Below are 50,259 nucleotides of genomic sequence, written 5' to 3'. Positions count from 1 at the left end.
GTTATTCCCAACCACAACCACCCCCGGGCGTTTTATTTTTTTCGGGCCTACCCCAACCACAACCCCCCGGCGGCCACAAATTCCCTTGTTTCCCTGGGGGGGGGGGGGGGGGGGGCCGGCCCCCCCCCCCCCCCCGCAAGGGTACGACGGATCGTCGCTACCGCCTACTCGCTGATCACATCACTGGTCGCGGAAGCGGACGATCTTGACGAACTCCTCGGAGTCCAGCGCCGCGCCGCCGACCAGGGCGCCGTCGACATCGGGCTGCGCCATGATCGCGGCCACGTTCCCGGCCTTGACGGAGCCGCCGTACTGGATGCGGACCTTGTCGGCCAGCTCCTGCGAGTAGAGCTCCGCGAGACGGCCGCGGATCGCTCCGCAGACCTCCTGCGCGTCCTCGGGGGTGGCGACCTCGCCGGTGCCGATGGCCCACACCGGCTCGTAGGCGATCACGATGGACTCGGCCTGCTCGGCCGGGAGGTCCTTCAGGCCGCCGTCGAGCTGCTTCAGGGTGTACTCGACCTGCTGGCCGGCCTTGCGGACGTCCAGGCCCTCGCCGACGCAGAGGATCGGGGTGATCCCGTGCTTGTAGGCGGCCTTGACCTTGGCGTTGCAGATCTCGTCCGTCTCGGCGTGGTACTGCCGGCGCTCGGAGTGGCCCACGGCGACGTAGGCGCACTTCAGCTTGGACAGCATGACGCCCGAGATCTCGCCGGTGTACGCGCCGGAGTCGTGCGCCGAGATGTCCTGGGCGCCGTACTTGATCTTGAGCTTGTCGCCGTCGATCAGGGTCTGGACGGACCGCAGGTCCGTGAAGGGCGGCAGGACCGCGACCTCGACGGCGTCGTAGTCCTTGTCGGTCAGCGCGAAGGCGAGCTTCTGGACATGGGCGATGGCCTCGAGGTGGTTGAGGTTCATCTTCCAGTTGCCCGCCATCAGCGGGGTGCGGGTGCTGCTCACAGGTGTTCAGTCCTCCAGTGCGGCGAGGCCGGGGAGCGTCTTGCCCTCGAGGTACTCGAGGGAGGCGCCGCCGCCGGTCGAAATGTGGCCGAAGGCATTCTCGTCGAAGCCCAGGATGCGGACCGCGGCGGCACTGTCGCCGCCGCCGACGACGGTGAAGCCGGGGCTGTCGAGCAGGGCCTGCGCGATGGCCTTGGTTCCGTTGGCGTAGTCGGGGTGCTCGAAGACGCCCAGCGGGCCGTTCCAGAACACCGTCTCGGCGTCGGCGAGCTTCGACGCGTACAGCTCACGCGTCTTCGGGCCGATGTCCAGGCCCTCCTTCGTCGACGGGATCTTGTCGGCGTCGACGGTCTCGAAGTCGGCCGGGGCCTTGGTCTTCAGGTCCGGGAACTCCGAGGAGACGAGGACGTCGACCGGGAGGACCAGCTCGACGCCGTTCTCCTCGGCACGCTTCATGTACTCCTTGACGACCTCCACCTGGTCCTTCTGGAGCAGGGAGATGCCGACCTCGTAGCCCTTGGCGTAGAGGAAGGTGTACGCCATGCCGCCGCCGATCAGGAGGCGGTCGGCCTTGCCGAGCAGCTCGTCGATGACGGCGAGCTTGTCGGAGACCTTGGCGCCGCCCAGGACGACCACGTACGGGCGCTTGACCTCGGCGGTCAGCTTCTTCAGGACGCCGACCTCGGTGGCGATGAGGTAGCCGGCGGCGTGCGGCAGCCGGGCCGGGAGGTCGAAGACCGAGGCGTGCTTGCGGTGCACGGCGCCGAAGCCGTCACCGACGTAGACGTCGGCGAGGGCGGCGAGCCGGTCCGCGAACGCGCCGCGCTCGGCGTCGTCCTTGGAGGTCTCGCCGGCGTTGAAGCGCAGGTTCTCGATGACGGCGACCTGGCCGTCGGCGAGGCCCGCGACGGTCGCCCGGGCGGACTCGCCGACCGTGTCGGTCGCGAACGCCACGTCGGCGCCGAGCAGTTCACCGAGGCGCGCGGCGGCAGGGGCGAGGGAGAACGCCGGGTCCGGGGCGCCCTTCGGGCGGCCCAGGTGCGAGGCGACGACGACACGGGCGCCGGCGTCGGCGAGCGCCTTGACCGTGGGCGCGACGGCGCGGATGCGGCCGTCGTCGGTGATGGTGGTGCCGTCCAGCGGCACGTTGAGGTCGGCGCGGACGAATACGCGCTTGCCGGCGACGCCTTCGGCGAGAAGCTCGTCGATGGTCTTCATCTTCTACTGACTCCTTGGTACGCGGTGAAGCACACGAGACAGGGCTCGTACAGCGCATCATCGCGCTGTCCGAGCCCTGTGCTCACATCGAGGTGCCGGTTCCGGAGGCTTTAGAGCTGGTGGCCGACGAAGACGGTGAGGTCGACGAGACGGTTGGAGTAGCCCCACTCGTTGTCGTACCAGCCGAGGATCTTGACCGACTTGCCCTCCTGGACCATGGTCAGCGAGGAGTCGAAGGTGCACGACGCCGGGTCGCCGACGATGTCCGAGGAGACGATCGCGTCCTCGGTGTAGTAGAGGATGCCCTTCAGGTCGCCGTCGTCGGCGGCCTTCTTGAAGGCGGCGTTGACCTCGTCCTTGGTGACCTCGCGCTGCAGCTCCACGACCAGGTCGGTGGCCGAACCGGTCGGGACCGGGACGCGCATGGCGATGCCGTCCAGCTTGCCCTTGAGCTGCGGAAGGACCAGGGCGGTGGCCTTGGCGGCACCCGTCGTGGTCGGAATGATGTTCTCCGCGGCGGCGCGGGCGCGGCGCAGGTCGGAGTGCGGGAAGTCCAGGATGCGCTGGTCGTTGGTGTACGCGTGGACCGTCGTCATCAGGCCCTTGACGATGCCGAAGTTCTCGTCGAGAACCTTGGCCATCGGCGCCACACAGTTGGTGGTGCAGGAGGCGTTCGAGATGACGTGGTGATTCGCCGGCTCGTACTTGTCCTGGTTGACGCCCATGACGATGGTGATGTCCTCGTCCTTGGCCGGAGCCGAGATGAGGACCTTCTTCGCGCCACCGGCGATGTGCTTCTCGGCGTCGGCCTTCTTGGTGAAGATGCCGGTCGACTCGATGACGATGTCGACGCCCAGGTCGCCCCAGGGGATGTCGGCCGGGTTGCGCTCGGAGAGCACCTTGATGGTGTGGCCGTCGACGGTGATGGTGTCGGCGGTGTGGGTGACCTCGGCCTTGAGGCGTCCCAGGATCGTGTCGTACTTCAGCAGGTGAGCAGTGGTCGCGGTGTCACCCAGGTCGTTGACAGCCACGATCTCGATGTCGGCACCCTGCTCAAGGAGCGCGCGGAAGTAGTTGCGACCGATGCGGCCAAAGCCGTTGATGCCTACGCGGATCGTCACGAACCGATCTCCTCGTTAGGTACGCCGGGTTTCGACGCCGGCGAGATTCTTTTAGGGATGTCCCCGACCGCTTACGACCCTACCTCTCCCATCGGCTCAGAGTGACATCGCGTGCAGTCGGAATACCGCGAGAAAGCACTGTGGCCCGTTATTACCGGCGGGTTCGAGCCACAGTGCCCAATTCGTCCCGATCACTGACTGTGATCAAAAGGGCGGGTGCCCGCTCAGCCGTGCACCGCTCCGAGCGCCCTTCGAATGAGTGACGTTCGCTGCGCCGCGCTCGTGACGTGCTCCAGGCCGAAGCCGAGGAGGACGGTGTCACGAGTGGTGACCGCGGCCTGGGAGTGGAAGAGCCCCGGCGAGCGGGTCCACTCGGTGCCGTTCCCGGGGCTGCCGGCCGGCGGGCCGGGTACGGACCAGGCTCCCAGCGAGGTCTCGAACCCCTCGCTCTGGCCCGGAGTGCCACCGACGACGAGCGCGGTGTCGTCGACGAAGGCACCCATCTCGCCGGTCCCGGGGTCGGAGATGTACGAGATCGACAGCTCGACCTGCTTGCCCGCGTAGGCGCTGAGGTCGATCGACGCCTGCTGCCAGCCGTTGGAGGGGCCGGTGAAGGCGTTCCAGGAGCCGGTGGTGCCGCTGGTGGCGCAGCCGTCCTCGCCGACGGTCAGGTAGCGGGCGAGGAAGGGGTGGCCCTGGACGTAGTAGCCCTCGCCGCAGTCGGCAGGGGCGGCGGTGGATGTGCCGCCGTTGGCGTCGGGCAGCGTGGTCCAGTCGTCCTGGCCGACGGTGTGGGCCTCGACGACGAGGTTGTCGTAGCCGGGCTCGGTGTCGTAACTGACCTGGAAGCGCAGGCTCGGCCTGTCCGCGGCGGCGATGGCGGTGAGGTCGACGGTGCGGCCGAGGCGCGTCCAGGTGTTGTCGGAGTGCCGGACGGCCGCGAAGGACGTGCCCTCGTAGGGCTCGAAGGGGGTGCGGACGCCCGGGTAGTCGCCGGCGGACCTGCTGCTGCCGAACTGCGGGAAGCCACGCGGCTCGAGCGTGTCCGAGGTGACGGTGTACGCGCCGGCGTTGTCCAGCGGGTTGTCGGCCGTGCCGCCGAGGCCGGTCGTGAGTCCCCCGAATCCGCGGGACCCGGCGAAGGCGGGCGGGTTCTTCAGTCCGGCCCGGTGATAGGCACCGAGGAAGTACTGGGCGAAGTCGTTGGACGTCGCCCGGCCGATGTCGACGAGGCCGCCGGACTTCTCCCCGGCGTTGATGAGCTTGCCGCCCTCGTTGAGGTAGTCACGCACGGCCAGCATGACCGGCCCGGAGGGCTGCTCTGCGCCGGTGTACCAGACGACCGTACGGAAGTGGCTCAGCACGCCGAGCGCGTCCGGGGTCCCCCGGGTGGCGACGTCCCAGACGGCGGCCTTACGGCCGCTGTCGGCGAGCGCCTTCACATAGGCGGCGGTGTGGCGCGCGGCGTCGGTGCCACCCTCCTCGGCGAGGACGAGCACGTCGCCGCGGGCCCGGTCGGCCACCGTGTACGTGAACGGCGTGGACGAGGTCGCCTTGCCCTCGCGGGTGCGGCCGGTGAACCAGACCTGGACGGTGTCGCCCGGCTGCGCGTCCTCGACCTCGGCCCGGTACTGGTCGAAGGAGAGGTTGTCCTCGCCTCCGTAGGTCTCGCCGCCCTTCCACGCCTCCAGGCGTTCGCTGTGCGTCCGGCCGCCGTTGACGCGGTACTTGAGCTCCTTGGAGCGCAGCGACTTGCGGGCGGTCACGGCGACCTCCTGGTCGCCACCGCGGGCGTAGGAGGTGGTGAAGGCGTCCGGAGTGAAGTCGGGCGCGTCGAGACCGGTGACGGAGACGGGACGGTCCGGGTGGGCCGAGGTCTCGGCGACGGCGAGCGCGAACGGGATGTTCTTGGCGAACTCCGCCTGGATCAGCTTCTCGTCGTCCGGGAAGGTGAAGACGGAGGCGCAGTCGGCGGGCTCCCAGGCGTCGTTCGGGTCGACGCGGGAGGCGGTGGCGCAGGTCGACATCTCCGGGGTGAACATCTGCATCCCGTTGACGTTGGCCGCGTGCCCGTCCGCCTCGCCGTTGGTGGTGTAGAGCTCGGAGGAGACCTGCGGCCGGTAACCGGGGACGGCGGACTTCTCCGGGGTGCCGGCGAGCGACTTGAGGGCCACGTCGTCGGGGGTGTCGGTGGCGACCTGCCAGCCGACTCCGTAGAGCAGCAGCTGGGCGGCGGAGTGGTAGTTGATGCCGTACTGGAAGCCGATGCGCTTCTGGAATGCGTCGACGGCCTTGGTCTCGGGCTCGGACATCGGGCCGGTCCCGCGGAAGGTCTCGTCGGCCGGGTCGGGCGACGAACCCTCGTTGTCGTATCCCCACTTGTAGGCGAAGTTGCGGTTGAGGTCGACGCCGTCGCCGGACTCGATCCGCCCGTCGCCGTCGTTGTCGCGGAGGTTCTTGCGCCACTGGCGGTTCTCGGGGTCGGCGTGGGTGAAGTCGTAGCCGTCCGGGTTGGCGGAGAGCACGAACCACAGCTCGGTGGAGTCGACGATCTTCGTGACCCGCTGGTCCTTGCCATAGCTGTCGAGGTAGTGGTGCATCAGCCGCCGCGTCATCTCGGGGGTGATCCACTCCCGGGCGTGCTGGTTGGACATGTACAGCGTGGCGGGCCGGGTGCCGTCCTTGGCCTTCTTGGCGCCCTTGGTGACCTTGAGGGCGAGGATGTCCTGGCCCTTCACGGTCCTGCCGATGGAGACGACCTTGGTGAGGTCCGGGTGGGCCTGGGAGGTGGCCAGGATCTCCTGCTTGAGCCCGTTCGCCCCGCCGTACGGACGGAAGACGCCGTCCCCGGCTCCGGCGACCCGCTTCTCGGCCTGGGTGGAGAGGGTGTGCTCGGCGAGTTCGACGCCCTTGCCGCGCAGCTGTCCGGCCTGCTTGTCGGTGAGGTAGAGCTCGAGGGTGGCGGAGCCCTTCTCCGGTACCTGCTCGGTCAGTTCGTGACCGTCGGCGCCGGCCTCGAGGAGCAGGGGCACCTGCTCCTTGCTGACTTGCGCACGCCATACGGAGAGGGCGTCGCCGCCGTCGCCGTTCGGTTCCGCTCCGGCGACGGGTGCCGTCGCCAGTCCCGCGATCAGCAGTGAAGCCGCTGCGAGGATCGATCTCGCTCTGCGTCTCATAAGCCCCCCTTGCTGTTGTCTGCCACGAAAGAGAACAGACGCCAGGCTGATCACCGTTCATGATCATGTCAAGGGTGCGTGCGGTCGCGTCGAAGATCACCCCCGATCGGACCAGAACGCCGCTGCCGGTGCCTCAGAAAGGCACCGGCAACGGCGAGTTGAGCGGAGTACGGGCGTCCGGGGTCGGCGGACTCCCGGCGGCAGGTCAGCCGACCAGGCTGTCGTCCAGCTCCTCCGTCAGGTTGGACTCGGTCCCCGGGATGCCCAGGTCCTGCGCCCGCTTGTCCGCCATGGCCAGCAGACGGCGGATGCGGCCCGCGACCGCGTCCTTGGTCAGCGGCGGGTCGGCGAGCGCGCCGAGCTCCTCCAGGGAGGCCTGCTTGTGCTCCATGCGCAGCCGGCCCGCGGCGGCGAGGTGCTCGGGCACCTCCTCGCCGAGGATCTCCAGCGCACGCTGCACCCGTGCGCCGGCGGCCACGGCCGCCCGCGCCGAGCGGCGCAGGTTGGCGTCGTCGAAGTTCGCCAGCCGGTTCGCGGTCGCGCGGACCTCGCGGCGCATCCGCCGCTCCTCCCAGGCCAGCACCGACTCGTGCGCGCCCAGCCGGGTCAGCAGGGCGCCGATGGCGTCCCCGTCCCGGACGACGACCCGGTCCACGCCCCGTACCTCACGGGCCTTCGCGGCGATGCTCAGCCGGCGCGCCGCACCCACCAGGGCGAGAGCCGCCTCCGGACCGGGGCAGGTCACCTCCAGGGAGGAGGAGCGCCCTGGCTCGGTCAGCGAGCCGTGCGCCAGGAACGCGCCGCGCCAGGCCGCCTCGGCGTCGCAGGTGGCACCCGAGACGACCTGCGGGGGCAGCCCCCGGATCGGGCGGCCCCGGCCGTCGACCAGACCGGTCTGCCGGGCCAGCTGGTCGCCGCCCGCCACCACCCGGACGACGAAGCGGGAGCCGCGCCGCAGCCCACCGGGGGCCATCACGATCAGCTCGGAGCTGTGCCCGAAGATCTCCAGGATGTCCCGCTTGAGCCGACGCGCCGCCATCGCGGTGTCCAGCTCCGCCTCGATCACGATCCGCCCGCTCACCAGGTGCAGACCGCCGGCGAACCGCAGGATCGACGAGACCTCTGCCTTCCTGCAGCAGGTCCGGGTGACGGGAAGCCGGGAGATCTCGTCCTTCACCGCTGCCGTCATCGCCATGGGCCGATCCTTCCATGCATCCGAAAAATACGGTCGTACGCGGCGGCCAACAGCTCCGGATCATGCTTCGGTTGCCCGCCCCCACGCCCTTCGGCCTGGGAGGGGCCCCCAGCACGGGCCACCGGCGCCAGCTCGACCGCGGCACCGAGCCGCTTGGCGGCGTCGGCGAGGGACTCGCGATCGGGCACGGCGGCCTCGTCGGCCAGCACCACGTCCAGGGCGAGTTTAGGGGCGTGTCGTCCCAAAACCTCCAAATGACGCTGCGGAGAGAACCCCTCGGTTTCTCCCGGCTGCGGCGCGAGGTTCAGGGAGAGGACCTTGCGGGCCTTGGTCTCGGTGAGCGCGTCGAGCAGCTCGGGCACGAGCAGGTGCGGAATCACGGAGGAGAACCAGGAGCCCGGGCCCAGCACCACCCAGTCCGCGTCGCGGACCGCGGCGACGGCCTCGGGGACGGCGGGCGGGTCGTTCGGGACGAGATGCACGGACTGCACCTCACCGGGCGTGAGCGCCACCGTGGCCTGGCCACGGACCGTGTCGACGTCGTCCGGGCGCGCCGGATCGTGCCCCTTGACCAGGGCCTGGAGCTCCAGCGGCACGGCGGACATCGGCAGCACCCGGCCGTGCGCGCCCAGCAGCTTGCCGACCAGGTCCAGCGCGAGGACATGGTCGCCGAGCTGCTCCCAGAGGGCGACGATCAGCAGATTGCCGACCGCGTGCTCGTGCAGATCGCCCTTGGACTGGAAGCGGTGCTGGATGACCCGGGCCCAGGTCTGGCCCCAGTCGTCGTCCCCGCACAGCGCGGCGAGCGCCTTGCGCAGGTCGCCGGGCGGCAGCACGCCCAGCTCCTCCCGGAGCCGGCCGCTGGAGCCGCCGTCGTCGGCGACGGTGACGACCGCGGTGAGATCACCGGTGATCCGGCGCAGGGCGGCGAGGGAGGCCGACAGACCCATGCCCCCGCCGAGCGCGACGACCTTGGGCTGGGCGCCGCGCCTGCGGAGCGTACGTACCGAGAGCGTGGACGTACGCCGGCGGTACGGCTTCACTCGCGCCCCATGTCCCGGTGGACGACGACGGTCTCGACCCCTTCCGCTGCAAGGCGGGCGGCGAGCTTCTCGGACGTGGCGACCGAGCGGTGCTTGCCGCCGGTGCAGCCGACGGCGATGGTCACGTACCGCTTGCCCTCGCGGCGGTAGCCCGCGGCGATCAGCTGGAGCAGCTCGGTGTAGCGGTCGAGGAACTCCTTGGCCCCGGGCTGGTTGAAGACATACGCCGAGACCTCCTCGTTCAGCCCGGTGAAGGGCCGCAGCTCGGGGACCCAGTGCGGGTTCGGCAGGAAGCGCATGTCGACGACGAGGTCGGCGTCGACGGGGAGCCCGTACTTGAATCCGAACGACATGACGGTGGCCCGCAGCTCCGGCTCCTCGTCGCCGGCGAACTGGGCGTCCATCTTGGCGCGCAGCTCGTGGACGTTGAGGCTGGAGGTGTCGATCACCAGGTCGGCGTCGCCGCGCAGCTCGCGCAGCAGGTCCCGCTCGGCGGCGATGCCGTCGGTGATGCGGCCGTCGCCCTGGAGCGGGTGCGGCCTGCGGACCGACTCGAACCGCCTGACCAGGGCCTCGTCGGAGGACTCCAGGAAGACGATCCGGCGGGTGACCTGCTGGGCGTCGAGTGCGGCGAGGGACTCCCGCAGGGCGTCGAAGAACTGCCGGCCGCGGACGTCGACGACGACGGCGATCCGGGCCACGTTGCCCTGGGAGCGGGCGCCGAGCTCCACCATGGTGGGGATCAGCGCGGGCGGCAGATTGTCGACGACGAACCAGCCGAGGTCCTCCAGGCACTTCGCCGCGGTGGACCGGCCGGCGCCGGACATGCCGGAGATGATCACCAGCTCGGGGATGGCCGCCGAGTCGGCGGTCTCACCGGCCTCCTTCGTGCCCGTACTCACGTGTCCTGCTCCGTCTTCTCGCTGCTTCTCTTGCTCATCGTGCTGGTCGTGCCCGTCGTGCGCGGTCATGCTGTGCTGCCCCCGTCGTCTTCAATGATCTCTCCTGTTGCCGTATTCACGGCGGGTGCGGCCGGGGCCGCCTGCGCGAGGGCCACCGCCACGGCCTCGGCCGTCTTGCGGCCCATGCCGGGAACCTCGCAGATCTGCTCGATTGTCGCCTGTCGCAACCGCTTCACCGAGCCGAAATGCTTGATCAACGCCTGTTTGCGGGTATCGCCGAGGCCGGGGACGGCGTCCAGGGGGCTGGTCCTGACGCGCTTGTTCCGCTTCGAGCGCTGGTAGCGGATGGCGAAGTCGTGAGCCGTGTCACGTACCCGCTGGAGGAGGTACAGGCCCTCGCTGGAGCGGGGCAGCACGACGGGGTCGTCGTCGCCGGGCAGCCAGACCTCCTCCAGGCGCTTGGCGAGGCCGCAGACGGCGATGTCGTCGATCCCCAGCTCGTCGAGCGCCCGCCGGGCGGCGGCGACCTGGGGCTGCCCGCCGTCGACGACGACGAGCTGGGGCGGGTACGCGAAGCGCTTGGGTCGCCCGTCGTCGACGGGCACCTCGCCGGAGGCGGGTCCTGAGCCGTTGGCACGGCGGGGTCCTCCGGCGCCGGGACCGGGTCCCGCCTGCACGCCGTCCGCCGTCCCCAGGCCGTCCGCCACGCCGTCCCCCACGCCGACGTCACCCCCGGCGTCCACCGCGTCGCCCTCGGCATCCACGGCCACGCCCTCCTGGTCCCACTCCCCCGTCTTCTCCTTCTCGGCGAGGTAGCGCTTGAAGCGGCGGCTGATCACCTCGTGCATCGAGCGGACGTCGTCCTGGCCCTCGAAGCCCTTGATCTGGAAGCGGCGGTACTCGCTCTTGCGCGGCAGCCCGTCCTCGAAGACGACCATGGACGCCACGACGTCGTCGCCCTGGAGGTGCGAGATGTCGAAGCACTCGATCCGCAGCGGCGCGGAGTCCAGGTCCAGGGCCTCCGCGATCTCCTCCAGGGCCCGGGAGCGGGTCGTCAGGTCGCTGGCGCGCTTGGTCTTGTGCAGCACGAGCGCCTGCTGCGCGTTGCGCGCGACCGTCTCCATCAGGTCCTTCTTGTCGCCGCGCTGCGGCACCCGGAGGGAGACCTGGGAACCCCGGCGGCCGCTCAGCCACAGGGTGACGGCCTCGGCGTCCTCGGGCACGGCCGGGACGAGGACCTCCTTGGGGACGGCGTCGCCGCTCTCCTCCCCGTACAGCTGCTGGAGCGCGTGCTCGACGAGGTCGGCCGTGGAGACGGCCTCGACCTTGTCGGTGACCCAGCCACGCTGGCCGCGCACCCGTCCCCCGCGGACATGGAAGATCTGGACCGCGGCCTCCAGCTCGTCCTCGGCGAGCGCGATCAGATCGGCGTCGGTGGCGTCGGCGAGGACGACGGCGTTCTTTTCCATCGCACGCCGCAGCGCCTCTATGTCGTCGCGGAGCCGGGCCGCCTTCTCGTACTCCATCTCCTCGGCCGCCGCCATCATCTGCTTCTCCAGACGGCGGATGTACGTACCGGTGCGGCCGGCCATGAAGTCGCTGAACTCCTCGGCCAGTTCGCGGTGCTCGTCGGGGGTAACCCGGCCCACGCAGGGGGCGGAGCACTTGCCGATGTAGCCGAGGAGGCAGGGGCGGCCGGCGGAGGCGGCGTTGCGGAAGACACCGGCGGAGCACGTACGGACGGGGAAGACCCGGAGCATCAGGTCGACCGTCTCGCGGATGGCCCACGCGTGGGCGTACGGACCGAAGTAGCGCACGCCCTTCTTCTTGTGGCCGCGCAGGACCTGGACGCGGGGGAACTCCTCGTTCATGGTCACCGCGAGGTAGGGATAGCTCTTGTCGTCCCGGTACTTGACGTTGAACCGGGGGTCGAACTCCTTGATCCAGGAGTACTCCAGCTGAAGCGCCTCGACCTCGGTCGAGACGACGGTCCACTCCACGGAGGCGGCCGTGGTGACCATCGTGGCCGTGCGCGGGTGCAGGCTCACGAGCGGCTGGAAGTAGTTGGCCAGCCGCTGGCGCAGGGACTTCGCCTTCCCGACGTAGATCACCCGGCGGTGCTCGTCGCGGAACTTGTAGACCCCGGGTGTGTCGGGAATCTGTCCCGGCTCGGGGCGGTAGCTGGAGGGGTCGGCCATGCCACCCACCCTACTGGCGGCGACCGACACTCAGACCGCGTGCGCTCGTTGGCCGGTCATGGCGAACGAGGCGACAGGACGGCTTGCGGGCCGGGTGTGCGTGATCACCGGGGCGGCGAGCGGGATCGGGCGGGCGACGGCGGTGCGCTTCGCCCGGGAGGGGGCGCGGGTGGTGGCCGCCGACGTGGACGAGGAGCGGCTGGCGACCCTCGACGAGGGCATGGTGGCGGTGGTCGGCGACGTCTCGCGGGACGAGGACGCCCGGCGGATGATCACGACGGCGGTGGAGCGGTTCGGCCGGCTGGACGTCCTGGTGGCGAACGCGGGGGTGATCCCGCTCTCCGACGTCACGGAGGCGACCGGGGAGGACTGGGACCGGGTCATGGCCGTGGACGGCAGGGGCATGTTCCTGACCTGCAAGTACGCGATCGAGGCGATGGCCGGACAGGACGGCGGCGGGGCGATCGTGTGCACCTCGTCGATCTCCGGGGTGGCGGGCCAGGCCCGCCAGGCGGTCTACGGCCCGGCCAAGTTCGTGGCCTCGGGCCTGACGAAGCACCTGGCGGTGGAGTGGGCGGACCGCGGAATCCGGGTCAACGCGGTGGCCCCGGGCACGATCGAGACGGAACGTGTCGCCGCGGCCCGTACGGAACCGGGCGGCCCGGAATACCTGTCGCACATCGTCCGCGCCCACCCCATGGCCCGCTTCGGCACCCCGGAGGAGGTCGCGGCGGCGATCCTCTTCCTGGCCTCGGCGGAGGCATCCTTCATCACGGGGGTGGTCCTGCCGGTGGACGGGGGGTACCTGGCGCAGTGAGAGGGCGGGGGCGGGGCGAGAGGTCGAACCCCACCCCCGCCCCTCCCGGTGGGGGGTTGCGCCCGGTGGTGGGCACGACCCCACCACCGGGCCGCACGGTCCGCGCGGCGGGAGAGCGTCAGGCCGAGTGCCGGCGGCGACGGGCCCGTGCCCCGATCAGGCCCAGGGCCAGCACCGCGCCCCCGCCCGCCGTGGCGGCGACGGCCGTGACGAGAGGCTCCTCGTGAGCGGGAGACTCCGTCGCGTAACCACCGGCCGCGCCCTTCCGGGCGTAGGCGGACGCCGGCAGCTTGTCCCCGTACGCCTTCACGACCCGGTCCCGGTACGCCGCCAGACTCGTCCCGTTCTTCCCGACCGCCCGTACCGCGTCCTCGTCCAGCGGAAGCACCTTCGCGCCCTTCTGGACGTACCAGGCGTCGATCTGCGGCTCGCGGAACACGACCCCGCCCGGCAGCGCCCGCGCACCCTGCGCCGCGTAGCGGATCTCGTCGTCGCCGGTGGCGATGTTCACCACCTGCCAGCCACCGGCCTGCCGCACCGTCCACAGCGAGGCCGTCTGTCCGTCCGAGGCGACCGCCTTGCTGGCGTGGAACTCGACGCGGGCGACGGGAGCTCCCGCCTTCCCCGCCACGAAGTCCGGGGACAGCACCCGCACCGGTACGGAAGCGCCCTCGATCCGGGGCTGCGCCGCCGAGCGGGCGACGGCGCCGTCGCGGGCGAAGAACCGGGAGAGCGTGTCCAGCGTCGCGGGCGCGGAGGCCGCCTTCTCCGGGGTCGCCTCGGAAGGCGGCGCATCGGCCGCGGCGGCCGGTACGGCACCGAGGCCGACGAGGGCGACGGCGGACAGAATCCCGGCGCGGATCGCGCGTGCACGTACGTTCATCGTCGTCACGCCCCTATCCGGTAGAGCGAGTGGGTCCAGGAGAACGAGCCGTTGTCGACGTACCAGGCGTGCGAGGCCCAGTTGTAGCGGTCGCTGGAGGGCCACGGATCGCCCCAGTACACCCAGCTGTTCGCGTCGTCGTACCCGTAGATCACATGCATGTGTCCACCGCCGCTCGACCACTGGATCCGTGTCTCGATCGGGCGGTCGGCGTCGATCTCGCTCTGCACGGTCGACCAGCGCAGCCAGCCCGTCACGTACGAGCCGGGGTTGATGCCCGCCCAGCGCAGGCCGGTCTGCACATTGCCGAGGGTGGCCTGGTTGTTGGGGCAGTCGTAGCCCTGCTGACGGTTGAAGGCGGCGTTGCAGAACTGGTTCTGGCTGTAGTTCCTGCCGAACCAGGTCGCGATGGTGTTGCCGGCGGCGGCCCAGCACCAGTTGGTCTTCTGCTGCGCCTGCATGGTGATGTTCAGTCGCTTGTACGCGAGGGTCGCCCGGGTCCCTTGGGCGGCTTGGGTGGAGACGTCCTCGCTCGTCGGCGCGGCGGTCGCCGACGACATGGGGAGCAGGAAGAGGGCGGCAGCGGCGAGTGCCGCCATGGACAGCTTTCTACTGCGCATCGCGTTCCTCCCGAGGTGGGGGGTGGGGATGTGGGGAGTCGGAGGACCGCGTCCGGACGCTTGTCAGGAGCATCGAGCGTTGTCCGGAACGGGTCAACACGCTTCAATGCGGGGTGACGGCGGGCTGTGAACGGTGTGACCCCGGATGTGAACACGCGCCTCCCCGTCACCTGCGGCCCTGCCCCCGCCGGCGCGGTGGCCCGCCCCCTTCGTCGTGAACGTTCACTGAGGAGTCCCCGTGGGGCACACCGAGGCCGATCTGGCGCAATTGCTGCACACCGGACCGTTCCATCTGGCGCTCCGCACGGCGTTCGCGGTGCGGGGTCTGCCGCTCCAGCGGGTGCAGCACCATCTCGCCCATCGGGGGATCAAGGTCGGGGTGACCAGCCTCAGTTACTGGCAGCAGGGCGCCCGCCGCCCGCAGCGGCCCGAGTCGATGAAGGCCGTGCGCGCGCTGGAGGAGGTCCTGCAGCTGCCGGGCAACTCACTGGTCCGGCTGCTGGCCGAGGACGCCGGGGCGCGCGGTGACGTGGAACGGCCGACGGGCCGCTCGTACCGCTCGCTGGTGGAGGCGTCGGGTGCCGTGGAGGCGCTGCTCACCGAGCTGGAGTCGCCGGTGGACGGCGGGCTGCACACGGTCGGCCACCACGAGCGGGTACGGATCGGGGCGGGGAGGGAGCTGGTGGGGCGCGACTCCCAGCATGTGGTGCGGGCCCACCGGGACGGGATCGACCGCTATCTCGCCATCCACCACGGCGATCCGGGTTGCGATCCTTCGCGGGTGGTGGTGCGGGCGACCGACAACTGTCGCACGGGGCGGGTTCGGTGGCACCGGGAGACGGGGGTGCTGGTCGCGGAGCTGCTCTTCGACGCGCGGCTGCGGGCCGGGGACACGTACCTCTTCGGGTACGGCTTCGAGGACGGGACGGGCGGTCCGAGCGGGGAGTACGTCCGGGGGTTCAGCTTCGCCGGCGGGCAGTACGTGCTTCAGGTGCGGTTCGACGAGGCGGCGCTGCCGGTACGCTGCCGGCGCTTCGCGCAGGCCTCGGCCGGTGCGCCGCGCGGTGGTCGCTCGGAGCTGACGCTGACCGGGCGGCACCGCACGGTGCATCTGGTGGAGCAGGGGGTACGGCCGGGGATCCTGGGGATCGACTGGGACTGGGCGTAGGCGCCGGGGCCTCAGGCCTCGGGGCCCGCCACCAGCTTGCCGCCCTCGACGCGGACCGGGACCTCGGGGAGCGGGACCGTCGCCGGGCCCTGGAGGGCCTTGCCGGTGGTCACGTCGAAGCGGCTGCCGTGGCAGGGGCAGTTGCCCTCGTTGTTCTCGATCTTGTCGAGGACGCAGCCGGCGTGGGTGCACTGGGCGCTGAACGCCTTGTACTGGCCCTTGGCCGGGCAGCTCACCAGGACCCGCTGCTCGCGGTAGAGCTTGGCGCCGCCGACGGGCACCTCGTCGGGCGCTCCGAGGGTGACCGGTGCGGTCGGGGTCGGGACCTGGGCGTGCCCGAGCTTGGAATCCGTGGAGCAGGCGGCGACACCCAGCCCGGCGGCCCCGGCGAGCGCGGCGCCCTTCAGTACGGTGCGGCGGCTGGACTGGCCGGACATGGGCGCTCCACGGTGCGATCGGGGCAAGAGGTGACCGAACCGACGATACCGGCGGGTCTCTGCGCCCCTTCGCGGGGGTTGTCGTGGCCTGTGGGGCATGGGTTACGTTCACGGCGTGATCGTCGTCGCCGGTGAGTCCCTGATCGATCTGGTCCCCGAGGGGACCGCCGTCGCTGCGCTGTCCCCGCTGACGCCCAGGCCGGGCGGGGGCCCGTACAACACGGCCGTGGCGCTCGGCCGGCTGGGCGCGGAGGTGACGTTCTGCTCGCGCGTCTCCACGGACGCCTTCGGGGAGGCCCTGGTGGACGGGTTGCGCGCGGCGGGGGTCTCGGACCGGCTGGTGCAGCGCGGCCCGGAGCCGACGACGCTCGCGGTCGCCTCGGTGGGCTCGGACGGCTCGGCGGAGTACGGCTTCTATGTCGAGGGAACGGCCGACCGGCTCTTCGCCGTGCCGGAGCGGCTTCCCGAGGGGGTGCGAGCGGTGGCGTTCGGCACCTGTTCACTGGCCCTGGAACCGGGCGCGAGCGCGTACGAGGCGCTGCTGCGGCGGGAGGCGGAGCGTGGCGCCCTGACGCTCCTCGACCCCAACATCCGTCCGGGCCTGATCCCGGACGCCACCGCCTACCGTGAGCGCTTCGCGGGCTGGCTGCCGTACGTCTCGCTTCTGAAGCTCTCGGAGGAGGACGCCGCCTGGCTGGGCGGCTCCCCGGCCGAGTGGCTGGAGCGGGGCCCGTCGGCGGTGGTCCTGACCCGTGGCGGGGCGGGGCTGACGGTCTTCACCCCGTCGTCCGAGGTGTCGGTTCCGGCGGTCCGTGTGCAGGTCGCGGACACGATCGGCGCGGGTGACACGGTGAACGCGGCCCTGCTCCACGGCCTGGGAGACCGCCCGGTGCGCTCCCTGGACGTGGACGCCTGGTCCGCCCTCCTGTCGTACGCGGCGAGGGCGGCGGCCGTGACCTGCACCCGCCCGGGCGCGGAGCCGCCGTACGCGAGCGAGCTGACGGACTGACGACAGAGCGGCGCCGGAGCCGGTCGCCCCGGCGTGGACCGGACGACCGGCCTTTGGCGGGTGTCGTATCCGTACGGGGCCGGTGGGCCGGGGCAGCCTCAGCGACCCCGGCCCCGGCCTCATGCCTTGCGTGCCCGCGCCACCGTCTTCTTGGCGGGGGCCTTCTTGGCCGTGGCCGCGGACGTCTTCGCGGTGGCCTTCTTGGCAGGTGCCTTCTTTGCGGAGCCGGACGCCTTCCGCGCCGCGGGCACCGTCGCGTCGCTGATGCGGTCCGCGCCGAGGATCTCGCGGAGGAACTTGCCGGTGTGGCTCGTCGAGACCGACGCGACCTCCTCCGGGGTGCCCTCGGCGATCACCAGACCACCGCCGCTGCCGCCCTCCGGGCCCATGTCGATGACCCAGTCCGCGGTCTTGATGACATCGAGGTTGTGCTCGATGACGATCACCGAGTTGCCCTTGTCGACCAGGCCCGACAGGACCGTGATCAGCTTCGAGATGTCCTCGAAGTGCAGACCGGTGGTCGGCTCGTCCAGGACGTACACCGTGCGGCCCGTCGACCGCTTCTGGAGCTCGGAGGCGAGCTTCACGCGCTGCGCCTCGCCGCCCGAGAGCGTCGGCGCGGACTGGCCGAGCCGGACGTACCCCAGACCGACCTCGTTGAGCGTGCGCAGATGGCGCGCGATCGTCGGGACGGCCTCGAAGAAGTCCAGGGCCTCCTCGATCGGCATGTCCAGGACCTCGGCGATGGACTTGCCCTTGTAGTGGACCTCCAGGGTCTCCCGGTTGTACCGGGCGCCGTGGCAGACCTCGCACGGGACGTAGACGTCCGGGAGGAAGTTCATCTCGATCTTGATCGTGCCGTCGCCGGAGCAGTTCTCGCAGCGGCCGCCCTTGACGTTGAAGGAGAACCGGCCCGGCAGATAGCCGCGGACCTTCGCCTCCATCGTCTCGGCGAAGAGCTTGCGGACGTGGTCGAAGACTCCGGTGTACGTCGCCGGGTTCGACCGCGGGGTGCGGCCGATCGGTGACTGGTCGACGTGCACGACCTTGTCGACGAGGTCGTCGCCGTCCACGCGCGTGTGCCGCCCGGGCACCGACTTGGCGCCGTTCAGCTCCCGTGCCAGGTGGGTGTACAGGATGTCGTTGACCAGCGTCGACTTGCCCGAGCCGGAGACGCCGGTGACGGCGGTGAGCACGCCCAGCGGGAAGGAGACGTCGATGTCCCGAAGGTTGTTCTCGCGGGCGCCGTGCACCGTGAGCCGGCGCGTGGGGTCCACGGGGCGGCGGATCTCGGGCATCCCGATGGCCTTGCGGCCCGAGAGGTACTGCCCGGTCATCGACTCCTTGTTGGTGAGCAGCTCGGCGAGGGGACCGGAGTGGACGACCTTGCCGCCGTGCTCGCCGGCGCCGGGGCCGATGTCGACGACCCAGTCGGCGACCTTGATGGTGTCCTCGTCGTGCTCGACGACGATGAGTGTGTTGCCCATGTCCCGCAGCCGGACCAGCGTCTCGATGAGACGGTGGTTGTCGCGCTGGTGCAGGCCGATGGACGGCTCGTCCAGGACGTACAGCACGCCGACCAGACCGGAGCCGATCTGCGTGGCGAGCCGGATGCGCTGGGCCTCACCGCCCGAGAGCGTGCCGGCGGCGCGGTTGAGCGAGAGGTAGTCGAGGCCGACGTCGACGAGGAACCGCAGCCGCTCGTTGACCTCCTTGAGGACCCGCTCGGCGATCTTCTTGTCGCGTGCGTTGAGCTTCAGACGGCCCAGGAACTCGGCGCACTCGCTGATCGACATCGCCGAGACCTCGGCGATGGACCGCTCCATGACCGTGACCGCGAGGACGATCGGCTTCAGACGGGTGCCCTCACAGGTGGGGCAGGGCACCTCGCGCATGTAGCCCTCGAAGCGCTCGCGGCTGGAGTCGCTCTCGGCCTCGCTGTGCCGCCGCTTGACGAAGGAGACGGCACCCTCGAAGGCCGGGGTGGTGTACGCCCGCTCGCGTCCGTACCGGTTGCGGTAGCGGACCTCGACCTGGGTCTTGTGGCCGTGCATCAGGGCCTTCTTGGCCCGTGCCGGGAGGCCGGCGTACGGCATGTCCGTACGGAAGCCGAGCGCCTCGGAGAGTCCGCCGATGAGCCGGCCGAAGTACTCCTTGGTGTGGCCGTGCGACCAGGGGTGGATCGCGCCCTCGTCGAGGGACTTGTCCTCGTCGGGGACGATCAGCTCGGGGTCGACCTCCATGCGGGTGCCGATGCCGGTGCAGTCCGGGCAGGCGCCGAAGGGCGAGTTGAAGGAGAAGGAGCGGGGCTCCAGCTCCTCGAAGGACAGGTCGTCGTACGGGCAGTAGAGGTGCTCCGAGTACATCCGCTCGCGCTCGGGGTCGTCCTCGGCGAGGTCGACGAAGTCGAGCACGACCATGCCGCCGGAGAGCCCGAGGGCCGTCTCGACGGAGTCGGTGAGCCGGCGCTTGGCGCTGTCCTTCACGGTGAGGCGGTCGACGACCACCTCGATCGTGTGCTTCTCCTGCTTCTTCAGGGTCGGCGGTTCGCTGAGCTGGATGGTCTGCCCGTCCACCCGCGCCCGGCTGTAGCCCTTGGTCTGGAGGTCGGCGAAGAGGTCGACGAACTCGCCCTTGCGCTCGCGCACCAGCGGCGAGAGGACCTGGAAGCGGCTCCCCTCGGGAAGCTCCAGGACCTTGTCGACGATGGCCTGCGGCGACTGGCGGGAGATCGGGCGGCGGCACTCGGGACAGTGCGGCTTGCCGATGCGGGCGAAGAGCAGGCGGAGGTAGTCGTAGACCTCGGTGATCGTGCCGACCGTCGAGCGCGGGTTGCGCGAGGTCGACTTCTGGTCGATGGAGACGGCGGGCGAGAGACCCTCGATGAAGTCGACGTCCGGCTTGTCCATCTGGCCGAGGAACTGCCGGGCGTACGACGAGAGCGATTCGACGTACCGGCGCTGCCCCTCGGCGAAGATCGTGTCGAACGCGAGGGAGGACTTGCCCGACCCGGACAGCCCGGTGAAGACGATGAGGGAGTCACGCGGGAGGTCGAGCGAGACGTTCTTGAGGTTGTGCTCGCGAGCGCCACGAACGATGAGACGGTCGGCCACGCCGGTCCGCACCTTTCTTGAGAGAGCGGAGGCACAGGGAGTGCGGGTCGCAGATATGCCTGGATGTGCCTGAGTACCCAACAACCAAGGATGCCGGATGCTTCCGTCGAGCCTATAGCACGCACATTCGATTTCCGGCCTCGCTCTCACCGCTTCACCCGAACGAGTGGCGGCGCTAGGGTCGGCGCCATGATCGACCATGTGCGTGACCTGGCCTCTGTACGCGAAGCGACCGAGCGACTCCTCGACGCAGCCGCCTCCCTGGACAACGCGGCGCTGGCCGAGCCGTCACGGCTTCCCGGCTGGACCCGTGGCCATGTTCTGGCCCACATCGCCCGCAACGCCGACGCTCTGGTGAACGTTCTCCAGGGCCGGCCCATGTACGCGGACGCCGCGACCCGTGACGCCGACATCGAGCGCGACGCCGCGCGCCCGCTCGACGTCCAGCTCGCCGACGTGCGCGAGAGCGGTGAACGCTTCCAGGCCGTGGGCGCCGAGCCCGCCGACTGGGAGCGCACCGTGGAGCTGCGCAACGGCGTCACGGACCGGGCGGCGCGCATCCCCTTCCGCCGCTGGGTCGAGGTGGCCCTGCACCATGTCGACCTGGGAGTCGGCTACGAGCTGACGCACCTGCCGGACGAGTTCGTCCTGCGGGAGATCGACTTCCTCGCCGACCGCTGGTCGGGACGGACCGAGGTCCCGCCGGTGACGCTCCGCCTCGGGTACGACGACGCCAGTCCGAGCTGGCGGACCGGCGGCGACAAGGGCGACCCCGTCGTCCTCGGGGGCACGGGTGCCGAACTCCTCGGCTGGCTGTCCGGCCGCGGCGACAAGGGCGCCCACCTCGCCGTCCTCACGGGCGACCACCTCCCGGAGCTTCCGCCGTTGTAGTCCCGGCTGTTGGGCCTCCACCTGTCGGTGCCCGGAGATAGGCTGAGCCCATGACGTACAGCGGAGCGGTGAAGGTCGGCGGGCCCGCCGATGTGCACGAGCTGACGGACCTGATGATCTCCAAGGTCGCGGTCGGTCCGATGGACAACAACGCGTATCTGCTGCGCTGCCGGGCGACCGGCGAGCAGCTGCTGATCGACGCGGCCAACGACGCCGACACGCTCCTCACGCTGATCGGTGACGACGGCATCGCGTCCGTCGTCACCACCCATCAGCATGGCGACCACTGGCAGGCGCTCGCCGAGGTGGTGGCTGCGACCGGGGCGCGGACGTACGCCGGGGCGTACGACGCCGAGGGCATTCCCGTGCCGACCGACGTGCCGGTGCAGGACGGCGACACGATCAAGGTCGGCCGGGTGGAGATGACCGCCCGCCGGCTGGTCGGACACACACCGGGCTCGATCGCGTTGATCTACGACGACCCGCACGGCCATCCGCACGTCTTCACCGGCGACTGCCTCTTCCCCGGCGGAGTGGGCAACACCTGGAAGGACCCGAAGGCCTTCGCGAGTCTGATCCATGACGTGGAGACCAAACTCTTCGCGGTCCTTCCGGACGAGAGCTGGATCTATCCCGGGCACGGCAAGGACACCACGCTCGGTGACGAGCGCCCGCAGCTCCCGACCTGGCACGCGCGCGGCTGGTGACGCGCCCCGGACGGCCCTGACCGGCGGAGGCGCGCGGTCCACGACCGTGTGCTTCCGCACGCCCCCGTAACTCGGGCGAACGCCGGGTAGTTGGCGCGACATGCGCCCCAGTCACTCTCCGCGTCCGCCGTCGGGCCCGGACGCCACGGCCCGCACGGATTCCCCGGATTCCCCGGATTCCGCAGCTCGTCCGAGCCCCTCAGGTCCCCCGGACTCTTCGGCCTCTTCGGCATCCCCGGATCCCCAGGACTCCTCGGCACCGCCTGGCTCCCCGGATTCCCGGGACTCTCCGGGTCCGCCGGCCCCACGGGGTTCCCTGGATGCGCCGACTCCTCCTGTTTCCCCGGCTCCCCCCTCCGCCCCCTCGATGGGGCGGCTCGCCGCCGCGTCGCTCGTCGGGACGGCCATCGAGTTCTTCGACTTCTTCGTCTACGGGACCGCCGCCGCACTCGTCCTCGGGCCGCTCTTCTTCCCCACGTTCTCCCCTGCCGCGGGGACCCTGGCCGCGTTCGGCACCTTCGCCGTCGGGTTCATCTCGCGCCCGCTCGGCTCGGCGCTCTTCGGTCACATCGGCGACCGCTACGGACGGCGCCCGGTCATGTTCGCCTCGCTGGTGCTCACCGGCTGCGCGACGGTGGCGGTCGGCCTTGTCCCGACGTACGCGAGCATCGGCATCACCGCTCCCGTACTCCTCCTCGTGCTGCGCTTTCTGCAGGGGCTCGGGCTGGGCGGCGAGTGGGGCGGGGCCGTCCTGCTCACCGCCGAGCACGCGCCGGAGCGGCGCCGGGCGCTGTGGGCGAGCTTCCCGCAGATCGGCCCGTCGGTCGGCTTCCTGCTCGCGAACGGCGTGATGCTGGCGCTCTCCGCCGCCCTGACCGACGCGCAGTTCCGCGAGTGGGGGTGGCGCGTGCCGTTCTGGGCGGCCGGGCTGCTGGCCGTCGGCGGACTTCTGCTGCGTTCGTCCCTCGCGGAGACGCCCCAGTTCCAGGAGCTGAGCTCGACCGGGCAGCGGGCGAACGCCCCGCTCGCCGAGGTGATGCGCGACCACTGGCGGCTGGTCCTGCTCACCGCGGGCGCGCTCGCCGTCGGCTACGCGGTGTTCTACACGGTCTCCACCTGGGCCCTGGCCTACGGCACCGAGCGCCTCGGGGTCGCCCGTACGACCATGCTGGTCTGCATCATGGCGGCGGTGGCGATCAAGGGGGCCACGACACCGCTGGCGGCGATGCTGGGCGACCGGTACGGCCGCCGTCCGCTCTGCCTGGCCGGCTGCGCGGCCTCCGCGCTGTGGATGTTCCCGATGGTCGCGCTGCTGCACACGGCGCGGCCCATGTTGATGTTCCTCGGCTTCCTGGGCGCTCTGCTCGCCTTCATCGCGATGTTCGCGGTGGTCGCCGCGTACCTCCCCGAGCTCTACGAGCCGAGGGTGCGGTGCACGGGAGCGGCGGTCGGCTACAACCTGGCGGGCGTCCTGGGCGGGGCGCTGACCCCGATCCTGGCGACGACCCTGGCCGGGGGTTCGGGGCCGCCCTGGGGTGTGGCGGCGTATCTGACGGTGGTGGCGCTGGTGAGCCTGGGGTGCTTCGCGCTGCTCCCGGAGACGTTGCCGACCCGGGCGGAGGCGCCGGAGAAGGCTCCGGCGTAGAAACGCACCGCGGCCGGTGCGAGCGGTGGTGTGCCGCCCGCACCGGCACGGTGCGTTCTGGTGCCGAGGCCCGGTCAGGCGTCGACGCTGTCCTTCTCGGCCTCGCCGGACTTCACGGCCGGGGCCTCGGACGCCGCCTCGGCGAACTCCTCGACGGCCTCGCGCTCGGCCTGCTTCTTCGAGGCGATGAGGCTGGTGATCGTGGTGACGACCAGGACGCCACCGATGACCGCGAGCGAGACCGGGATGGAGATCTCGGGGACGTGCACCCCGGACTCGTGCAGTGCGTGCAGCACCAGCTTCACACCGATGAAGCCGAGGATCACCGACAGGCCGTAGCTGAGATGGACCAGCTTCTTGAGCAGGCCACCGATCAGGAAGTACAGCTGGCGCAGACCCATCAGGGCGAAGGCGTTGGCGGTGAAGACGATGTACGGGTCCTGGGTCAGGCCGAAGATCGCCGGGATCGAGTCGAGGGCGAAGAGCACGTCGGTCGTGCCGATGGCGAGCATGACGACCATCAGCGGCGTCAGCACGCGCTTGCCGTTGACCTTGATGAAGAGCTTCGTGCCGTGGTACTTGTCCGCGACGCCGAACTTCTTCTCGACCGACTTGAGGAGACGGTTCTCCTCCCAGTCGTCCTCTCCCTCGTCCGCGCGCGCCTCCTTGATGAGCTTCCAGGCGGTGTAGATCAGGAACGCGCCGAAGATGTAGAAGACCCAGGAGAAGCTGGCGATGATCGTGGCACCGGCGGCGATGAAGATCGCGCGCAGGACCAGGGCGATCAGCACACCCACGAGCAGCACGCGCTGCTGGAGGTGGGAGGGCACCGAGAACTTCGCCATGATCAGGACGAAGACGAAGAGATTGTCGACACTGAGTGACTTCTCGGTGATGAAGCCGGCGAAGAACTCACCCGACGCCTGACCGTTGCCGAAGATCGCCAGCCCCAGGCCGAAGAGCGCGGCCAGGACGATCCAGACGATTGTCCAGATTCCGGCTTCCTTGACCGACACGTCATGGGGCTTGCGCCCGATGAAGAAGTCGATCGCGATAAGGGCGGACAGACCGAGAATGGTCAGCACCCAGAGAGTCGTCGAAACGTCCACTGCGCCTCCGGCGTCGTACGGCTACTTGATCAGCGTCGTCGCTGCCGGAGGTCTCTTCCACCCGGGCCGTCTGCGACGGGCCGGGCCGACGCCCCGGGATCGGACCACTCGAGGTCCGTCCGTATTGACGGGAACGCCGCGCTTGGGGAGTACTCCCCTCCGCGCCGAGAAGACTACCCGAAGAACCAAGAGAAGGTAAAGGGCAGGGTAAAGAGATCCCAAGAAGCCAGGTCAACGGCCCCATTGGCGACGGCCGTCGGCCACCTGGGCGAGGACTTGACGGAGCACCGCGCTGCCGGGCGGGAAGCGGGGCGGCTCGTACGTCCAGGCATGGCCGACCCACGGGTCGGCGAGGTGGTCGTCGGCCACGGGCGTGATCCGCAGCAGGGAACGCCACAGCGGGTCGAGCACCGGCCCGTACGCGGAGGCGTCCTCGCGGTCCGCCACCAGCATGAGATGGACGCCGACGGCCGGGCCCTCGTCCGCGAGGTAGCGGAGCTGGGTGACCGCCCGGTCGTCGAAGCCGTGCGGGAAGTCGTGGACGATCAGGAGCTGCTCGGCGGTGTCCATGCCGGGCGGCAGCGCGTCGGGCGCTCCCGCCCGCAGCGCCATCTGGACCAGGTCGACGCGCTCGGTCAGCCGCGCGAGGACCGCGGAGACCCCGGCCGCCCCGGCGGCGGGCGGCCCGGCCAGGACACCCGCCTCGACGAGCGGGGCGAGCGCGGCGGCTCCGGAGCCCGCCGGGTCGACGACATGGACGGCGAACTCACCGGACGGATACACGGCGAGGAGCCGGGCGGCGTGCGCGACCGCCGTGTCCAGGGCGAGCCGGCGCAGCTCGGCCTCGTCGAGGAGTCCGGCCGCCTCGGAGTGACCGCGCCCCGCGTCCACCCACAGACCGCGCTCCAGCGGGAGCCGGACGAGCATCGGGATGCGCAGGTCGGTCCGCTCGGGCAGATGGAGGTCGCCCAGGCGCAACGCCATCGGCGCCTCCATGGGGACGCGGTACGCCTGCCAGACGGGGTTGTCCCAGCGGGCGTAGGCGGCGGGCAGCGCCGGTTCGACGACCTCGGACTCGGCGACGAGCTGGGCGAGGTCCCGGTCGAGGGCCTCCTGGGCGCGGGCGGTGAGCTCGTCGTGCTTCGCGCGGGCTGCCTCGCGGGCGGCGTCCCCCGCTCCGCCGATGCGGCTGCGCGGGTCCGAGAGCGCGCGGTCGAGCTCCTGGTCGAGGCGGGACTCCGCGAAGTCGCAGGCGCTGCGGTACGCGGCGGTGCTGCGTGCCAGGTCCTCGAACATGCCCCACACCTGGTTGTAGAGCCGCTCGTCCATGGACCAGCCGCTGGCGTCCCCCGCGACGGGGACGGGCGGGGTCTGCTGCGGCTCCGGGTCCGGCGTCGCACGGCGGGGGTGGGCGTAGCTGATCGGGCCGCCGGCGCCCGTGGTGGGGGCGGGCGGCGGGGTCACCGGCACGGTCGGCGCGGGGTCGGTCGCGCGCGTCGGGTCGGGTCCGCGCGTCGGGTCGGACCCGGACATCGTGTCCGACCCGGTCGTGGGCGCGGCGTGACGCACGCGCTCCGCCTCGGGGACGCGCGGGGGCGGGGCCGAGACCGAGCGGGCCAGGCCCCGGGCCACGGCCTCCAGGATCGACGCGGCCAGGTCGGCGGGGCGCTCCAGACCCTGGTCGCCGAGCATCGCGGCCAGGCCGCCCTCGTAACCCTGGCCCATGGCGCGGACCTTCCAGACGCCCTGGCGGCGGTACAGCTCCAGGGCGACGACGGCGGATTCGCGGTCGAGGCCGGTGATCGTGTAGGTGGCGATCTCCGTGCCGTCGAGGCCGGTGACGGCGACGAAGGGGGCCGCGACGGTGCCGAAGCGGGCCGGACCGCCGACGCCGACGGGGAGCGCCAGAAGGACGGAGACGCGGTGCACGGCGGTCGGCAGCGCCTCCAGGTCCACGGCGAGGCGGTGGTCGGCGGCGGCCTGCTGGGAGACCTCCACGCCGGGCAGCGAGGGCGAGCCCGGGTGGGCGATCCACTCGACGCCGGGGACCGTGCCCCGCTCGTCGCCGAGGGTGGCGCCGGCGACGACCGGATGGCCGGCCGAGACCCGGATCTCCAGTCGGGTGTCGGGCAGGGGGTGGTTCTGCCCCCGGACCAGCTCGGCCGTCATCGACTCTGTCCCCTCGGCTTGCTTCGTTCTGTGCGGACTACGGGCGGATCATGGCGGATCATGTGGGACAGCTCCCGGTGGCCTGCCGCCTCCGGGAGCTGTGGGTGCGCCTGCGGTGCCCGCTACAGGTGCGGCAGGATCGCGGGCATGAGGTCCTGGAACGTCCGGCCGTTGGCCGGGTTGCCCAGGGCGGTCATCTGCCAGCCGGAGCCGGCCCGGTGCACCTTCGCCATGATCTGCGCGGTGTACTGGCCGCCGCCGTCCAGGGTGTAGCGCGCGAGCTCCTGGCCGTTCGTCTCGTCGACGATCCGGCAGAACGCGTTCTGCACCTCCTGGAACGTCTGGCCGGTGAACGAGTTCACCGTGAAGACGATCTGGTCGATGTGGACGGGGACGCGCTGGAGGTCGACCAGGATCGACTCGTCGTCGCCGCCCTGGCCGGCGCCGCCCACCAGGTTGTCACCGGTGTGCCGGACCGAACCGTCGTCACTCACGAGGTGGCGGAAGAAGACCACGTCCACGGGCTGCTTGTCGGCGAAGAGCACCGCGGAGGCGTCCAGGTCGACCTCGCGGGTCCGCGAGCCGAACAGACCGCGACGGGGCGCCGCCTGCCAGCCGAGCCCCATCCGTACGGACGACAGGCTGCCTCCGCCCTGCTTCTCCAGGCTGATGGCCTGACCCTTGGTCATGTTGACCGTCACGCGCTGTCCCCTCTCCTAGCGATCCCCGCGGCCGCCCTTTGTTGTGCGTGCGGTTGTCCAGCACCCTACGCAGGGGCAGTGAAAACGCAGCAGACGCGGTCGCGTTTTGTGTCGGTCTTGCAACACACCGGAGGCTCAAGGCCCCCGGGCGTCAGGCCAGCCCCGCCTCCCTCATCTGGCGCAACTCCTTCTTCAACTCGCCCACCTCGTCACGCAACCGCGCGGCCACCTCGAACTGCAGCTCCGCCGCCGCGGCCCGCATCCGGTCGGTCATCTCCTCGATGATCGCGGCCAGTTCGGCGGCCGGCCGGTCGCCGAGTTCGACGGTGGAGCCCGCCTTGCCACCCTTGCCCCTGGCCTTGGTGGAGTGCGCGGCGAGCGAGGGAACGGGCGCCTTGGCACCCTTGGCGTCCTTCTCGTGGCGGTAGCCGGTGCCGAGCAGCTCCTCGGTGTCGACCTCCTCGCGCGCGATCGTGGCGACGATGTCGTTGATCTTCTTGCGCAGCGGCTGCGGGTCGATGCCGTTGGCCGTGTTGTACGCGATCTGCTTCTCGCGCCGTCGGTTGGTCTCGTCGATGGCCTTCTCCATCGCCGGCGTGATCGTGTCCGCGTACATGTGGACCTGGCCGGAGACATTGCGCGCCGCGCGGCCGATGGTCTGGATCAGCGAGGTGCCGGAGCGCAGGAAGCCCTGCTTGTCCGCGTCGAGGATGGCGACGAGCGAGACCTCGGGCAGGTCGAGACCCTCACGGAGCAGGTTGATGCCGACCAGGACGTCGTACTCGCCGGCGCGCAGCTCGCGCAACAGCTCGATACGGCGCAGGGTGTCGACGTCGCTGTGCAGATAGCGGACCTGGATGCCGAGCTCCAGGAAGTAGTCGGTGAGGTCCTCGGACATCTTCTTGGTGAGCGTGGTGACGAGCACCCGCTCGTCCTTCTCGGTGCGCAGCCGGATCTCGTGGACCAGGTCGTCGATCTGCCCCTCGGTGGGCTTGACGACGACCTGCGGGTCGACGAGGCCGGTGGGGCGGATGATCTGCTCGACGAAGCCGTCGCCGCGCGACAGCTCGTACGTGCCGGGGGTGGCCGAGAGGTAGACCGTCTGGCCGATCCGCTTCTGGAACTCCTCCCACTTCAGCGGGCGGTTGTCGAGCGCGGAGGGCAGCCGGAAGCCGTGGTCCACCAGGGTGCGCTTGCGGGAGGCGTCGCCCTCGTACATGGCACCGATCTGCGGCACGGTGACGTGCGACTCGTCGATGACGAGGAGGAAGTCCTCGGGGAAGTAGTCGAGGAGCGTGTTGGGCGCGGAGCCGGGCTCGCGGTCGTCGAAGTGCATCGAGTAGTTCTCGATGCCGGAGCAGGAGCCGATCTGGCGCATCATCTCGATGTCGTACGTGGTGCGCATCCGCAGGCGCTGGGACTCCAGCATCTTGCCCTGCTTGTCCAGCTCGGCGAGCCGGCTCTCGAGCTCGCGCTCGATGCCGTTGATCGCCTTCTCCATGCGCTCGGGTCCCGCCACGTAGTGGCTGGCGGGGAAGACGTACAGCTCGCGGTCCTCGCTGATGACCTCGCCGGTGAGGGGGTGGAGCGTGGAGAGCGCCTCGATCTCGTCACCGAACATCTCGATGCGGACCGCGAGCTCCTCGTAGACCGGGAAGATCTCGATGGTGTCGCCGCGGACCCGGAAGGTGCCCCGGGCGAACGCCACGTCGTTGCGGGTGTACTGGATGTCGACGAAGCGGCGCAGCAGCTGGTCGCGGTCGATCTCCTCGCCGACCTTGAGCGGGACCATCCGGTCCACGTACTCCTGGGGCGTGCCGAGGCCGTAGATGCAGGAGACGGAGGCGACCACGACGACGTCGCGGCGGGTGAGGAGGGAGTTCGTCGCGGAGTGGCGCAGCCGCTCGACCTCCTCGTTGATCGAGGAGTCCTTCTCGATGTAGGTGTCCGACTGCGGGACGTACGCCTCGGGCTGGTAGTAGTCGTAGTACGAGACGAAGTACTCGACCGCGTTGTTCGGCAGGAGCTCGCGGAACTCGTTCGCCAGCTGGGCGGCCAGTGTCTTGTTCGGCGCCATCACCAGCGTGGGGCGCTGCAGCTTCTCGATCATCCAGGCGGTGGTCGCCGACTTGCCGGTGCCGGTGGCTCCGAGGAGGACGACGTCCTTCTCGCCCGCGCGGATGCGCCGCTCGAGGTCGGCGATGGCCGTCGGCTGATCGCCACTGGGCTGGTAGGGGCTGACGACCTCGAAAGGCGCCAGCGTACGTTCGATCTGGGAAACGGGCCGCATGTCACCACCGTACGACCCCCCACTGACAGTCGGGCCGTGAACGGCTCGGCGGCCGGCCGGCGGTCCGTTCCTCACCAGTCCTGGGAACTGTGGCCGCCACGGCCCGAACCCTTGCGGCCGCCCCGGCCGGAGGGCTGTCGGGCCGACCAGTTCGCGGGCTCGCCGTAGCCGGAGGCCCGGCGCGGGGCGGGGACTCCGGGACGGTGCGGGCTGTGGGCGGAGGGGCGCTGCCAGTCCGGGTCGCCCATCACGAGCAGCGGGTCGAACATGATGACGACCGCCGCCAGGAGCAGGAAGACGGCGGGGCCGATCAGCATCGGCAGGAGGAGCGAGGTGGCGGTGTCGCCGGCTCCGGTGACGGGCCCGGCGTGCAGATGGACGTTGACGGCCGCCATGGCGGTGTAGTGCATACCACTGACGGCCAGGCCCATCACCAGGCTCGCACCGAGGCTGGCCAGAAATCCGTGCACCGAGACGGCCGCCCAGAGGGCCGTGGTGGCCGCGACGACGGCGATGACGACGGAGAGCGCGACGGTGAGGGTGTCGTACTCGATGCGCCCCTGGAGACGCATCCCCGCCATGCCGAGGTAGTGCATGGTGGCGATGCCGAGGCCGGTGATGGTGCCGCCGGTGACCAGGGCGAGCGGGGTGGCCCCGCGGTATCCGACGATGAAGATGCCGATGCCGACCATCACGACGGCGACGGCCAGGCTGGCGAATGTGATGGGCCGGTCGTAGCTGATGGGGGCCCGCTGGACGGAGAAGCCCATCATCGCGATGAAGTGCATCGTCCAGATGCCGGTGCCGATCGAGGTCGCCCCGAGGGCCAGCCACCCGGCCTTGAAGGTGTCCCGGTGGCGCAGCGATCTGATGGTGCAGCGCAGGCCGAGGGCGCCACCGAGGCAGGCCATGAGATAGGCGGCGACCGGCGTCACGAGGCCGTAGCTGAATCCGTCGACCGTGCCCTGCATGAGCGTGTGCCCTCCACCCGTCGTGCAACGTCGTCCGAAAACAGTCGGTACCGCTGAGTAGTCCTGTCCGGGCGAGATTATGGCGCGCCGGGAGCCGCACGACCATGTGGTCCGGGATTTGGCTTGGGTGAGACCGAGAAGAGACCGGGGCGGGACGGCGGCGATGTCGGTGGGCGGTCGTACCGTGATCTCCATGGACACCACGGTGGAATGGACGGTCGTGGCGAGCGACATCGGCCCGCTGCTGCTGGCGGCGACCGACCGCGGCCTGGTGAGCGTGGTCTTCCACGCCGACGAGGCGGTGCGCGACGCGGCGCTCGAGCGGCTGACCGGTCGGCTCGGCGCGGAGCCGGTGCGCAGCGGGTCGGGGCGGCTCGCCGAGCCGATACGGCAGCTCGGGGAGTACTTCGCAGGCGCGCGCCGGGACTTCGATCTCGCCCTCGACTGGACGCTGACGACCGGCTTCAACCGCCAGGTGCTGCGCGAGCTGGCGGAGGGCGTGCCGTTCGGGACGGTCGTGGGGTACGGAGACCTGGCCAGACGGGTCGGGCAGCCGGGCGCGGCCCAGGCGGTGGGGGCGGCCATGGGCTCCAATCCGCTGCCGGTGGTCGTGCCGTGCCACCGGGTGGTGGAGAGCGACGGCGGGATCGGCGGATTCGGCGGCGGCCTGGAGACGAAGCGGACGCTGCTGGCGCTGGAGGGCGTGCTGCCGCAGCCGCTGTTCTGAGCCCCCGCCCGCGTGCCCCTGGGGGGTACCCAGGGGGTGGCGTTCCCATCGGCCGGGATGGCTGGCACACTCCCGTAAGTGACCAACACCCCCAGCGCCCCTGACGCCGCCGACGCGGCGGAGATATCCGCCCCTGGCGAGGCCGCCGCACTGCCGACGCTCCGGCGGCGCATCCAGGCCGTGCTGATCGCCAGCCAGATCCTCGGCGGACTCGGCATCGCCATCGGTGTCGCCCTCGCGGCGGTCCTGGCCAAGGAGGTCAGCGGTACGGAGGCGCTGTCGGGTCTCGCCTCGACGGCCACGGTCGCCGGTCCCGCGCTGCTCGCCATGCCCCTCGCCTCCCTCATGGGCTCGCGCGGGCGGCGGCCGGGGCTCGTGCTCGCCTATCTGGTGGGGGCGCTGGGCGCCGTGGTCGTGGTCCTCGGAGCGGTCGTCGACAGCTTCCCCCTCCTCCTCGCGGGCCTGGTCGGCTTCGGCGCCGGCTCCTCGGCCAACCTCGCCGCCCGGTTCGCTGCCGCGGACCTGGCGGAACCGGACCGCCGGGGCCGGGCCATCTCGACGGTGGTGTGGGCGACGACGATCGGCGCGGTCCTCGGGCCCAATGTCGCCGCTCCGGCCGGGGAGAGCGTGGCGGGTCTCGGCATCCCCGCGACGGCCGGGCCGTTCGTCTGGGCGGCCGGGGTGTTCCTGGTCGCCGCCGTCATGGTGGCGCTGCTGCTGCGTCCCGACCCGCTGCTGACGGCCCGCGCCCTGTCGGGCGCGGAGGAGAACGGGGCGGCGGCCGAGGGGCGCTCGCTCCGGGCGGGGATGCGGGCGGTACGGGAGTCCTCGCGGGCCCGTCTCGCGCTGGTGACCGTGGCCGCGTCCCACACCGCGATGGTCTCGATCATGTCGATGACCCCGGTGGCACTGAGCCATCACGGCGCGGGCATCCAGCTCATCGGCCTGGTCATCAGCGGGCACATCGCCGGCATGTACGCCTTCTCCCCGGTGATGGGGTGGCTGTCGGACCGACTGGGACGGCTCACGGTGATCGGTCTGGCTGTCGGACTGCTGTCGGTCGCGGCGCTGCTCGCGGGCACGGCGGGGCCGAGCCACGGGCAGACCGCGGCCGGCCTCTTCGTGCTGGGGCTCGGCTGGTCGGCCGGACTGGTGTCGGGCTCCGCCCTGCTCACGGACTCGGTTCCGCAGGCCGCCCGGGCGGCCGTCCAGGGCCTGTCGGACTTCACCATGAACACCGCCGCCGGTGTGGGCGGGCTCGCGGCGGGGCTGATCGTCGCCCGGGCGGGCTACGGCTGGTTGAACCTGGTGGGCGCGTGCCTGCTGCTGCCGATGGCGGCGCTGGCGGTGCGGGGAGTGGTACGGCGGCCCGCCTGACGAATATCGGATATTGGATCCAACCTCTTGGATCCGATATCCGACGCGGCGATCGGGGGCCGGGATCGAGCACCGGCTCCCGGCCCTCCGACACCCCATCCCCTAGAGGCTGATGTGGTACGCCTTGCGCAGTGTCTCGTGGACCGTCCAGGTGGTCCGGTCCCCCTCGCGCAGCACGCACGCGTCGCCCGGCCCGATCTCCATCGTCGCGCCGCCCTCGACCGCGACGGTGGCGCGACCGCTGACGACGACGAAGAGCTCGTTGGCCTCGGTGTCGGTCACCACTCCGGGGGTGATCTGCCAGATGCCGCGCACCTGCTTGCCGTCGGCGGACTCCCAGAGGACCTTGCCGGTCACCTCGGGGGTGCCCGAGACGATCTGTTCGGGGTCGAGCGGCTCCGGCTCCAGTTCCGCATCGGGGATGTGGACGGCGAAGGAGGGGTGGTCGTGTGTCGTCATGGGCGGTGACTGTAGCGGGGACTTGGGATCGCCCCGCCGCCAGGACCGGATGGAAGTGCGCCCTCCGTTTCGCCTCCGACCAGGAGACTTCCCCGATTTCGGCGGCCGCGACGAAATCCGAAGTACGGCCGCGGGAACAGCGCACGGGAGGTCACGCGGCACGGCCGGCCCGCGACGGAGGCGACCCTGGCGGCCGGACCGGGCAGCGGGGCACCGAATCCGCAGACACGTTCGAGGCTTGCCCCCAGTCGGCGTAATCAGGTCGTCCCCGACCACGAGACCGTCGTAGAAGTGACGAATGGACACCTTGGCCCCTTCGGGGGCGAAATCGCTCATACGCGCACTCCGCGAGACAGGGCGTCACGGCGCCATACGGCCGAAAACCGGGCCCAGGGGGTGGCTCGTCGGCAGATGTCCCCGCTGGTCACGAGAGGCGCCTTTGGTGCGCCCAATGTTGGTCGGGGGCAATCCTTCGGGCCCCCTGTCCCGCCTGGCGTGCGCGCGTCAAACTCCCCCTGGACTCGTCCCCCACCTCCGACAGGAGAGTGCGATGCCCGCGTCAGCCTTCCTCCCCCGCAGCGCCGCCCTGGCCACGACCGCCCTGACAGCCGCCGCGCTGATCGCGGTCACCGTGGCCGCCCCCGCCGCCCTCGCGGCCGACCCGGTGGCCCCCGGCGCCTCCTACAAGGCCGCGTACGACACCCTCGGCCCGCAGCGCCTCACCCCCGCCCAGCAGAGACTCAGCGCAGCCAAGCAGGCCGAGGCGTCGAGAGCGTACGACGGAGTACGCCCCCGGGCGGCGCTGGCCGGGTACAAGCTCTCCGGGGGCCTCCACCAGTCGCAGAAGACGTCCTACTGGTGCGGACCGGCCACCCTCGTGATCACCCAGTCCGCGGCCGACGAGGTCGCGGGCCGCTCGCAGCAGGACGCGGCGACCCTCCTCAAGACCAACTCCAGCGGCACCGCCTGGTACGGCATCAACATCAACGTCCCCAGCCCTACGGGCTATCCGATGGCCGACGCGCTGAACTACCGCCTGCCCGGTGCCGGTTACGTGCCCAAGGCGCTGCCGTACACCCCGACCGCCACCGACAAGGCGAACTTCAAGCAGCACATCACGCACAACACCGACCACGACTACGCGATAGCCGGCAACGCCTGGGAGGTCCCGGGCGGGCCGCATCTCGTCGGCCACCCCAACATCGAGATATTCCACTGGGTCTCGATAGACGGCTACAACACGGACTCCGCCGCCGGGCAGGTCAACTACCTGGATCCGGTGGGTGGAGTGAGCACGAGCGTGATCTCCTGGGCGGGATCCGTCCCCAAGTCGGCGCGCATCTCGTCCGACACCATCACCACCATCATGGGCGGCCGTGGGTACGTCTGGTAACACCCTTTCCCCGGTCGGCGTCCGAGCGGCGCCGGCCCTGCTGCTGGCGGGCATCCTGATGGCAGGATGCTCGTCGGCGCAGCCCGATCCGACTCCCCGCGAGTCGTCGGCCCCGGCGCCACGGCCGACCGCGCTCGCCGCCGCGTGCGAGGTACGGCTGCCCGCCAGCTGGGGCTCCGCTCTCGCGGCGGGTGAGCTGCGGACACCGGCCGGCGAGCGGGCGGTGCTCACCGACACCGGGCCCGGCTGGACCGCCGTCCAACTCACCGGCCCCGGACAACGCCGGGCCGCCCTGCTGCGCGGCACCGGGGCGCCCCGCACCCTGCTCACCCTCGCCGACCCCGTCGAACACCAGCTGCTCGCGGCCGACTTCGACGGCCGGCGGTGGGCCGCGTTCGCGGTCCTGGAGGGGCGGACCCTGGACAGCCCGTGGAGCCTGTACGTCTGGGACGCCACCACGGGCACGTCCCGGCGGCTCGCCCGGGCGGACCGGCCGGGCCCGCTGCCCCAGCCCGTCGTCCGCGACGGCACCGTCCACTGGGCGCAGGGAGTCGGCGACGGCAAGGCCACCGTGTACGCGGCGGCGGCCACGGGCGGCGCTCCGCGCGCCCTGCGCACGGGGGTGATGGACGCCCCCTTCGTCGCCGGCGACCTGCTGGTGTGGCGCGAGTCGTCGGGCTCGGGGACACGGCTGGCCGCCGTCTCCCGTACCGGCGCGCGGGCCGCCGCACTGCCCGACGCCCTGGCCGCGCTCCGGGACGTCCGGTCCGTGGTCACCGACGGCAGGACCTGGGCCTGGGTGGAAGGCGAGGCCGAACCGCGGCTGATGGTGTGGCGAATGGGAGACGCGCGGCCGACGGCGGTCGTGACGACCTCCCCCGCCGTCGACGGCATGGACCAGCTGCGGATCAGCGGCCGCCTGATCACCTGGCGCACGCCGGAGACGTCCTACGCCCTGGACCTCGGCTCCGGCTCGTACGCGCGCATCACCCCTGCGTACGGGTATGCGCAGGCCAGGGGCGGTGCGCTGGCCGTGGCGTACAGCGTGGGCAACGCCAAGACGTCCGGTTCCCGGCCGGTGATCCAGGTGGTGGACGCGAGCCGGCTGCCCGGCCTGCCGCGGTGTGGCTGATCGTCGCCATCGAGGTTTGAGTGGTTCACGGTTGCGCCAGAGATGGGACATGTCCACACAGGTGTCCGAGGAGGTACGGGAGGCTCTCCACGAGGGCCGTCCCGTCGTCGCGCTCGAGTCCACGATCATCGCCCACGGTCTGCCACGCCCGCGCAATCTGGCCGTGGCGCGAGAGCTGGAGGCGCTGGTACGGGCCGGCGGCGCCGTGCCCGCCACCATCGCCGTGATCGACGGCACGGCCCGTATCGGCCTCGACCAGGACGGGTTGACCCGCATCGCGGACGATCCGTCCGTACGGAAGCTGGGCCATCGCGACCTGGCGCCCGCGCTCGCCACCGGGGCGACGGGGGCGACGACGGTCTCGGCGACGGCATGGCTGGCGGACTCCGTCGGCATACGGGTCTTCGCGACCGGCGGGCTCGGCGGGGTGCACCGCGAGTGGAGCGAGACGCAGGACGAGTCGGCCGACCTGCGGCTGCTGTCCAGGGTCGGGGTGACGGTGGTGTGCGCGGGGGTCAAGTCGATCCTCGACGTCCCGACGACGCTGCAGCGGCTCGAGACGCTGGGTGTGACGGTGGTGGGGTACGGGACGGAGCACTTCCCCGGGTTCTACCTGACCTCGTCCGGAGAGCCCGTCGACTGGACCCTGAGGACACCCGAGGCGGTGGCGGACGTGATACGGGCCCAGGACGACCTGGGCGAGCCGTACGCGGCACTGATCGTCGCCAACCCTGTGCCAGTGGTGGACCAGTTGGATCCGGCGCTGCACGACCGGATTCTCGCGCAGGGCCTCGCGGAGGCGAAGGAGAAGGGGATCTCGGGGCAGGCCGTGACGCCCTTCCTGCTGGAGTATCTGACCGTGCACACCGAAGGCGCCTCGCTGGAGGCGAACCTCGCGGCGGTACGGGGCAATGTGCGGCTCGCGGCCCGGATCGCCGCGGCGTACGCCGAAGGCGGCGCGTGAGCGGCCTGCTGGTCGTCGGCGACGTGGTCACCGATGTGGTGGCCCGGCACGGCACACCGCTGACGCCCGCCACCGACACCGCGGCCGCCATCCGCACGCTGCCGGGCGGCGCCGGGGCCAACGCGGCCTGCTGGGCGGTGCGTTCGGGCTGGGGTGACGTGCGGCTGCTCGGTCGCGTCGGGACCGAGGCGGCCGACTGGCACGAGAGGGCCCTGCGCATGGCCGGTGTGCGGCCGATGCTGGTCACGGACGCGGACGCCGCCACGGCGACGGTGATCGCACTGGTCGACGCGAGCACCGAGCGCACGTTCCTGACCGACAGCGGGGCGGCGCTGCGCCTCTCCCCCACCGACTGGACCGACGCGTTCCTCGACGGTGTGACCCATCTGCATCTGTCCGGGTACCTCTTCTTCGCCGCGTCCAGTCGCGCGACCGTGCTGCGGGCTCTGCGGGCGGCGCGGGAGGCCGGAGTGCCGGTGAGTGTCGACCCGGCCTCCACGGGGTTCCTGGAGCGGCTCGGCGTGGATCGGTTCCTGACCGCGGCGCAGGGCGCGGAGGTGCTGTTCCCGAACGCCGACGAGGCCCGCCTGCTGACCGGGTGCGCCGAACCGGAGCAGGCGGCCGAGCTGCTGAGCCGTACGTTCCCGCTGGTCGTGGTCACCCTGGGAGCGGCGGGCGCCCTGGTCGCGGAGGCGGGCTCGGTGACGGGCCGGGTCATGGCACCCGAGGTGCGGGCGGTGGACTCGACGGGAGCGGGCGATGCGTTCACGGGGGCGTTCCTGGCGGCCCGGCTCGCCGGCGCGGACCCGACGACGGCGGCCGCGGCGGGATGCCGGGCGGGCGCGGAGGCGGTGACGGTGGTGGGCGGCCGGCCCACGGGAGACGCCCCAGGTCGCGTCCCCGGCGCCTAACCCCTGGGTCCCTGGGCAGTCCCTGAGTACTTGGGAGTCCCTAAGCGCCTGGGCATTCCCTGTGTTGTGCCTAGCCCTTGAGCCCTGTCCAGGCCGGGTGGCGTGGGTCGTCGGTGCGGACGACGACGTCCGCGGCATCGGAGGGGGCGACCTCGTTCTCGTACCGTGCGAAGGCGGGCAGGGTCCAGGGCTCCTCGGTGCGGCGTGCCAGGGCGCCGGGCGAGAGCCGCAGATGGACGGTCAGGTCGAACGGGAACCAGTGCCCCAGCAGGAACGGACCGTGGACCACGAGCACGCCCCCGGGCGGCAGTTCCACGTACGGGCTGCGGGTGGCCCGGTCTCGTACCGGGTCCCAGAGATCGGGCAGCACGCGCCCGCTCCCTCCCTCCTCCAGCGGCCCGAACACCTCACGCCACAACGCCCCGGTGTCGTACCAGCCGCTGTAGTACGAGTCGGGGTCCTGCTTCCCGTACTCGAAGCGGAGCGATGCGGGCCGCAGGAACCCTTCGGTGCCGACGACGAGCACGGACCGGCCGAGCAGCCGGAGCTCCTCGGCGATCCGCTCGGCGGTCTCCCCGGTCGGCGCCGCGGGCGGACCGTCGACGGCGACCTTGAGCCGGCCACCGCCGTCCCTGGGCGCCATCCCGTCGACGTGCCTGGCCACGGCACCGGACAGCCGCTCCCAGGTGATCGCTTCGACTCGCACGGGCACGACCTTGCTCTGGGCGTCAGGGTTCGGGCACCGATTCTACGAACAGGGGCCTCAGGAAAGGCGGAGCGCGCAGTCCGGGGCTTCCGCCGCTATCGCCAGCGGCGCGTCCTGGGGCAGCAGGCAGGTCATGTGGAGCACGACGGGCTCGGAGCCGAAGTTGTACCCGATGTGCCGGTTCCTGCTGCCCGCGGGTTCGACGAACGCGTCCCCGGCGGAGGCCGTCTCGACGGTGCAGTCGTGCAGGACGCGGGTCAGCGTGCCGGACTGGACGACGGCGATGATCTGACCGGGGTGGTGGTGCCAGCCGGTGGAGTCGCCGGGGGCGAGGGTGACGGTACGGAAGACGACGTCCGTTCGGCCCTTGGGTGGCTTGATCCGGAGCGTGCCGCTGGAGGTGCCCTTGGCCACCAGGGTCTGACCGGGGTGCGTGCCCCGGTCGGTGCAGATGTCGATCCCCATGGAGCAGCCCTCCCGCTTCCCCACGCGACCCTTCGGTTCAAGGCCGCCAAACAGCCATACGTTACTCGTAAGGGTGATGACCCGGACGGGGATTGACGATCACTTCACCGGTAGGGCCGCGAGCCGTGCCGGCAGTTCACCCACCGGACGAACCTCGCCCTCCATCTCGACCCGACCGTCCCGTACCGCCTGGCCGAGAGTCGACCGTCCGCTCGCCAGCGCCCGGCAGGTCGCGGAATCCGTCCGCAGCCGTACGTCGGCGGGGCCGGCCGGCGGCCCGTCCCCGTACTCCGGCGGCTGCCCGTCGACCCCGACCCGTAGATGGAACTCACCCTCATCCAGAATCACATGCACCACTCCCGCCACCGCGCCCTCCAGGGCGGACAGCAGTGGGATCGCGAACCAGTGCGCGCGCACGGCGTCGGTCGGCCGCGGCTCCTCCAGGGCGGGCGCGCCCCACTCCGCCAGGGCCCGCAGGACCGGAAGCAGCTCGCGGCCCCGGCGGGTGAGTTCGTACACGTACGCAGAGGCGGGCGGCGGGAGCCGTCGGCGTGTGACGAGTTCGGCGCTCTCCATGTCCTTGAGGCGGCCGGCCAGCATGTCCGTGCTGACACCGGGGAGATCGGCGTGCAGATCCGTGTAGCGGCGCGGTCCGGCGAGGAGTTCACGGACGATCAGCAGCGTCCAGCGGTCGCCGACGGCGTCGAGGGCGCGGGCGGCGGCGCAGTACTGGTCATAGCTTCGGCGGCGAGGCATACGGCGCAGTCTAGACAAGTTGTTGGACTTTCCAAGCTCGAACTTGGTAAAACCAAGTATCAATCCTTCTGGGGAGGTCGTCGCATGGAGTTCCGGCAGTCGAGCAAGCTGAGCGAGGTCTGCTACGAGATTCGCGGCCCGGTCATCGAGCACGCCAACGCCCTGGAGGAGGCGGGCCACAGCGTCCTGCGCCTCAACACCGGGAACCCCGCGCTCTTCGGCTTCGAGGCGCCGGAGGAGATCGTCCAGGACATGATCCGGATGCTCCCGAAGGCCCACGGCTACACCGACTCCCGCGGCATCCTCTCCGCCCGCCGCGCCGTCGCCCAGCGCTACCAGGCCATGGGCCTGCCGGACATCGACGTCGACGACGTCTTCCTCGGCAACGGCGTCTCCGAGCTGGTCTCCATGGCCGTCCAGGCGCTCCTGGAGGACGGCGACGAGGTCCTGATCCCCGCCCCCGACTTCCCCCTGTGGACGGCGGTGACCACTCTCGCAGGCGGCAAGGCCGTGCACTATCTGTGCGACGAGTCGGCCGACTGGTACCCGGATCTCGACGACATGGCCGCGAAGATCACCGACCGTACCCGTGCCGTCGTGATCATCAACCCCAACAACCCCACGGGCGCGGTCTATCCGCGCGAGATCGTCGAGGGCATCCTCGACCTCGCCCGCCGCCACGGCCTGATGGTCTTCGCCGACGAGATCTACGACCAGATCGTCTACGACGATGCGGTCCACTACCCGGCCGCCTCCCTCGCCCCCGACCTGGTCGTCCTCACCTTCGGCGGACTGTCGAAGACGTACCGGGTGGCGGGCTTCCGTTCCGGCTGGCTGGTCGTCAGCGGCCCGCAGCAGCACGCGAAGAGCTACCTGGAGGGCCTGACCATGCTGGCCTCCATGCGGCTGTGTCCGAACGCCCCCGCGCAGTACGCCATCCAGGCCGCGCTCGGCGGCCGGCAGTCGATCCACGAGCTCACCGCCCCGGGCGGCAGGCTCCACGAGCAGCGCGACAAGGCCTGGGAGAAGCTCAACGAGATCCCCGGCGTCTCCTGTGTGAAGCCGAAGGGCGCGCTCTACGCCTTCCCGCGTCTGGACCCGAAGGTGCACAACATCCACGACGACGAGAAATTCGTCCTCGACCTGCTGCTGCGCGAGAAGATCCAGGTGGTGCAGGGCACCGGATTCAACTGGCCGCGACCGGACCACTTCCGCATCCTGACGCTGCCGTACGCCGACGACCTCGACGCGGCGATCAGCCGCATCGGCCGCTTCCTGAGCGGCTACCGGCAGTAGGGCGGCGCGACCCCTAGTCTGGCTCGTGACGTGGGCCTCCGCGGACGGATGGGAGTTGGGGCCGTGGAGTTCGGGAAGTCGTCCGGCGGGTCCGCGCCCTCTCCCGAGCCCTCACCGGAGCCGTCACAGCAGCCGGAGCGACGGTCCTGGGCGCCGCTGCTGGCGGTGTGCGCCGGGTACTTCATGGTGATCCTGGACGTGACGATCCTCAACGTCGCCGTGCCGGTGATCGGCCGGGAGCTGTCGGCCTCGCTCACCGGGATCCAGTGGATCACCGACGGGTACACGCTGGTCTTCGCCGGATTCCTCCTGACCGGTGGCGCGCTGGGCGACCGGCTCGGCAACCGCCGGGTCTTCTGCGCGGGTGTCGTCGTGTTCATCGTGTCCTCGGCCGCGTGCGCGGCCGCCCCCAGCACCCCCTTCCTGGTGACGGCCCGCCTGGTGGAGGGGCTCGGCGCCGCGCTGATCGTGCCCGGCTCCCTCGCCCTGCTCCAGCAGGCCTACCCGGCACCGGCCGCACGATCGCGGGCCTTCGGACTGTGGGGTTCGATGGCGGGCATCGCCGCCTCCGCCGGGCCGCTCCTGGGCGGGCTGCTCGTCTCCACCGTGGGTTGGCGCTGGGTCTTCCTCATCAACCTGCCCGTCGGCGCGGCCTGTCTCATGCTGACCCTGCGACACGTGGGACGCTCGCCGCGGCGATCCACCCGGGCCCTGGACTGGCCCGCGCAGTGCGCGGTCGTCGCGGGGGTGGCGCTGCTGACGGGGGCGCTGAACGAGGCCGGACGGCGAGGCTGGTCCGATCCGCTCGTTCTCGGCGGGTTGGGCCTGGCCGTGCTGGCCGCCGTCGCCTTCGTGGTGCGCGAGCGGCTGGCCCGGTCCCCCGCCCTCCCGCTGGACCTGTTGCGTTCCCGGGCGATGGGCGGCGGAGCCGTCATCGGCCTGCTGTTCAACTTCGGCTTCTACGGCATGGTGTTCACCGCCAGCCTGGAGTTTCAGCAGAACCGCGGCTTCAGCGCCCTCGAAACGGGTCTCGCGCTGTTTCCGGCCGTGGCGATGACCATGTTCGCGTCCGTCCTGTCCGGGCGGCTGGCCCGCCGCACCGGCGACCGTCCGCTGGTGGTCTCCGGCATGCTCCTGGCCGCCCTGGGGCTGGCCGGCTGGGCCGCCGCGGGCCCCGACCCCGCCTACGCTCTGCTGGTGGCCCCGATGATGGCCGCGGGGTTCGGAACCTCCTTCGCCCTCACCGGCTCGACCGCCACGGTGATGGGTGCCGCGCCGACCGCGTACTCGGGAACCGCGTCCGCCCTGTTCAACACCACGCGACAGATCGGGAGCGCCACCGGGGTCGCGCTCGGTGGCAGCCTGCTCGCCACGGCCGCCGCCGGCACCGGACTGCGCGTCAGCATGGCCGTCGGCGCGCTCGCCTATCTGACGGCCGCCGTCCTCGCTCGGCTGTGCGTACCGGCGAAAACCGCCGGGGCGTAGGGGCTACGGCGCCGGGAAAAGGAGCGGGTCCGAGGGCGTAGCCGGCCCCCGGACCCTGTCGATGCCACTCACATCACACGCCGGCACGCTTGAGGGCTCGGGTCAGTCGTCATTGCGTCGCGTCCTGCCATTGGACCACCGCCGATCGAGCTCGGCGGACCAGATTCGAACTGGCATTTCGACGCATCAGGGCCCGTGCCCGGTCGATCCGGCGATGAGCGGCGAATGCTGAGTCTGGAGCAATAGTCTGAGATTGATCGCGGTCTGCCTCTGCCTGGTTGGGCCACCCCGGCACGGAAGAGCGCCGGGAGGAGGACTCGAACCTCCACTGGAACCGCGGATGTCACGACAAGGCTCAGTTTCAGCTTTGCGCTCCTCGCGCACCCCGGCCGTGCTCTGTGGCCGGGGAGTTCATGGGTGTCCCCGCTATCCGAAGAGGTAGCCGAAGACGGCGTCGCCGACGCGCTCGTCGGTGACCTCGGCGCTGTTCGCCTCCTCACGGGCGAACTTCACCGCCTGCTGGAGCTTCTCCACCCGCTCCAGCAGCTCGTTCACCCGTCGCGCAGGCAGGGCGCCGGAGAACTTCACGGTGGTCCAGTACCCCACCGGAATGTCCTCGTAGTACACCTCGACCTGCGCCGGATGCTTGTCCGTCGCCTCCGCCTTGACGTGGTTGCGCGGCACCTTCTTCGTCCGGACCGTGCGGACGACATCGGTCTTCCACGCGTCGGTCGACGGGTCCTGCGTCCACGACTCGGCCGCGTCCAGGACGGGCAGCTTGCGGACGAAGGTGTTGATGTCCGTCAGCTGCTTCTCCAGGAAGAGGAGGTACGCGACGGGCACCCGGCTCACCAGCACGCGTCCGTCGACGGTGATGTCGGCGCGCGCGTCGCAGTTGGCCCAGTCCTTGGTGGCGGTGACATCGAACAGCCGCGTCAACGCCCGAGCGGTGTCGCGCAGTACGTCCTCGGCCTTCACCTGCACCAGCGTGGACTCGGGCGGAAGCTGCTCACCCTCCTCGTCCTTCGGCTGGTACGTACGCGAGATGCCGGCGAGCAGTGCGGGCTTCTGCAGCCCGTGGTGCGCCGCGGTGAGGTCCTGATGCGCCCTGGACTTGACGCCCTTCTCCACTGCGATGATCTGATTGAGTTTCGTTGCCACGTGACGGACCCTAGCCGCCGCCGGGGCGCCGAATCGAACGAATATTGACGCCACTTGACCCTGCTGAGGAGTGACCGGTCATGGAGACGGCGCTGATCGCCGTGGTGGGAACCCTGCTGGGTGTCGTCGCCACACACTGGTTCCAGGGCCGAGCCACCGAACGTACGGCGATACTGGCCCGCACCGAGCAGCTCCGCCAGGAACGGATCGCTGCCTACAGCGCCTTCGCCGGCGCGATCGTCGACTACCGGCGAAGTCAGAACGACCGCTGGTTCCGGGCGGCCCAGGACGCGGGCTCCGAGGAGGCCGAGGAGTCGCGCTACGCCTCGTACCGGCAGCGCACCGCCACCCGCCAGGCCCTCTTCCGTGTCCAGCTGGTGTGCGACGACGCCGACACCCGCCAACTGGCCGAATCGGCCTTCGAGATGACCAACTGCATGCACGAGGCGACCGGCGAAGAGGACCGGGCACACCGCTCCCACCGGGCGAAGGAGATCCTCGACCAGTTCATCGCCGCGGCCGCGCCCGGCGTGCGCTGAGGGAGCCGCCATGGACCTGGTCGCACCCGTCGTCGTCGAACCGCTCAAGCGCCGCCGTTGCTCCGAGTGCCGGCAGGGCCCGCTGGAGCGGATGATCGTCGAGTTCAACGCACCCGTCTGCCTGGACTGCGCCGACCTGGGCCATCTGGTGTTCCTGCGCCGTGGGGACACCGCGCTCACCCGCCGGGCGCGCGAGGGCAGTTCGCTCTGGGCGGTGGTCGTACGGCACAACCGGCGCCGTACGCGGTACGAGCGTCAGGGGCTGCTCGTCGAGGAGGCCGCGCTCGCCCGGGCGGAGGCCGCCTGTCTGGCGGACACGGAGGCGCGGGCGCGGCGCCGGGCACGTGACGCCGCGCGCCGCGCGGAGCGGGACGCCGAGGTCACGGCGGCGCTGGAGGCCGAGATCCTGCGGCTCTTTCCCCACTGCCCGGCCGATCGGGCCGCGGAGATCGCGGGCCACGCCGCGCAGAAGGGCAGCGGCCGGGTGGGGCGTACGGCGGCCGGGCGGGCACTGGACCGGGGTGCGGTCACAGCTGCCGTGCGGGCGGCCGTACGCCATGTCGACACCGAGTACGACACGCTGCTCATGCGGGGCGTGCCCCGCCACCAGGCCCGGATGAGGGTCGCATCGACCATCGAGGCGGTACTCCGGGCCTGGCGCCCTGCGTGAGGACCCGTGCGGGCCTCAGACCTGCGCGCCCATACGACGAGCCCGGCGGTAGACCAGGGCGCCGCCGAGCAGGAGCGCGGCTCCGGCCGCGGCCGCGGAGCCGACCAGCTCCGAGCCGGTGCTGGCGAGCGCGACCGAGCTGGTCTGCGGGCTGGGCGCCGGAGCCTCCGGCTCGGTCTCGCTGACCGGAACGGGCTGCGGCTTGGGGGGCACGTTCCGGTTCGGCTCCTCGCCGGGCCCCTCGCCGGGCTCCTCGGGCTGGGAGGGGCCGTTGACCGCGGTGTTGCCGAAGGCCGGGTTGCCGATGCCGACGACGTTGACCGAGTTGCCCGCGACGTTCACGGGCAGGTCGATGGGCAGCTGGAGTCCGTTGCCGGAGATCACGCCGGGGGAACCCTTGGCGTGGCCCTCGGCGAGGGCGCCACCGCCGTTGGAGGAGTTGCCCCCGCTGTGTCCGGCACCCTGACCGCCGCCGTGTCCGCCGTGGTGTCCGCCGCCGTGTCCGCCGTGGCTCCCATCGCCGGGCGTGCCGGCGCGCGGGGAGGCGGGCATGTCCTTGTGCGTCCGTCCGCCGCCGTCCGCGTCCGAGCCGTATCCGTCGGACTTGCTGACGTTCGCACAGCGGTTGCCCGCGGCGGGGTTGAGCAGTCCGATGACATTGACGGTGTTCCCGCAGACATTGACCGGAGCGTGTACCGGCAGCTGAACCGTGTTGCCGGAGATCACACCCGGGGAACCGATCGCGGCGCCCTGTGCGCCGGAGTCGGCGTGGGCGGCGCCCGCCGAGAGCGCCAGCGCGCCACCCGTGACCATCAGTGTGGCCAGACCACTTCGGCGAATCTGCCTCATGGCTTCCTGCCTTCCGGAGGTTTTCACGGGCATTCTCGCCCGCACCGCACTTAACGCGATCCCGACCCGGCTGGATCAGGCCGTTGGCGCGATTCACTCCATCGAGTGGGTGTGACTTCGAACGTATAGGGAACTGCCGACTCCGCTCGGAGGCGATTATCGTCACGCGGCGAAGCGTGACGGGTGAACGCCTGCGGGCGTGGAGTTCGCACGGCGCCGGCCGGGTCGACGCCTTCGGCCGGCCTGTCGGTCAGTGGCCGAGCAGATCGGTGAGTACGCCGACGGGGTCGGGGTCGGGAGTGCCGCGCGGCCACCAGTCCTCACGGTCGGCATCCGACTCGTACCCGTACCAGAGTCCGTCGCGGCCGAAGCGGAGCTGGAGGGACCGCGTCGACAGCCGGTTGCGCCACGGGCGGAAGGCCGGGAAGTCGGAGGCCAGCAGGGCGGGGCGGGCCCGGTCGAACGGGCCGGCGGGCGGGTCCCAGGGCTCTTCGAGGACGGCGAGCCCGGCGAGGCCGCCCTGGCGCCAGGCGGCGACGGCGCGGGCCAGGTCGCTGGGTGTGCGGTCGAGGGCGTAGGCGAGGTCTCGGTACAGCGCGCGGGTGGAGGCGGTGAGTCCGGAACCGGGGTGCGCGGCGGCCAGCCGCACGGCGTCCTGCCAGGGGGTGAGCGCGGCGACGGGGTCGTGTCCGGTCACCAGGAAGGCGTGGGCGCGGGCGGCGGCCTCCGTGGCGAGCAGGTCCAGGGCGAGGGGGTCGGGGGCGTCGGCGTCCGGGGGATAGGCCGGAGGGCGGCCGGGATGCGCGGGGGCCGGCAGCGGCGGGGGCAGCGGCGGCAGGGCGTGACCGGGGTCCGGGGCGAGGGCGGCGCGGGCCGGGACGGTGGCCATCGGCGGTACCGACGCCGTCTGCTCGGCGGCGGAGCGGGCCGCGTTGCGCTGGGTGAGGGCGGCGAGGAGCTCCTGCTCGCCGCGGCCCCGCATGAGGAAGAGGACGAACGGGTCCTGGTCGAGGAGCCGGGCCGACTGGTAGCAGAGGGCGGCGGCGTGCTTGCAGGGGAAGCCGTCGTCCGGGCAGGAGCAGCCGGGGATGAGGTCTCCGGGCGCGGGCAGCAGCCCGGTGACGGCCTCGACGGCGTGCGGGATGTCCTTGTCGAGGAGGGCGGCGATGTGGTCGGGCCGCGCGGCGATCTCGTCCAGGAAGCGCTCCCAGCCGTCGTCGCCGAGCGTGCGCAGCCGGATCTCGGTGCGGTACGGGCGAGGGCGGGTGCCGTGGACGTAGGCGACGACTCGGCCGGGGGTGACCGTGATCGCGTCGACGTGACCGCGCCCGGCGTATGCCTTGCCGCGGGCGAGGCGGGCGGGGTCGAGGGCGGTGCCCTCCAGGGCGTCCACCCAGGCGTTGCCCCACCAGGTGGCGGCGAAGCGGCCGTCCGCGGGAGTCCCCGCACGCCCCTCGGCGTCCGGTGTCCCTCGCGGGGCCAGCGCCGGGAACGTCCGGCGCCGGTCGTCGTGGCGCGGGCCGGCGAACCGGGCGGCCGGGGGTCGGCGGGGGCTCATGACGGCCTCCTCAGCGAGACCAGGTCCGCCAGCTCGCGGTCGGTCAGTTCGGTGAGCGCGGCCTCTCCGGAGCCGAGGACGGCGTCGGCGAGGGCCCGCTTGGCCCGCAGCATCTCGGCGATGCGGTCCTCCACGGTGCCCTCGGCGATCAGCCGGTGGACCTGGACCGGCTGGGTCTGTCCGATGCGGTAGGCCCGGTCGGTGGCCTGCTCCTCGACGGCAGGGTTCCACCAGCGGTCGAAGTGGACGACGTGTCCGGCCCGGGTGAGATTGAGCCCGGTGCCGGCCGCCTTCAGCGACAGCAGGAAGACGGGCACGTCGCCGGATTGGAAGCGGTCCACCATCCGCTCGCGCTCGGCCACGGGCGTACCCCCGTGCAGCAGTTGGGCCGGGATCGCCCGTGCGGCCAGGTGGTCGGCGAGGAGCCGGGCCATGGTCACGTACTGGGTGAAGACGAGGACGGCGCCGTCCTCGGCGAGGATCGTGTCGATGAGTTCGTCGAGCAGGGCGAGCTTGCCCGAGCGGCCGGCGAGCCGGGCCGTGCCGCCGCCCTTGGCCGTCTGCTCCTTGAGGTACTGGGCGGGGTGGTTGCAGATCTGTTTGAGCGAGGTGAGCAGCTTCATCACGAGCCCGCGGCGGGCGATGCCCTCGGCACCCTCGATCTGCGCCATGGTCTCGCGGACCACCGCCTCGTAGAGCGAGGCCTGTTCGCGGGTGAGCGCCACCGGGTGGTCGGACTCGGTCTTGGGCGGCAGCTCGGGGACGATACCGGGGTCGGACTTGCGGCGGCGCAGCAGGAAGGGCCTGACGAGGCGGGCGAGGCGCTCGACGGCCTCCTCGTTCTCGATCTCCTCGCTGTTCTCCACGGCGCGGGCGTGGCGGGAGCGGAAGGCCTTGAGCGGGCCGAGGAGGCCTGGGGTGGTCCAGTCGAGCAGGGCCCACAGCTCGGAGAGGTTGTTCTCCACGGGGGTGCCGGTGAGGGCGACCCTGGCAGGCGTCGGGATCGTGCGCAGCGCCTTGGCCGTCGCGGAGAAGGGGTTCTTGACGTGCTGGGCCTCGTCGGCGACGACCATCCCCCATGTCTGCCCGGCCAGTTGGGGGGCGCTGGTGCGCAGGGTGCCGTAGGTGGTGAGGACGAATCCGCCGGTGCCGGTGCCCTCGTCGAGTCCGTCCAGGGAGCGGTCGGCGCCGTGGAAGCGGCGTACGTCGACGCCGGGGGCGAAGCGCCGGATCTCCCGCTGCCAGTTGCCGAGCAGGGAGGCGGGGCAGACGACCAGGGTGGGGGCGCGGCGGGCGCGGCGCAGATGGAGGGCGATGAGGGTGACGGTCTTTCCGAGGCCCATGTCGTCGGCGAGGCAGCCGCCGAGCCCGAGCGACGTCATGAGGTCCAGCCAGGCGAGTCCGCGCAGCTGGTAGTCGCGCAGGGTGGCGTCCAGACCGGCGGGCGCGGTGATGGACTCGGGGCCTGCGACGAGCCGGTCCCGCAGGGTTGCGAGGGCTCCGACGGGCACGGCCTGGACGGTCTCGCCGTCCACCTCCGCCGTGCCGCTGAGGGCGACGGCGAGGGCGTCGACGGGCTCCAGGAGGCCCAGTTCCCGCTTGCGGGCCTTGCGGACGAGGTCGGGGTCGACGACCACCCACTGGTCGCGCAGCCGCACGATGGGGCGGTGGGACTCGGCGAGGGTGTCCATCTCCCGTTCGGTGAGCGGGTCTCCGTCGAGGGCGAGCTGCCAGTTGAAGCGGAGCAGCTCCTCGCTGTCGAAGAAGGTGGTGCCGTCGGTGGCGGAGCCGGGGGCGGAGAGCGCAGGCCGCACCACGGCGGAGGCGCTGAGCGAGCGGGCCAGCTCGCGGGGCCAGTGGACGGCGACCCCGGCATCGGCGAGACGGGCCGCGGCGGGGCCGAGGAGTTCGTACAGCTCGTCCTCGGTCAGGGCGAGGACGTCGGGGACGTCGCGCTCCAGGAGCCTGCCGAGCGGCGGCCAGACGCGGGCGGCGCGGCGGAGGGCGAGAACGGCGTCGATCCGGGCGCGCGGCCCGAAGAGCTCGTCGCCGCCCCCCTCCCAGAGGGCGGCGGCGTCGATGACGAGGGTGGGGTCGGCGAGGCTGTGGATCTGGAGCAGGGCCGCGGCGGCCCGCCGCTCGTCGCCGCCCTCCTCGGCGATGTCGAAGAGTTCGTATCCGGCGAGGTCGAGGCGGAGCGAGACCCGGACCCCGGCGTCCATGCCGGCGGCGGCCTCGGTCGCCCAGGCACGCGCGCGAGGCAGGTGCTGTGCGGTATGCGCGGCGAACGGCGCGCCCGCCGCGTGGGCCGCGGCGGGGGTACGGGGCAGGGTGTCGGCGACGGCGTCGAGGAAGGCCCGCACCAGGGCCTCGGGCTCGGGCAGCTGGAGCGGGCTGAGGCCGGGGGCGGGGACGGCGTGGCCTTCGGGAGGCATGGCGGCGGCGACGGCCCGCAGGTGGGCGATGTCGTCCGCGTCCAGCGGACCGGCCCGCCAGGCGTCGAGATCGTCGGCCGTGAGCCCGGGCAGCAGACGCCCCCGCGCGACGAGCTGCAGGGCGTGCAGGGCGGCGGCGCCCCAGCAGGCGGTGGCGGGGTGGGCGGCCGGGTGGTGGCGCGCGGCGACCAGATGGGGCAGGGCCTCGGCGACACCGAGGATCACGGCGGGAACCTTGCGGCTGCGGACTCCGGCGCCGTGCCGCCGTACGACGGTGAGCTCGCCGACCCGAGGGCCGGGGTCTCCGGCGTCGGGCGTGCCGGCGCCTTCGGCATCGGGCTTCCGCGCGCCCGAGGGCGTCGCCGGGCTCCCGTCGGCGGTCGTCGCCACGGGCAGCTCGTCGCCGTCCGGGGCCCAGAAGGCGACCCGGCCGTCGCGCGGCAGGGCGGCGGGCAGGAAGACGGCGGCACTGGTCTGCCAGGTGTGGGGCACGGCTCTGCTCACCTCCCGTTCCGCGACGGAGTCCGACTGGATCTCCGACCTTACGGGTGGGGTCTGACAACGGGGTCTCGTGCCGCTTCGCCCGGGCGGCCCAGCACCGGATGACAGCCCGTCCGGCAGGCGGCAGGGTGACGGAGAACAGGGCTTCTGCCGCCTTCGCCCGACAGACGAGGAACCGCCATGTCCGTTCACCGGCGTCTCGGCACCGCCGCCGGGGCCGCGCTCCTGACGCTCTCCGTCGCGGGCTGCTCCGGCCTCGGCCGCACCGCGGTCGGCACCCTCACCTACGAGACCGAGCGCGAGGTCGTGATCACCGTGACCAGCCCCTCCGTCAACGGCTGCCACCGGCTCGCGCCCCACGGCGTGACACGGGTCGAGAACCGGACGCTGAACGACATCTGGCTGTACACGACCCGTGACTGCAAGGGCGGGACGACGCCGATCTACGTCGCCACGACCCTGTCCGATTCGATCGCGCCCGACACGCTTCCCTGGCGGAGTTACAGCGTCGTCCACTAGGACCGCTCCGATG

42 protein-coding genes and 1 pseudogene are annotated in these 50,259 nt (G+C 71.5%); 17 read left to right on the top strand and 26 right to left on the bottom strand.

Annotated features, from left to right (window positions below; all coding sequences use genetic code 11):
- Window positions 1-180: 180 nt before the first annotated feature.
- The 8 genes from tpiA to uvrC all read right to left on the bottom strand — a co-directional run bounded on the left by tpiA (window position 181) and on the right by uvrC (window position 11,813).
- The gene (gene tpiA / locus ACFC0D_RS25370) at window positions 181-936 is read right to left on the bottom strand and encodes a triose-phosphate isomerase (protein WP_376440149.1); all 756 of its coding nucleotides are present in this window, start codon (window positions 934-936) and stop codon (window positions 181-183) included.
- 30 nt (window positions 937-966) lie between these two features.
- Window positions 967-2,178, bottom strand: a complete 1,212-nt coding sequence (locus ACFC0D_RS25365; protein ID WP_376440140.1) for a phosphoglycerate kinase — start codon at window positions 2,176-2,178, stop codon at window positions 967-969.
- A 110-nt stretch (window positions 2,179-2,288) separates the two neighbouring features.
- Complete coding sequence (gap, locus tag ACFC0D_RS25360; RefSeq protein WP_376440137.1) at window positions 2,289-3,299, bottom strand: type I glyceraldehyde-3-phosphate dehydrogenase; 1,011 nt, start codon at window positions 3,297-3,299, stop codon at window positions 2,289-2,291.
- Window positions 3,300-3,523: 224 nt separating this feature from the next.
- The gene (locus ACFC0D_RS25355; protein ID WP_376440134.1) at window positions 3,524-6,475 is read right to left on the bottom strand and encodes a M14 family zinc carboxypeptidase; all 2,952 of its coding nucleotides are present in this window, start codon (window positions 6,473-6,475) and stop codon (window positions 3,524-3,526) included.
- 205 nt (window positions 6,476-6,680) lie between these two features.
- Window positions 6,681-7,670, bottom strand: coding sequence for a DNA-binding protein WhiA (gene whiA, locus ACFC0D_RS25350; protein ID WP_030205188.1), 990 nt, complete (start codon window positions 7,668-7,670; stop codon window positions 6,681-6,683).
- The gene (gene yvcK, locus ACFC0D_RS25345; protein ID WP_376440131.1) at window positions 7,661-8,713 is read right to left on the bottom strand and encodes a uridine diphosphate-N-acetylglucosamine-binding protein YvcK; all 1,053 of its coding nucleotides are present in this window, start codon (window positions 8,711-8,713) and stop codon (window positions 7,661-7,663) included. The genes whiA and yvcK overlap by 10 nt, the downstream gene beginning before the upstream one ends.
- On the bottom strand, window positions 8,710-9,684 hold the full coding sequence (gene rapZ / locus ACFC0D_RS25340; protein ID WP_329121916.1) for an RNase adapter RapZ: 975 nt from the start codon (window positions 9,682-9,684) through the stop codon (window positions 8,710-8,712). Before rapZ ends, yvcK begins: the two co-directional genes overlap by 4 nt.
- Window positions 9,681-11,813 carry an excinuclease ABC subunit UvrC gene (gene uvrC / locus ACFC0D_RS25335; protein WP_376440127.1) on the bottom strand — a complete coding sequence of 711 codons (2,133 nt, stop codon included), beginning with the start codon at window positions 11,811-11,813 and terminating at the stop codon, window positions 9,681-9,683. Before uvrC ends, rapZ begins: the two co-directional genes overlap by 4 nt.
- On the opposite strand from uvrC, the gene ACFC0D_RS25330 reads away from it, so the two are divergent.
- Window positions 11,812-12,630 carry an SDR family NAD(P)-dependent oxidoreductase gene (locus tag ACFC0D_RS25330; protein ID WP_376440124.1) on the top strand — a complete coding sequence of 273 codons (819 nt, stop codon included), beginning with the start codon at window positions 11,812-11,814 and terminating at the stop codon, window positions 12,628-12,630. The genes uvrC and ACFC0D_RS25330 overlap by 2 nt on opposite strands.
- Window positions 12,631-12,748: 118 nt before the next feature.
- On the opposite strand, the gene ACFC0D_RS25325 is transcribed toward ACFC0D_RS25330, so the two are convergent.
- Both ACFC0D_RS25325 and ACFC0D_RS25320 read right to left on the bottom strand, forming a co-directional pair.
- Window positions 12,749-13,513: a hypothetical protein gene (locus ACFC0D_RS25325; RefSeq protein ID WP_376440121.1), complete on the bottom strand. Its 765-nt coding sequence runs from the start codon at window positions 13,511-13,513 to the stop codon at window positions 12,749-12,751.
- A 5-nt stretch (window positions 13,514-13,518) separates the two neighbouring features.
- Window positions 13,519-14,133, bottom strand: coding sequence for a papain-like cysteine protease family protein (locus ACFC0D_RS25320; protein WP_376440119.1), 615 nt, complete (start codon window positions 14,131-14,133; stop codon window positions 13,519-13,521).
- 238 nt (window positions 14,134-14,371) lie between these two features.
- On the opposite strand from ACFC0D_RS25320, the gene ACFC0D_RS25315 reads away from it, so the two are divergent.
- Window positions 14,372-15,301 (top strand): hypothetical protein, encoded by a 930-nt coding sequence (locus ACFC0D_RS25315; protein WP_376440116.1) that lies wholly within the window; start codon window positions 14,372-14,374, stop codon window positions 15,299-15,301.
- 11 nt (window positions 15,302-15,312) lie between these two features.
- Here ACFC0D_RS25315 and ACFC0D_RS25310 read toward each other — a convergent pair whose 3' ends face one another.
- Window positions 15,313-15,738 (bottom strand): Rieske (2Fe-2S) protein, encoded by a 426-nt coding sequence (locus ACFC0D_RS25310; protein WP_376440114.1) that lies wholly within the window; start codon window positions 15,736-15,738, stop codon window positions 15,313-15,315.
- A 115-nt stretch (window positions 15,739-15,853) separates the two neighbouring features.
- On the opposite strand from ACFC0D_RS25310, the gene ACFC0D_RS25305 reads away from it, so the two are divergent.
- Entirely contained in the window at window positions 15,854-16,747 is an 894-nt protein-coding gene (locus tag ACFC0D_RS25305; protein WP_376440146.1) for a carbohydrate kinase, read from the top strand.
- A gap of 119 nt (window positions 16,748-16,866) precedes the next feature.
- Here ACFC0D_RS25305 and uvrA read toward each other — a convergent pair whose 3' ends face one another.
- A complete protein-coding gene (gene uvrA, locus ACFC0D_RS25300) occupies window positions 16,867-19,860 on the bottom strand; it encodes an excinuclease ABC subunit UvrA (RefSeq protein ID WP_376440111.1) in 2,994 nt (997 codons plus the stop codon).
- A gap of 189 nt (window positions 19,861-20,049) precedes the next feature.
- On the opposite strand from uvrA, the gene ACFC0D_RS25295 reads away from it, so the two are divergent.
- The 3 genes from ACFC0D_RS25295 to ACFC0D_RS25285 all read left to right on the top strand — a co-directional run bounded on the left by ACFC0D_RS25295 (window position 20,050) and on the right by ACFC0D_RS25285 (window position 23,103).
- On the top strand, window positions 20,050-20,751 hold the full coding sequence (locus tag ACFC0D_RS25295; protein ID WP_376440108.1) for a maleylpyruvate isomerase family mycothiol-dependent enzyme: 702 nt from the start codon (window positions 20,050-20,052) through the stop codon (window positions 20,749-20,751).
- Between the two features lie 50 nt (window positions 20,752-20,801).
- Complete coding sequence (locus ACFC0D_RS25290) at window positions 20,802-21,458, top strand: MBL fold metallo-hydrolase (protein WP_376440105.1); 657 nt, start codon at window positions 20,802-20,804, stop codon at window positions 21,456-21,458.
- 367 nt (window positions 21,459-21,825) lie between these two features.
- Window positions 21,826-23,103: an MFS transporter gene (locus tag ACFC0D_RS25285; RefSeq protein ID WP_376440102.1), complete on the top strand. Its 1,278-nt coding sequence runs from the start codon at window positions 21,826-21,828 to the stop codon at window positions 23,101-23,103.
- 74 nt (window positions 23,104-23,177) lie between these two features.
- On the opposite strand, the gene ACFC0D_RS25280 is transcribed toward ACFC0D_RS25285, so the two are convergent.
- From ACFC0D_RS25280 to ACFC0D_RS25260, 5 genes are all read right to left on the bottom strand, one after another.
- The gene (locus ACFC0D_RS25280) at window positions 23,178-24,212 is read right to left on the bottom strand and encodes a TerC family protein (RefSeq protein WP_376440100.1); all 1,035 of its coding nucleotides are present in this window, start codon (window positions 24,210-24,212) and stop codon (window positions 23,178-23,180) included.
- Between the two features lie 231 nt (window positions 24,213-24,443).
- Window positions 24,444-26,381, bottom strand: coding sequence for a TerD family protein (locus ACFC0D_RS25275; RefSeq protein ID WP_376440097.1), 1,938 nt, complete (start codon window positions 26,379-26,381; stop codon window positions 24,444-24,446).
- 122 nt (window positions 26,382-26,503) lie between these two features.
- A complete protein-coding gene (locus ACFC0D_RS25270) occupies window positions 26,504-27,082 on the bottom strand; it encodes a TerD family protein (protein ID WP_361432709.1) in 579 nt (192 codons plus the stop codon).
- A 151-nt stretch (window positions 27,083-27,233) separates the two neighbouring features.
- On the bottom strand, window positions 27,234-29,372 hold the full coding sequence (uvrB, locus tag ACFC0D_RS25265) for an excinuclease ABC subunit UvrB (RefSeq protein ID WP_376440093.1): 2,139 nt from the start codon (window positions 29,370-29,372) through the stop codon (window positions 27,234-27,236).
- 71 nt (window positions 29,373-29,443) lie between these two features.
- Window positions 29,444-30,343: an MHYT domain-containing protein gene (locus tag ACFC0D_RS25260; RefSeq protein ID WP_376440090.1), complete on the bottom strand. Its 900-nt coding sequence runs from the start codon at window positions 30,341-30,343 to the stop codon at window positions 29,444-29,446.
- 193 nt (window positions 30,344-30,536) lie between these two features.
- Here ACFC0D_RS25260 and ACFC0D_RS25255 point away from each other — a divergent pair, with 193 nt between their 5' ends.
- On the top strand, window positions 30,537-31,070 hold the full coding sequence (locus ACFC0D_RS25255) for a methylated-DNA--[protein]-cysteine S-methyltransferase (RefSeq protein WP_376440088.1): 534 nt from the start codon (window positions 30,537-30,539) through the stop codon (window positions 31,068-31,070).
- Window positions 31,071-31,148: 78 nt separating this feature from the next.
- Window positions 31,149-32,447 carry an MFS transporter gene (locus ACFC0D_RS25250; RefSeq protein WP_376440085.1) on the top strand — a complete coding sequence of 433 codons (1,299 nt, stop codon included), beginning with the start codon at window positions 31,149-31,151 and terminating at the stop codon, window positions 32,445-32,447.
- A 102-nt stretch (window positions 32,448-32,549) separates the two neighbouring features.
- Here the strand turns inward: ACFC0D_RS25250 and ACFC0D_RS25245 are convergent, their stop codons facing one another.
- Window positions 32,550-32,906, bottom strand: coding sequence for a cupin domain-containing protein (locus tag ACFC0D_RS25245; RefSeq protein WP_376440082.1), 357 nt, complete (start codon window positions 32,904-32,906; stop codon window positions 32,550-32,552).
- Window positions 32,907-33,456: 550 nt separating this feature from the next.
- Between ACFC0D_RS25245 and ACFC0D_RS25240 the strand changes: the two genes are divergently transcribed.
- Genes ACFC0D_RS25240 through ACFC0D_RS25225 form a run of 4 tightly spaced genes read left to right on the top strand, consistent with a single transcriptional unit; the run spans window position 33,457 to window position 37,306 of the window.
- Entirely contained in the window at window positions 33,457-34,299 is an 843-nt protein-coding gene (locus ACFC0D_RS25240) for a hypothetical protein (protein ID WP_376440079.1), read from the top strand.
- Window positions 34,283-35,431 (top strand): hypothetical protein, encoded by a 1,149-nt coding sequence (locus ACFC0D_RS25235; protein WP_376440077.1) that lies wholly within the window; start codon window positions 34,283-34,285, stop codon window positions 35,429-35,431. Before ACFC0D_RS25240 ends, ACFC0D_RS25235 begins: the two co-directional genes overlap by 17 nt.
- A gap of 49 nt (window positions 35,432-35,480) precedes the next feature.
- Entirely contained in the window at window positions 35,481-36,395 is a 915-nt protein-coding gene (locus ACFC0D_RS25230; RefSeq protein ID WP_376440074.1) for a pseudouridine-5'-phosphate glycosidase, read from the top strand.
- Window positions 36,392-37,306, top strand: a complete 915-nt coding sequence (locus ACFC0D_RS25225) for a carbohydrate kinase family protein (protein WP_376440072.1) — start codon at window positions 36,392-36,394, stop codon at window positions 37,304-37,306. The genes ACFC0D_RS25230 and ACFC0D_RS25225 overlap by 4 nt, the downstream gene beginning before the upstream one ends.
- A 70-nt stretch (window positions 37,307-37,376) precedes the next feature.
- On the opposite strand, the gene ACFC0D_RS25220 is transcribed toward ACFC0D_RS25225, so the two are convergent.
- From ACFC0D_RS25220 to ACFC0D_RS25210, 3 genes are all read right to left on the bottom strand, one after another.
- Window positions 37,377-38,012 (bottom strand): uridine kinase, encoded by a 636-nt coding sequence (locus ACFC0D_RS25220; RefSeq protein WP_376440069.1) that lies wholly within the window; start codon window positions 38,010-38,012, stop codon window positions 37,377-37,379.
- Between the two features lie 57 nt (window positions 38,013-38,069).
- Window positions 38,070-38,477: a cupin domain-containing protein gene (locus ACFC0D_RS25215; protein ID WP_376440066.1), complete on the bottom strand. Its 408-nt coding sequence runs from the start codon at window positions 38,475-38,477 to the stop codon at window positions 38,070-38,072.
- 99 nt (window positions 38,478-38,576) lie between these two features.
- Window positions 38,577-39,233, bottom strand: coding sequence for a winged helix-turn-helix transcriptional regulator (locus ACFC0D_RS25210; RefSeq protein WP_376440063.1), 657 nt, complete (start codon window positions 39,231-39,233; stop codon window positions 38,577-38,579).
- 84 nt (window positions 39,234-39,317) lie between these two features.
- Here ACFC0D_RS25210 and ACFC0D_RS25205 point away from each other — a divergent pair, with 84 nt between their 5' ends.
- Together ACFC0D_RS25205 and ACFC0D_RS25200 are read left to right on the top strand one after the other, a co-directional pair.
- Complete coding sequence (locus ACFC0D_RS25205; RefSeq protein WP_376440061.1) at window positions 39,318-40,529, top strand: pyridoxal phosphate-dependent aminotransferase; 1,212 nt, start codon at window positions 39,318-39,320, stop codon at window positions 40,527-40,529.
- A 183-nt stretch (window positions 40,530-40,712) separates the two neighbouring features.
- Complete coding sequence (locus ACFC0D_RS25200) at window positions 40,713-42,014, top strand: MFS transporter (protein WP_376440143.1); 1,302 nt, start codon at window positions 40,713-40,715, stop codon at window positions 42,012-42,014.
- Between the two features lie 302 nt (window positions 42,015-42,316).
- On the opposite strand, the pseudogene ACFC0D_RS25195 reads toward ACFC0D_RS25200, so the two are convergent.
- Window positions 42,317-42,404 (bottom strand): annotated as a pseudogene (locus tag ACFC0D_RS25195).
- 36 nt (window positions 42,405-42,440) lie between these two features.
- Window positions 42,441-43,175, bottom strand: a complete 735-nt coding sequence (locus ACFC0D_RS25190) for a hypothetical protein (RefSeq protein ID WP_376440058.1) — start codon at window positions 43,173-43,175, stop codon at window positions 42,441-42,443.
- Window positions 43,176-43,255: 80 nt separating this feature from the next.
- Between ACFC0D_RS25190 and ACFC0D_RS25185 the strand changes: the two genes are divergently transcribed.
- Window positions 43,256-43,714: a hypothetical protein gene (locus ACFC0D_RS25185; protein WP_376440056.1), complete on the top strand. Its 459-nt coding sequence runs from the start codon at window positions 43,256-43,258 to the stop codon at window positions 43,712-43,714.
- Between the two features lie 10 nt (window positions 43,715-43,724).
- The gene (locus ACFC0D_RS25180) at window positions 43,725-44,384 is read left to right on the top strand and encodes a DUF2293 domain-containing protein (protein WP_376440053.1); all 660 of its coding nucleotides are present in this window, start codon (window positions 43,725-43,727) and stop codon (window positions 44,382-44,384) included.
- Window positions 44,385-44,399: 15 nt separating this feature from the next.
- On the opposite strand, the gene ACFC0D_RS25175 is transcribed toward ACFC0D_RS25180, so the two are convergent.
- The 3 genes from ACFC0D_RS25175 to ACFC0D_RS25165 form a co-directional block, all read right to left on the bottom strand.
- A complete protein-coding gene (locus ACFC0D_RS25175) occupies window positions 44,400-45,233 on the bottom strand; it encodes a chaplin (RefSeq protein ID WP_376440050.1) in 834 nt (277 codons plus the stop codon).
- Between the two features lie 250 nt (window positions 45,234-45,483).
- Window positions 45,484-46,791, bottom strand: coding sequence for an SWIM zinc finger family protein (locus tag ACFC0D_RS25170; RefSeq protein ID WP_376440047.1), 1,308 nt, complete (start codon window positions 46,789-46,791; stop codon window positions 45,484-45,486).
- Window positions 46,788-49,730, bottom strand: a complete 2,943-nt coding sequence (locus tag ACFC0D_RS25165; RefSeq protein ID WP_376440045.1) for a DEAD/DEAH box helicase — start codon at window positions 49,728-49,730, stop codon at window positions 46,788-46,790. Before ACFC0D_RS25165 ends, ACFC0D_RS25170 begins: the two co-directional genes overlap by 4 nt.
- Before the next feature lie 177 nt (window positions 49,731-49,907).
- Here ACFC0D_RS25165 and ACFC0D_RS25160 point away from each other — a divergent pair, with 177 nt between their 5' ends.
- Entirely contained in the window at window positions 49,908-50,246 is a 339-nt protein-coding gene (locus tag ACFC0D_RS25160) for a hypothetical protein (RefSeq protein ID WP_376440042.1), read from the top strand.
- Window positions 50,247-50,259: the final 13 nt, after the last annotated feature.

Source organism: Streptomyces sp. NPDC056222 (assembly GCF_042264065.1).
Lineage (GTDB): Bacteria > Actinomycetota > Actinomycetes > Streptomycetales > Streptomycetaceae > Streptomyces.
This window is presented reverse-complemented; position numbering and strand designations above follow the sequence as displayed.

Excerpts from the sequence above, each read along its gene's own strand:
- tpiA (WP_376440149.1), bottom strand. The coding sequence starts at position 936 with ATGGCGGGCAACTGGAAGATGAACCTCAACCACCTCGAGGCCATCGCC.
- ACFC0D_RS25365 (WP_376440140.1), bottom strand. The coding sequence starts at position 2,178 with ATGAAGACCATCGACGAGCTTCTCGCCGAAGGCGTCGCCGGCAAGCGC.
- ACFC0D_RS25355 (WP_376440134.1), bottom strand. The coding sequence starts at position 6,475 with ATGAGACGCAGAGCGAGATCGATCCTCGCAGCGGCTTCACTGCTGATC.
- whiA (WP_030205188.1), bottom strand. The coding sequence starts at position 7,670 with ATGGCGATGACGGCAGCGGTGAAGGACGAGATCTCCCGGCTTCCCGTC.
- rapZ (WP_329121916.1), bottom strand. The coding sequence starts at position 9,684 with ATGACCGCGCACGACGGGCACGACCAGCACGATGAGCAAGAGAAGCAG.
- ACFC0D_RS25330 (WP_376440124.1), top strand. The coding sequence starts at position 11,812 with ATGCCACCCACCCTACTGGCGGCGACCGACACTCAGACCGCGTGCGCT.
- uvrC (WP_376440127.1), bottom strand. The coding sequence starts at position 11,813 with ATGGCCGACCCCTCCAGCTACCGCCCCGAGCCGGGACAGATTCCCGAC.
- ACFC0D_RS25325 (WP_376440121.1), bottom strand. The coding sequence starts at position 13,513 with ATGAACGTACGTGCACGCGCGATCCGCGCCGGGATTCTGTCCGCCGTC.
- ACFC0D_RS25320 (WP_376440119.1), bottom strand. The coding sequence starts at position 14,133 with ATGCGCAGTAGAAAGCTGTCCATGGCGGCACTCGCCGCTGCCGCCCTC.
- ACFC0D_RS25310 (WP_376440114.1), bottom strand. The coding sequence starts at position 15,738 with ATGTCCGGCCAGTCCAGCCGCCGCACCGTACTGAAGGGCGCCGCGCTC.
- ACFC0D_RS25295 (WP_376440108.1), top strand. The coding sequence starts at position 20,050 with ATGATCGACCATGTGCGTGACCTGGCCTCTGTACGCGAAGCGACCGAG.
- ACFC0D_RS25290 (WP_376440105.1), top strand. The coding sequence starts at position 20,802 with ATGACGTACAGCGGAGCGGTGAAGGTCGGCGGGCCCGCCGATGTGCAC.
- ACFC0D_RS25285 (WP_376440102.1), top strand. The coding sequence starts at position 21,826 with ATGGGGCGGCTCGCCGCCGCGTCGCTCGTCGGGACGGCCATCGAGTTC.
- ACFC0D_RS25275 (WP_376440097.1), bottom strand. The coding sequence starts at position 26,381 with ATGACGGCCGAGCTGGTCCGGGGGCAGAACCACCCCCTGCCCGACACC.
- uvrB (WP_376440093.1), bottom strand. The coding sequence starts at position 29,372 with ATGCGGCCCGTTTCCCAGATCGAACGTACGCTGGCGCCTTTCGAGGTC.
- ACFC0D_RS25260 (WP_376440090.1), bottom strand. The coding sequence starts at position 30,343 with ATGCAGGGCACGGTCGACGGATTCAGCTACGGCCTCGTGACGCCGGTC.
- ACFC0D_RS25255 (WP_376440088.1), top strand. The coding sequence starts at position 30,537 with ATGGACACCACGGTGGAATGGACGGTCGTGGCGAGCGACATCGGCCCG.
- ACFC0D_RS25245 (WP_376440082.1), bottom strand. The coding sequence starts at position 32,906 with ATGACGACACACGACCACCCCTCCTTCGCCGTCCACATCCCCGATGCG.
- ACFC0D_RS25240 (WP_376440079.1), top strand. The coding sequence starts at position 33,457 with ATGCCCGCGTCAGCCTTCCTCCCCCGCAGCGCCGCCCTGGCCACGACC.
- ACFC0D_RS25230 (WP_376440074.1), top strand. The coding sequence starts at position 35,481 with ATGTCCACACAGGTGTCCGAGGAGGTACGGGAGGCTCTCCACGAGGGC.
- ACFC0D_RS25215 (WP_376440066.1), bottom strand. The coding sequence starts at position 38,477 with ATGGGGATCGACATCTGCACCGACCGGGGCACGCACCCCGGTCAGACC.
- ACFC0D_RS25210 (WP_376440063.1), bottom strand. The coding sequence starts at position 39,233 with ATGCCTCGCCGCCGAAGCTATGACCAGTACTGCGCCGCCGCCCGCGCC.
- ACFC0D_RS25205 (WP_376440061.1), top strand. The coding sequence starts at position 39,318 with ATGGAGTTCCGGCAGTCGAGCAAGCTGAGCGAGGTCTGCTACGAGATT.
- ACFC0D_RS25200 (WP_376440143.1), top strand. The coding sequence starts at position 40,713 with ATGGTGATCCTGGACGTGACGATCCTCAACGTCGCCGTGCCGGTGATC.
- ACFC0D_RS25185 (WP_376440056.1), top strand. The coding sequence starts at position 43,256 with ATGGAGACGGCGCTGATCGCCGTGGTGGGAACCCTGCTGGGTGTCGTC.
- ACFC0D_RS25180 (WP_376440053.1), top strand. The coding sequence starts at position 43,725 with ATGGACCTGGTCGCACCCGTCGTCGTCGAACCGCTCAAGCGCCGCCGT.
- ACFC0D_RS25175 (WP_376440050.1), bottom strand. The coding sequence starts at position 45,233 with ATGAGGCAGATTCGCCGAAGTGGTCTGGCCACACTGATGGTCACGGGT.
- ACFC0D_RS25170 (WP_376440047.1), bottom strand. The coding sequence starts at position 46,791 with ATGAGCCCCCGCCGACCCCCGGCCGCCCGGTTCGCCGGCCCGCGCCAC.
- ACFC0D_RS25160 (WP_376440042.1), top strand. The coding sequence starts at position 49,908 with ATGTCCGTTCACCGGCGTCTCGGCACCGCCGCCGGGGCCGCGCTCCTG.